At 45.0% G+C, this 57,671-nt stretch carries 45 protein-coding genes (1 of these 45 running past the window's edge); 14 read left to right on the top strand and 31 right to left on the bottom strand.

Annotated elements, in window-relative coordinates:
• Positions 1 to 1,397 carry the 5' portion of a transcription termination factor Rho gene (gene rho, locus BLV62_RS02255; protein ID WP_089758278.1) on the bottom strand. Its footprint begins 298 nt before the window's first position, so only the first 1,397 of its 1,695 coding nucleotides appear in the window; it begins with the start codon at positions 1,395 to 1,397; the stop codon falls past the left edge of the window.
• 151 nt (positions 1,398 to 1,548) lie between these two features.
• Between rho and BLV62_RS02250 the strand changes: the two genes are divergently transcribed.
• The 5 genes from BLV62_RS02250 (at position 1,549) to chrA (ending at position 6,801) form a co-directional block, all read left to right on the top strand.
• Entirely contained in the window at positions 1,549 to 1,836 is a 288-nt protein-coding gene (locus BLV62_RS02250) for a hypothetical protein (RefSeq protein ID WP_139169887.1), read from the top strand.
• A 12-nt stretch (positions 1,837 to 1,848) separates the two neighbouring features.
• Positions 1,849 to 3,288 (top strand): asparagine--tRNA ligase, encoded by a 1,440-nt coding sequence (gene asnS / locus BLV62_RS02245; RefSeq protein WP_089758274.1) that lies wholly within the window; start codon positions 1,849 to 1,851, stop codon positions 3,286 to 3,288.
• A 274-nt stretch (positions 3,289 to 3,562) separates the two neighbouring features.
• A complete protein-coding gene (locus BLV62_RS02240; protein ID WP_089758271.1) occupies positions 3,563 to 4,072 on the top strand; it encodes an ExbD/TolR family protein in 510 nt (169 codons plus the stop codon).
• A gap of 245 nt (positions 4,073 to 4,317) precedes the next feature.
• Positions 4,318 to 5,274, top strand: a complete 957-nt coding sequence (locus tag BLV62_RS02235; protein ID WP_089758269.1) for an isopenicillin N synthase family dioxygenase — start codon at positions 4,318 to 4,320, stop codon at positions 5,272 to 5,274.
• Positions 5,275 to 5,607: 333 nt separating this feature from the next.
• Positions 5,608 to 6,801 (top strand): chromate efflux transporter, encoded by a 1,194-nt coding sequence (chrA, locus tag BLV62_RS02230; protein ID WP_089758266.1) that lies wholly within the window; start codon positions 5,608 to 5,610, stop codon positions 6,799 to 6,801.
• On the opposite strand, the gene BLV62_RS02225 is transcribed toward chrA, so the two are convergent.
• The 4 genes from BLV62_RS02225 to ku are packed head-to-tail and all read right to left on the bottom strand — an operon-like array spanning position 6,796 to position 11,927.
• Complete coding sequence (locus tag BLV62_RS02225) at positions 6,796 to 8,139, bottom strand: sigma-54-dependent transcriptional regulator (protein WP_089758264.1); 1,344 nt, start codon at positions 8,137 to 8,139, stop codon at positions 6,796 to 6,798. The two genes, chrA and BLV62_RS02225, sit on opposite strands and share 6 nt — an antisense overlap.
• A gap of 22 nt (positions 8,140 to 8,161) precedes the next feature.
• On the bottom strand, positions 8,162 to 8,626 hold the full coding sequence (locus tag BLV62_RS02220; RefSeq protein WP_089758262.1) for a hypothetical protein: 465 nt from the start codon (positions 8,624 to 8,626) through the stop codon (positions 8,162 to 8,164).
• Between the two features lie 26 nt (positions 8,627 to 8,652).
• Entirely contained in the window at positions 8,653 to 11,148 is a 2,496-nt protein-coding gene (ligD, locus tag BLV62_RS02215) for a DNA ligase D (RefSeq protein WP_089758260.1), read from the bottom strand.
• Entirely contained in the window at positions 11,145 to 11,927 is a 783-nt protein-coding gene (gene ku / locus BLV62_RS02210; RefSeq protein WP_089758258.1) for a non-homologous end joining protein Ku, read from the bottom strand. The genes ligD and ku overlap by 4 nt, the downstream gene beginning before the upstream one ends.
• Before the next feature lie 109 nt (positions 11,928 to 12,036).
• On the opposite strand from ku, the gene BLV62_RS02205 reads away from it, so the two are divergent.
• Positions 12,037 to 12,390 carry a hypothetical protein gene (locus BLV62_RS02205; RefSeq protein WP_089758255.1) on the top strand — a complete coding sequence of 118 codons (354 nt, stop codon included), beginning with the start codon at positions 12,037 to 12,039 and terminating at the stop codon, positions 12,388 to 12,390.
• Here the strand turns inward: BLV62_RS02205 and BLV62_RS02200 are convergent.
• The 4 genes from BLV62_RS02200 to BLV62_RS02185 form a co-directional block, all read right to left on the bottom strand.
• Positions 12,387 to 13,451 (bottom strand): DNA topoisomerase IB, encoded by a 1,065-nt coding sequence (locus BLV62_RS02200; RefSeq protein WP_089758253.1) that lies wholly within the window; start codon positions 13,449 to 13,451, stop codon positions 12,387 to 12,389. The two genes, BLV62_RS02205 and BLV62_RS02200, sit on opposite strands and share 4 nt — an antisense overlap.
• The gene (locus tag BLV62_RS02195; RefSeq protein WP_089758251.1) at positions 13,444 to 14,313 is read right to left on the bottom strand and encodes an SDR family oxidoreductase; all 870 of its coding nucleotides are present in this window, start codon (positions 14,311 to 14,313) and stop codon (positions 13,444 to 13,446) included. The genes BLV62_RS02200 and BLV62_RS02195 overlap by 8 nt, the downstream gene beginning before the upstream one ends.
• 73 nt (positions 14,314 to 14,386) lie before the next feature.
• Positions 14,387 to 14,926: a YciE/YciF ferroxidase family protein gene (locus BLV62_RS02190; RefSeq protein ID WP_089758249.1), complete on the bottom strand. Its 540-nt coding sequence runs from the start codon at positions 14,924 to 14,926 to the stop codon at positions 14,387 to 14,389.
• Positions 14,927 to 14,961: 35 nt separating this feature from the next.
• Positions 14,962 to 15,180, bottom strand: a complete 219-nt coding sequence (locus BLV62_RS02185) for a hypothetical protein (RefSeq protein WP_139169885.1) — start codon at positions 15,178 to 15,180, stop codon at positions 14,962 to 14,964.
• Positions 15,181 to 15,528: 348 nt separating this feature from the next.
• On the opposite strand from BLV62_RS02185, the gene BLV62_RS02180 reads away from it, so the two are divergent.
• Complete coding sequence (locus BLV62_RS02180; RefSeq protein ID WP_168927779.1) at positions 15,529 to 16,905, top strand: sensor histidine kinase; 1,377 nt, start codon at positions 15,529 to 15,531, stop codon at positions 16,903 to 16,905.
• 70 nt (positions 16,906 to 16,975) lie between these two features.
• Positions 16,976 to 18,427: a hybrid sensor histidine kinase/response regulator gene (locus BLV62_RS02175; RefSeq protein WP_089758242.1), complete on the top strand. Its 1,452-nt coding sequence runs from the start codon at positions 16,976 to 16,978 to the stop codon at positions 18,425 to 18,427.
• A 33-nt stretch (positions 18,428 to 18,460) separates the two neighbouring features.
• Here BLV62_RS02175 and BLV62_RS02170 read toward each other — a convergent pair whose 3' ends face one another.
• The 14 genes from BLV62_RS02170 to BLV62_RS02100 form a co-directional block, all read right to left on the bottom strand.
• Positions 18,461 to 19,894, bottom strand: a complete 1,434-nt coding sequence (locus tag BLV62_RS02170; RefSeq protein WP_089758240.1) for a sigma-54-dependent transcriptional regulator — start codon at positions 19,892 to 19,894, stop codon at positions 18,461 to 18,463.
• A gap of 68 nt (positions 19,895 to 19,962) precedes the next feature.
• Complete coding sequence (locus BLV62_RS02165; protein WP_089758238.1) at positions 19,963 to 20,385, bottom strand: response regulator transcription factor; 423 nt, start codon at positions 20,383 to 20,385, stop codon at positions 19,963 to 19,965.
• Positions 20,333 to 22,609, bottom strand: a complete 2,277-nt coding sequence (locus tag BLV62_RS02160; protein ID WP_089758236.1) for a glycosyltransferase — start codon at positions 22,607 to 22,609, stop codon at positions 20,333 to 20,335. The genes BLV62_RS02165 and BLV62_RS02160 overlap by 53 nt, the downstream gene beginning before the upstream one ends.
• Before the next feature lie 781 nt (positions 22,610 to 23,390).
• Entirely contained in the window at positions 23,391 to 24,413 is a 1,023-nt protein-coding gene (locus BLV62_RS02150) for an NAD(P)H-dependent glycerol-3-phosphate dehydrogenase (RefSeq protein WP_089758232.1), read from the bottom strand.
• A gap of 267 nt (positions 24,414 to 24,680) precedes the next feature.
• Entirely contained in the window at positions 24,681 to 26,057 is a 1,377-nt protein-coding gene (locus BLV62_RS02145; protein WP_089758230.1) for an efflux RND transporter periplasmic adaptor subunit, read from the bottom strand.
• Between the two features lie 26 nt (positions 26,058 to 26,083).
• Positions 26,084 to 27,640, bottom strand: coding sequence for a TolC family protein (locus BLV62_RS02140; RefSeq protein WP_089758228.1), 1,557 nt, complete (start codon positions 27,638 to 27,640; stop codon positions 26,084 to 26,086).
• 41 nt (positions 27,641 to 27,681) lie between these two features.
• Positions 27,682 to 28,347, bottom strand: a complete 666-nt coding sequence (locus BLV62_RS02135) for an ABC transporter ATP-binding protein (RefSeq protein ID WP_089758226.1) — start codon at positions 28,345 to 28,347, stop codon at positions 27,682 to 27,684.
• Positions 28,348 to 28,415: 68 nt separating this feature from the next.
• Positions 28,416 to 30,791, bottom strand: coding sequence for an ABC transporter permease (locus tag BLV62_RS02130; RefSeq protein ID WP_089758224.1), 2,376 nt, complete (start codon positions 30,789 to 30,791; stop codon positions 28,416 to 28,418).
• 12 nt (positions 30,792 to 30,803) lie between these two features.
• Positions 30,804 to 33,191, bottom strand: coding sequence for an FtsX-like permease family protein (locus BLV62_RS02125; RefSeq protein WP_089758222.1), 2,388 nt, complete (start codon positions 33,189 to 33,191; stop codon positions 30,804 to 30,806).
• Between the two features lie 58 nt (positions 33,192 to 33,249).
• The gene (locus BLV62_RS02120) at positions 33,250 to 35,619 is read right to left on the bottom strand and encodes an ABC transporter permease (RefSeq protein ID WP_089758220.1); all 2,370 of its coding nucleotides are present in this window, start codon (positions 35,617 to 35,619) and stop codon (positions 33,250 to 33,252) included.
• A 2-nt stretch (positions 35,620 to 35,621) separates the two neighbouring features.
• A complete protein-coding gene (locus BLV62_RS02115; RefSeq protein WP_089758218.1) occupies positions 35,622 to 37,979 on the bottom strand; it encodes an ABC transporter permease in 2,358 nt (785 codons plus the stop codon).
• 55 nt (positions 37,980 to 38,034) lie between these two features.
• Positions 38,035 to 40,434, bottom strand: coding sequence for an ABC transporter permease (locus tag BLV62_RS02110; RefSeq protein ID WP_211118321.1), 2,400 nt, complete (start codon positions 40,432 to 40,434; stop codon positions 38,035 to 38,037).
• A gap of 30 nt (positions 40,435 to 40,464) precedes the next feature.
• Positions 40,465 to 41,154, bottom strand: coding sequence for an ABC transporter ATP-binding protein (locus BLV62_RS02105; RefSeq protein WP_089758213.1), 690 nt, complete (start codon positions 41,152 to 41,154; stop codon positions 40,465 to 40,467).
• 35 nt (positions 41,155 to 41,189) lie between these two features.
• Positions 41,190 to 42,437 (bottom strand): efflux RND transporter periplasmic adaptor subunit, encoded by a 1,248-nt coding sequence (locus BLV62_RS02100; protein WP_089758211.1) that lies wholly within the window; start codon positions 42,435 to 42,437, stop codon positions 41,190 to 41,192.
• Positions 42,438 to 42,662: 225 nt separating this feature from the next.
• Between BLV62_RS02100 and BLV62_RS02095 the strand changes: the two genes are divergently transcribed.
• From BLV62_RS02095 to BLV62_RS02075, 5 genes are read left to right on the top strand one after another with little or no spacing between them, the layout of a single operon-like run.
• Entirely contained in the window at positions 42,663 to 44,009 is a 1,347-nt protein-coding gene (locus BLV62_RS02095) for a sigma-54-dependent transcriptional regulator (protein WP_089758208.1), read from the top strand.
• Between the two features lie 5 nt (positions 44,010 to 44,014).
• Complete coding sequence (locus BLV62_RS02090) at positions 44,015 to 45,355, top strand: sensor histidine kinase (RefSeq protein WP_089758206.1); 1,341 nt, start codon at positions 44,015 to 44,017, stop codon at positions 45,353 to 45,355.
• Between the two features lie 39 nt (positions 45,356 to 45,394).
• Positions 45,395 to 46,069 carry a lysoplasmalogenase gene (locus tag BLV62_RS02085; protein WP_089758204.1) on the top strand — a complete coding sequence of 225 codons (675 nt, stop codon included), beginning with the start codon at positions 45,395 to 45,397 and terminating at the stop codon, positions 46,067 to 46,069.
• Between the two features lie 22 nt (positions 46,070 to 46,091).
• The gene (nadB, locus tag BLV62_RS02080) at positions 46,092 to 47,690 is read left to right on the top strand and encodes an L-aspartate oxidase (protein ID WP_089758202.1); all 1,599 of its coding nucleotides are present in this window, start codon (positions 46,092 to 46,094) and stop codon (positions 47,688 to 47,690) included.
• Between the two features lie 54 nt (positions 47,691 to 47,744).
• Entirely contained in the window at positions 47,745 to 48,641 is an 897-nt protein-coding gene (locus BLV62_RS02075; RefSeq protein ID WP_089758200.1) for a lysophospholipid acyltransferase family protein, read from the top strand.
• Here BLV62_RS02075 and BLV62_RS02070 read toward each other — a convergent pair.
• From BLV62_RS02070 to BLV62_RS02050, 5 genes are all read right to left on the bottom strand, one after another.
• Positions 48,622 to 49,122, bottom strand: a complete 501-nt coding sequence (locus tag BLV62_RS02070; RefSeq protein WP_089758198.1) for a BON domain-containing protein — start codon at positions 49,120 to 49,122, stop codon at positions 48,622 to 48,624. The genes BLV62_RS02075 and BLV62_RS02070 overlap by 20 nt on opposite strands.
• A gap of 246 nt (positions 49,123 to 49,368) precedes the next feature.
• Positions 49,369 to 50,772, bottom strand: a complete 1,404-nt coding sequence (locus BLV62_RS02065) for an MBL fold metallo-hydrolase (protein WP_089758195.1) — start codon at positions 50,770 to 50,772, stop codon at positions 49,369 to 49,371.
• Positions 50,773 to 50,906: 134 nt separating this feature from the next.
• Positions 50,907 to 51,266, bottom strand: a complete 360-nt coding sequence (locus BLV62_RS02060) for an ArsR/SmtB family transcription factor (RefSeq protein ID WP_012788619.1) — start codon at positions 51,264 to 51,266, stop codon at positions 50,907 to 50,909.
• 198 nt (positions 51,267 to 51,464) lie between these two features.
• Positions 51,465 to 52,151 carry a tRNA (adenosine(37)-N6)-threonylcarbamoyltransferase complex dimerization subunit type 1 TsaB gene (gene tsaB / locus BLV62_RS02055; protein WP_089758193.1) on the bottom strand — a complete coding sequence of 229 codons (687 nt, stop codon included), beginning with the start codon at positions 52,149 to 52,151 and terminating at the stop codon, positions 51,465 to 51,467.
• A 1-nt stretch (position 52,152) separates the two neighbouring features.
• Complete coding sequence (locus BLV62_RS02050) at positions 52,153 to 52,818, bottom strand: 3-hydroxyacyl-CoA dehydrogenase family protein (RefSeq protein ID WP_089758191.1); 666 nt, start codon at positions 52,816 to 52,818, stop codon at positions 52,153 to 52,155.
• A gap of 100 nt (positions 52,819 to 52,918) precedes the next feature.
• Here BLV62_RS02050 and BLV62_RS02045 point away from each other — a divergent pair, with 100 nt between their 5' ends.
• Complete coding sequence (locus BLV62_RS02045) at positions 52,919 to 53,299, top strand: RidA family protein (RefSeq protein WP_089758189.1); 381 nt, start codon at positions 52,919 to 52,921, stop codon at positions 53,297 to 53,299.
• A 233-nt stretch (positions 53,300 to 53,532) separates the two neighbouring features.
• Here BLV62_RS02045 and BLV62_RS02040 read toward each other — a convergent pair whose 3' ends face one another.
• From BLV62_RS02040 to BLV62_RS02025, 3 genes are all read right to left on the bottom strand, one after another.
• On the bottom strand, positions 53,533 to 53,901 hold the full coding sequence (locus BLV62_RS02040; RefSeq protein ID WP_089758187.1) for a hypothetical protein: 369 nt from the start codon (positions 53,899 to 53,901) through the stop codon (positions 53,533 to 53,535).
• Positions 53,902 to 55,306: 1,405 nt separating this feature from the next.
• Positions 55,307 to 55,684: a hypothetical protein gene (locus tag BLV62_RS02030; RefSeq protein WP_089758183.1), complete on the bottom strand. Its 378-nt coding sequence runs from the start codon at positions 55,682 to 55,684 to the stop codon at positions 55,307 to 55,309.
• Between the two features lie 12 nt (positions 55,685 to 55,696).
• Positions 55,697 to 57,547: a hypothetical protein gene (locus tag BLV62_RS02025; RefSeq protein ID WP_089758181.1), complete on the bottom strand. Its 1,851-nt coding sequence runs from the start codon at positions 57,545 to 57,547 to the stop codon at positions 55,697 to 55,699.
• Positions 57,548 to 57,671: the final 124 nt, after the last annotated feature.

The following is a 57,671-nucleotide window of genomic DNA, read 5'->3' as shown; positions in this document are numbered from 1 at the left end:
AATGCAGTTGCCAGGATGGTTAAGGAACCGCCGTGTTCTATTTTACGTGCAGCGCCAAAGAATTGTTTTGGTTTCTGCATGGCGTTAGCTTCCACACCACCGCTCAACACCTTGCCGGATGCAGGGGCAACGGTATTGTGAGCCCTTGCCAGACGGGTAATGGAGTCTAACAGGATCACCACATCGTGTCCGCATTCTACGAGACGTTTAGCTTTCTGTAAAGCGATAGCAGAAACTTTTACGTGTTTTTCGGCCGGTTCGTCGAAGGTCGAAGCGATCACCTCTGCTTTTACGCTGCGTTCCATATCGGTTACCTCTTCAGGACGTTCGTCGATCAGTACAACCATCAGGTAAATTTCAGGATGGTTGGTAGCGATCGCGTTGGCCACTTCTTTCAGCAACATGGTTTTACCTACTTTAGGTTGCGCCACGATCAGACCACGCTGCCCTTTACCGATAGGTGTGAACATATCCATAATACGGGTAGAGTAGTTGTTGGAAGTGGTTGTCAGACGCAGTTTCTCGAATGGGAACAACGGCGTCAGGTAATCGAATGGTACGCGGTCGCGTACTTCTTCGGGAGATTTATTATTGATGGTTTCTACTTTCAGCAAAGCAAAGTACTTTTCTCCTTCTTTCGGAGGGCGTACAGAGCCTTTCACTGTATCGCCGGTTTTCAGGCCAAATAATTTGATCTGGGAAGGAGATACATAGATATCGTCTGGAGAACTGAGGTAGTTATAGTCTGAGGAGCGTAAGAAACCATAGCCATCCGGCATCATTTCCAGTACGCCTTCGCTAACGATAACACCGTCGAACTCTATATTGAAAGATGGTTCTTTCTTGTTGTTCTGGAAGCGGTTCTTTTGTGCTGCAGGCACAACAGGAATATCATCAGGTACTACAAAATCGTCTTCAAATTCGTCTTCCACCGGAGGGATCACTACTACTTCCTCTTCTTCCGGCTCCTCAATATCTTCTGTGAAGGAAGGGAGAATGATATCATCATCATCATCGAAAGTGAGTGAAGGAATACTATCCAGGTCTATTTCAAAATCTTTAACCTTCGGCTTGGCAGTAGCTGCAGGAGCAGCTTCTTCCTGTTCTTTGGATTTGCCGCTTACTTTTTTAGCAGTTTTTTTAGCGGCAGGTTTTTCTTCAGCGTGCGCTTCTTCAGCATGATTTGCTTCGTCTTTCTTAACAGGTTTGCGTTTACGTGATTTTTTTTCGTCTCCGTTGGCTTGATTATCTTCTGAGGCTAATACAGCTTGTTTATCAAGGATTTTGTAGATAAGGTCCTGTTTGTTCAATTTTTTTGCGTTGGGAACGTCAAGTTTCTCTGCAATATCAAGCAGCTCAGGAACGAGCATGTCGTTCAATTGTAAGATGTCGTACATCATCTGTATTGTCAAATTTTAGAAGTGTTGTGAGGCGGGTACCACTGCATACCAACATACACCAATTACAAATAATTGTTTTGAGTCAATAAATTTAATTTGATTATTAAATTTGATAGGGAATGATTGAGTTTAGGAACTGCCGATGAAGATGGAAAATGAACTTAATCAGGCAGAATATACCGCAAGATTAAAACAACTTTTACTATTATCCAAAAAATTTTACTTATCATCCCCATTATCAAGCGGTTACCAAGTGCTCCGAATCTCCCTCAAATTGGCCTTGCAACTGGCTGCAGATATGCCCGATGCTATACATTACCAGAATCCTTGCCAAACTTTTTTAACATTTTGTTCGCAGCACCCCGGCCCGGGCGGAGAGGAAGTCGGCCAAAAAGCTATCTACTATCCAATTTTCCACTTATTTTTGCAATCCTAAAAATTATATAATATGAGCCAAAGAGTGAAAGTCAAGCAAATCCTGGCAGATGACAGGACGCAATACGAAGTAACGGTTAAAGGTTGGGTGCGGTCTTTCCGCAACAACCAGTTTATAGCGTTGAATGATGGCTCTACCAATAATAATCTTCAAATTGTAATTGATGCTGAAAATACTGATCAGGCGCTGGTAAAACGCATTACCACCGGCGCTGCCATCAGCGTAACCGGGGAGATCATTCCCTCCCTGGGAAAAGGACAACGTGTGGAATTAAAGGCCGCTTCCCTGGAAATCCTGGGCGACTGCGACCCTGAAAAGTACCCGTTGCAGCTGAAAAATAAGCCCAGCCTGGAATACCTGCGTGAAATCGCGCACCTGCGTTTCCGCACCAATACATTCGGGGCTATCTTCCGCCTGCGCCATGCACTGGCCTTTGCGGTACATAAATTCTTCAATGACCGCGGGTTCGTATACCTGCATACTCCTATCATCACAGCGTCTGACGCCGAAGGTGCAGGAGAAATGTTCCGTGTAACCACCCTGGATCTGAATAACCCGCCGCGTACCGAATCCGGCGATATAAACTTCAAGGAAGATTTCTTCGGAAGATCTACCAACCTCACGGTTTCCGGCCAGCTGGAAGGAGAACTGGGCGCTATGGCGTTCGGCGATATCTATACTTTCGGACCTACATTCAGGGCCGAAAACTCCAACACCGCCCGCCACCTCGCTGAATTCTGGATGATCGAACCTGAAATGGCGTTCTATGAACTGGAAGACAACATGGACCTGGCAGAAGCCTTTATCAAGTTCGTGATCGGCTACATACTGGAAAACAACCGGGAAGACCTGGATTTCCTCGCCGCCCGCCTGGTAGAAGAAGAAAAACAAAAACCACAGCAGGAACGCAGCGAAATGGGCCTGATAGAAAAACTGGAATTTGTACTGCACAACGAATTCGTTCGCATTACCTATACAGAAGCTATCGACATCCTGAAAAACAGCAAACCGAATAAAAACAAGAAATTCCAATACCTCATCGAAGGATGGGGCGCCGACCTCCAGAGCGAGCATGAACGCTACCTGGTAGAAAAACATTTCAAGAAACCAGTGATCCTGACAGATTATCCGAAAGAGATCAAATCGTTCTACATGAAGCTGAACGACGACGGCAAAACCGTTAGGGCTATGGACGTACTGTTCCCTGGTATCGGCGAAATGGTAGGCGGCTCCCAGAGAGAAGAAAACTACGATAAACTGGTAGAGAGAATGAAGGACATGCATGTTCCGGCAGATGAGCTGAGCTGGTACCTGGATACCCGCCGTTTCGGTACAGCGCCTCACTCAGGCTTCGGACTGGGCTTCGAGCGCCTGATGCTGTTCGTTACGGGTATGAGCAATATCCGCGACGTTATCCCATTCCCCCGTACTCCTAAGAGCGCTGAGTTTTAGGTCCACGCGAATGTTTCGCGCGGAGGTTTCACGCAAAGGAGCAAAGGAGCAAAGAAGCATAAGATTTTTTGACCAGAGCGAATATTAAGGAAGCAAAGAAGTAAGATTACAATGCAATCTTCTTCTTTGCTTCCTTTTTTTCCTTAAAAACATATCTTATGCTTCTTTGCTCCTTTGCTCCTTTGCGTGAAACATTCGCGTGAAGTTATATGGAATTTGCCCGGCACTGCGTCTAATTAGTACAACATCTTCGTATAACCCAAACTGTTATTTTATGGCTGAATTAAACACAGGTAACGAAAAAAGCCGGGGACGCAGAAGTACCAAGAAATCTACACGTGTAGATATGACACCAATGGTAGACCTGGGGTTCCTTTTGATCACTTTCTTTATGCTGGCCACCACCATGGCCAAACCAAGGTCTATGAGCCTTATAATGCCCCGGGAAGATGGACCGGATATGGCCTTGCCGGCAAAACAGGCCTTAACTGTAATACTGGGGCCCGACAACCGTATCGCCTGGTATGAAGGCATGGAAAACAGCCCTGAGGCCATTCACTACAGCAATTTCGCTAACCGTAAAGGGATCAGGGACATTATCCTGCAACAAAAGCAATCCGTATTGCAGGCCTACGGCAAAAACGACCTGATGGTACTCATCAAAGCCGACAAAAAGGCCAACTACAAGAACGTAGTGGACATCCTCGATGAAATGCTGATCAATAAAATCGACAGGTACGCCATCGTAGATCTGCCAAACGAAGAGGCCAGCTACTTCCGTTAATTTCACGCAAAGGGGCTAAGAAGAGCAAAGAAGCATAAGATTTTTTAACCAGAGCGAATATTAAGAAAGCAAAGAAGTAAGATTATAATGCAATCTTCTTCTTTGCTTTCTTATTTTCCTTAAAAATATATCTTATGTTTCTTTGCTCTTCTTAGCCCCTTTGCGTGAAACCTCTGCATGAAACGTTCGTTAGAAACCACTACCTTTAGTACTCTATTAGTATTCCAAAACAATTTTATCAAGATATGGCAACTACTCACTCCATTCCCTCTGTTGATCTCGCCGATTTTGTGTCGGGAGATCCGGCGCGTAAGGCCGCCTTCGTGCAGCAGCTCGGTAAAGCATATGAAGATGTTGGTTTTGTAGCAGTAAAGAACCACGGGATCCCGGACGAGCTCATTGCTGATCTATACAAAAATGTTCAGCAGTTCTTTCAACTACCATATGAAGTAAAACACAAATATGAAATCCCGGAACTGGCCGGCCAGCGGGGCTACACTTCCTTTGGTAAAGAACATGCAAAAGGATATGAGGCGCCTGACCTGAAAGAGTTTTTCCAGTTCGGGCAAACAGTGGAAGATAACGACCCTATCGGTAAAGAATACCCTGAAAACGTGGTAGTAGAAGAAGTGCCGGCCTTTACGCCTACTTTCGGCAAAGCCTACAGGAGCTTCGAGAAATCAGGGAAATATTTGTTGCAGGCTATCGCCATTTACCTGGGGTTAGATGAGCATTATTTTGATGATAAGATCCACAATGGCAACTCTATCCTGAGAGCTATCCATTATCCTCCTATTACTTCAGAACCTAAATCGTCTATCCGTGCAGAGCAGCACGAAGACATCAACCTGATAACCCTGCTGGTAGGCGCATCTGCAGATGGATTGCAGATATTGGACAAGCAAAACAACTGGGTGCCTGTAACTTCCCTGCCTGAACAGATCGTGGTAAACGTTGGAGATATGTTGCAGCGGTTAACCAACAACCGGCTGAAATCTACGACCCACAGAGTGGTGAACCCGCCACGCGAAATGTGGGGCAGTTCCCGCTACTCCATTCCTTTCTTCCTCCATCCAAAATCAGCAATGAAACTGGATGCGCTGGAAAGCTGCATAACAGCAGAAAATCCGCTGGCTTATGAACCGATAACAGCAGGAGAATACCTGGATGAACGTTTGCGGGAAATTGGCTTGAAGAAATAAACCATTGGTAGAAAGTCCCGGAACGGTATTACATTTCCGGGACTTATAAAAATATCCTGCATTTAAGGCAAGTCTAGCTTTAATGGTTTTTCAAATGAATGGTTACTTTTCTTAAAACAGGCACTTTCGCGCATGATTGGGAAATTAACCAACAGTAACTAAACTGATCACAACGGACAAAAGGCCACTTTTTCGTAATATGACTTCCATTATTACAAGTATTGTGCCCTTATTGTTTGCAATAATTAGCAATATTAGCAACCTGGTTGTATTTTGCCGGGAATTTAGATCACACTTGAGTTTTTGTCCATATTTATTTTTTCGTATTAAACAGTGCTCCTAAGACATATCCCATTTCTGAAAGCAGTGCTATTACATAGCATCACCGCATACGGCGGCCCCCAGGGCCACCTGGCGATGATGATGAAAACATTTGTTCAGGAACGGAAGGATGTCACAGAACAGGAACTGATGGAGTATAACGCTTTTTGTCAACTACTCCCTGGGGCATCATCTTCCCAAACCCTAACCCTCATCGGCTACAAAAGAGGCGGCGTTCTGCTGGCTATTATCACCTTACTGATATGGATCACCCCCGCCTGCCTGATAATGGGTTCGTTGAGCTTTTTACTGCAGTATTTCGACAAGAACACCCTGCATACGGATATTTTCAAGTATGTACAGCCTATGGCGGTAGGTTTCCTGGCCTACGGCAGTATAAAGGCTTTCAAGATCAGCGTCAACAACCTGGCTACCGCAGGGATCATGCTTGGGTCGCTGCTGGCAGCTTACTTCCTGAAATCGCCCTGGACGTTCCCCTGCCTTATAATCCTGGGGGGCATCGTTTCCAATTTCAGTAATAAAAGGATCCCTGATATTGCCGACAAACCCCGTAAGATCCAATGGGGAAATATCTGGCTGTTCGTGCTGATCTTTGTATTGGCCGGATTCATGTCTGAAATTGCCAGGACCCATGAATGGATCACCAGGCGTCCGTTTAACCTGTTCGAGAACTTCTACCGTTTCGGAAGCCTTGTTTTCGGAGGAGGAGATATCCTGATAGCGATGATGCTGGAACAATATGTAACCAGGTCTAAATCCCAGTTCATGACAGCAGAAGAGCTGCTGACAGGAGCCGGTATTATGCGGGCAATTCCCGGCCCTACATTTTCCATCTCCGCCTACGTTGGCGGTATGGTCATGCGGAACCTGGGCATGGGCTACCAGTTCCTGGGATGCATGCTCGCTCCCATTGCGATTTTTTTACCCAGTTTGCTGCTGGTGTTGTTTTTTTTCCCTATATGGAATAACCTGAAAAAATACGTGGTAATCTACCGGGCGCTGGAAGGAATTAACGCTGTAGTGGTAGGTATTATGTGGGCGGCTACGCTGATATTGCTGATCGCTATACCACTGACCCGGTACAACATACTTATCATGATCTCAACCCTGGGCTTACTGTGCTTAAGCAAGGTGCCTTCGCCGCTGATCGTATTAGCCTGCATCCTGCTGGGCTGGCTGCTATGACAGCTGAATATGATATTCTTTGATCTTGTTGTAAAGGGTAGTTAAACCGATTCCCATCACTTCTGCAGCCCTGGTTTTGTTTCCTTTTTCCAAAGCCAGCACTTTTATGATATGCTGTTTTTCAACATCGGCCAGGAGCAGCGAAGAAGTGGTTTGCTGGCCATCCTGCTTGAAGTCTAACGGCAAGGCATGTACATCCAGTACATCCGTGTCTGTTAGTATAGCAGCCCGTTCTATCACGTTCCGCAATTCCCTGATATTTCCTTTCCAGTTATGCTGTTGAAGGGCCTCGATAAAAGCCGGGGTCATGTTGCTACGGCGTTTATTGATCTTGGGTCCTATCTGCTTTAAAAACCAGGAGGCCAGTAAAGGGATATCTTTCCGTCTTTCGTTCAGTGAAGGGATATTGATCTGGAAGGCCGAAAGACGGTAGAACAGATCTGCCCTGAAGTGGCCGTTGGCGATTTCACTCTCCAGGTTCCTGTTGGTAGCGGCAATGATCCTCACATTGGTTTTTGTAGGCTTAGCCTCCCCCACCTTATAGAATTCCTGGGTTTCAAGTACCCTGAGCAGCTTGGCCTGAAGTTCCAGCGCCATCTCCCCTATTTCATCCAGGAAGATGGTACCATTCTTAGCTTCTTCAAAAAATCCTTTCTTCTCCTTAATAGCTCCTGTGAAGGCGCCAGGTACGTGGCCAAATAGTTCGCTTTCCAGGATTTCCCTGCCGAATGCGCTGCAGTTGACCGCTACAAAAGGATACTGCTTACGCTGGCTGCCCTGGTGAATAGCCTGGGCAAATACTTCTTTTCCTGCCCCCGTTTCTCCCAGTAACAACACGCTGAGATCAGAAGGCGCTACTTTCTCCGCCAGGGCAACAGCCGCTTTTATTTCCGGGCTTTCGCCCAATATAGAATCGAAGCTGTATTTGCCGCCTATCTGGCGCTCCAGGTCCCTGATCCGGAAACGCAGGCTGGCCTGCTCCATTGCCTTGCTCACAAGCGGCAGGATGCGGTTATTATCGTCTCCCTTGGTGATATAATCGAACGCCCCGCTTTTGATGGCCTGTACGCCATCCGCTATGTTCCCGTAGGCGGTTAACACAATGATCTCCGTAGCGGGGTATTTGGCGCGCAGTTGCTGTACCAGCTCCACTCCGTTGCCGTCAGGGAGTTTAACGTCAGAAAGGACTACATGTATTTCTTCCTTATCCAGGATCTTGTATGCCGATTTAATGTTCCCCGCCTCGTAGATGGTATAACCTTCCAGCGCCAGCAAACGCCCCAGCAGCTTCCTGAGCTGCTCTTCGTCGTCGATAATGAGTAAGTGACCTTTAGACATAACCCTGCAAATATACAGGGTCCTAGCTTTCTTTTACCTGGTCAGTTTTCTGGTTCCGTTTAAACACATAAGCACCCAGCATGGCTGCTACAAGTCCGACAAATACGTTCACAAATAAGGCATTACCAAAGAAAAAGCCCCAGAAGCCTTCATACTGGGCATTGTTATCCTGGAGGGCATTATCGTTATTCCGGCCTGCAACAAGGTAAAAGATCAAAAGGAAGGCCGCATAAATGGTGGTTGCCAGGATGGTTGTTCGTACTCCCATAGCGAAAGAAGCCTTCGCCGGTACCTGGTTATGATGAATATGGTTATAATGCAGGATAGCAAACAATACCCCTAAAAACATTACGCAATTACCCAGGTATCCGAACCATAGGTTGCCAATGGCCTTGGTTGCACCAAATATAATAGTTCCGGCAACACAAATAAGCCCTAAAATATAGCCGTAAATCCGCAATGACCTGGTAGCTGAAATCTTTTCCATAACATTTCAATTTTAAGTTAGAATTGTTACGTTACCGCCTGCTTTTCGATACTCCGAATAGCGTTACGCAAATCATTTTTATGGCTTTTAATATCGTGCCATAAATCGCCCTTTTCGTTTATGCGTTCCAGTGAATTAAATATATTAAAATCACTCATTTTCAGGCGCTCATTCACTTCACCCCATAACAGCGGCATCGAAACAGTAGCGCCTGGCTTAGGCCGCACTGAATAAGGGGCGGCGACCGTTTGGCCCCGGCTGTTCTGTAAAAAATCTATGTATACTTTTTTCTGACGGGAAGCTTTGGCTCTTATAACACTGGTTGTTTTTGGTAAAGCCTCATTCACCTGTTTTGCTACAAACTCTGCAAACAGCCGGGTAGTTTCGTACTCGAATTTCCCGTTTGTGGGAATATAAATATGCAATCCCCTGGAGCCTGATGTTTTGCAAAAAGAATCTATCTTATAACCATCCAGTATCTCCTTCACTTTTTGGGCTGTTTCCACTACATATTTGAAATCTATCTTCTCCGGGTCCAGGTCCAGCACTATGAAGTCGGGGTTATCCAGTTTCGAAAGCCTGCTAAGCCAGGGGTTCACTTCAATGCAGCCAAGGTTGATCATATAAGCCAGGCTTGCTTCATTGTTACAGACCATGTAATCCACTTCCTTGCCTGTGGATTCGGCTACCATAGTGTAGCTCTTTATCCAGTCGGGCGCCTGCTCGAGATCCAGGTCTTTCTGATAGAAGGATGGACCATTGATGCCATTAGGGAAACGATGCAGGGACAGAGGCCTGTCTTTCAGATGAGGCAGTATGAACCGGGCCACCGACATATAATAATCCACCAATTGGCCTTTGGTGATCTGCTCGTCCGGCCAATACAATTTGGTTTGGTTTGTCAGCGCCACTTTCTTCCCGTTCAGGGTTAGCGTACGCTCTTTTTCTATGGTAGCCATATCTAACGCTTTAGGTTTTTCAGGATGTACATCTTTTGCCGGCTTGTCTTCTCTCAGTCCCAGGAACACAGGCTGGCGAAGATGCCCGTCGCTTGTCCATTCCTGGAATTTTACCTCGCACACCAATTGCGGTTTTACCCAGGTTACCGGCGTATTGGTGGCGATCTTTTCAGCAAACGGGGCGTTGTTGGTAACCAGGGGCTGGAGTTTGTCGTAAAGAGTACCGAGACTGTCTGTATTTAATCCCCCGCCGCAATGCCCTATATACCTGAGCTTTTTACCTTCATACATGCCCAGTATCAGGGCGCCTATTTTCTTCCTGCTTCCCCTGGGCGCTGTGTAACCACAGATCAACGCTTCCTGTTCGTTCACGATCTTAACCTTCAGCCACGATTTCACCCTTTTCCCCTCTTCGTATACGCTATCTGTTTTCTTGGCCATAATACCTTCCCATTGCTTTTCCCTGGCCTTATCGTAAAACCTGATACCGTTTTCCAGTACATGGTCGGAGTATTTCAGGCGTTTGTCCCGGATGTTGGATAACAGGTCTTTCAACAGCGATTTGCGCTCGAGCAGGGTCAAATGCTGCAATTCATTTCCGTCCAGGTGCAGCAGGTCGAAGATCATATATACCAGCTGGCCTTTGCCCGATGTCCTGTACTGCTGCAATTGCTGGAAATCTGATCTTTTATCTTTCCCCAGTACAATAATTTCTCCGTCCAGCACAACGTCATGATCCAGTTGTTCCAGGGCGGCTACAATATCAGGGTAATCATCGTTGAACGATTTCTGGTTCCGGGAGTAGAGTTCTACCTTTTGTTTCTTTACTGCGGCTATCGCCCTGTAACCATCCCATTTGGTTTCGAAGAGCCAGTCTTCGCCATCAAAAGGCTGGTTGACCAAGGTTGCCAGCATAGGTTGGTAGAGCTTTTTCATAGCCCGTTTGGAGGAGTTTTCCGGGGGCAGGTTAACTACTTTTTTTTTTGCCGCCTTCGAGGCAGCTTTGTTTTTCAGACCTTGTGCTTTTACCCTTTCGGGGGTGTAATCTTCACTATCGTATTCGTCTACCGCGTATTTATCCTTATGCTTGATCAGCAGCCAGGCGTTTGCTTCCCTTCCTCCTTTCATCTTTACCAATGCAAATTCACCTTTCAGTTTTTTTCCTTTCATTACGATCTTCAGGTCTCCATCCTTGATCTCCTTCAGCGCTTCTTTATCGAAATCGCCATCGCCCCTCAGCAGTTCGAATGTGCCTTTGTCCCATATATACACGGTTCCTGCCCCGTAGTTGCCTGCGGGGATGGTACCTTCAAAGTCTTTATAATCGTACGGGTGATCCTCGACTTCCATTGCCAGGCGTTTATCCGCCGGGTTCATGGAAGGGCCTTTCGGAACAGCCCAGCTTTTCAGGACGCCGTCTACTTCGAGCCTGAAATCGTAGTGCAACCGGGAGGCATGATGGCGTTGAACAACGAAGATATGCTTCCCTTTTTCCGGTTTACCTGCCTGCGGTTCTGTTGTTTCCTTGAAATCCCTTTTCTGCCTGTATTTTGCTAAACTCATGAAGCGCGTTTTTTAGAAGCTGGTTTATTTAAACTGGCCTTCAGCTGATCAAAGAGGTTGTCGCTCTTGGTATGTACCACTTCCAGTTTTTTCACAGTAGGTTTCTTACCGCTGGCCTTCGCTTTAATGATCTTCATCAATTCAGCTTTATAATCATCTTTATAAGCGCTTATATCGAACTCTGTAGTGTATTGTTTCACCAATTCGATGGCCATATCCAGCTCTTTTTTCTGCAACCTGATATTTTTCGGCAGGTTCAGATCTTCCGCGGAGCGGACTTCTTCTTCAAACCTCAATTGCTGCAGCAGCAGGTAATTTTCCCGCGGCCTTACTACTGCCAGGTGTTCCTGGGATCGCAGTACGAAGCGGCTCAATCCTGCTTTGCCGGTCTTTTTAAGGGTCTGAAAAAGCAGCTCATATGCTTTTTCGCCTCCTTTCGCCGGTTCAATGAAATAAGGTGTTTCGAAGTAGATATCGTCGATTTCCACTTCCTCCACAAACGATTCAATTTCAATGATTTTGCTACGCTTTGGGCTGGCAGCTTCGAAATCGCTGTCATCCAGCATCACATATTCGTCGTTGTATAAATAACCTTTCTTGATCTGTTCCCAGGGCACTTCCTTTCCTGTGTTTTCGTTTACGCGGAGGAATTTAATATGTGCCCCGTTCTTGCTGTCCAACATATCAAGATCCAACCTGCTGTCTTGCGTTGCACTGTATAATTTTACAGGTATGTTTACCAGGCCAAAGCCGATAGATCCAGACCATATTGCTCTCATAGTTCAAGTGGTTTGGTGTGAAATAAAAGTTAACAGAAATAGTACCATTTGATAAAACATCGCGGCATAACTTTTGGTTTTTCAGCTCGTGTAACCAAAAACCTTTTTTATGGAAAAGCCAGGAGAAATGACAACACTAACTAGAGTACTGGAAAGACTGCATGAAAGAGGGTTCGACCACGAGCTGAAGATGAGTGATCATGGCAGATTACAGAATTCTGATTCACAAAAGATCTATGATCCTGAAGACCTGACTATCATTAAAGTTTACAGGTTTGAAGGGGAGTCAGATCCAGGCGATTCTTCCGTACTGTATTTAATGGAAGACAAAGACGGTGAAAAAAGCTATGTAATGGACGTCTACGGTACTTATGCAACCGAATCGCATGAAGGTACCTCATTCGACGACTTTCTGAAAAAAATAAAAGTAGAAGACCGGGAAGAGCAATTGATTTACGGTTAAATTTTCTCCATCTCTTTCAGGAATGCTAACAAAATTTTTTCATCCTCATGCAGCCCGCCATTTCCATTGGCGGGTTTTTTACTTTTTGCCCGTAATTTCTTTAACCAGGGTTCCAGTTGCCCGTTTTCGTATACTTCAAATATTTTGGGGTGTATGTAGTATTTTTTGCAAACGGCGCGGGTATTCCCCAGTTTGTTTGCCACAGTGTCTATAATTCCTACAATATTTCTACGGCATTCTGTTATGGAACCATATGGCAGTATTTCGGCCAGCAGGTTAAGTGCATGAACGGTCCCGGCCCATGTCCTGAAGTCCTTACAGGTGAAGTCTTCATCCCCGCAGCAGGCCCTGATGTATTCATTTACCTCGCCTGAATCGAGCCTGGTGTGCTGGCCTTCTTCGTCATAATACTGGAACAATACCTGCCCGGGTATTTCCCTGACTTTCTTTAATAAACGGATTAAAGCCGGGTCTTTCAGGGTAATATGATGCTTTACCCCTTTCTTTCCTTTAAAGTTGAAAAATGCCTGGTTTCCCTGTATTTTAACATGGTTATTTTTCAGGGTTGTAAGCCCGAACGAGCCATATAGCCGTTCGTACGATACATTACCTACCCTGATAAGCGTTTCTTCCATTACGCAAAGGGCGATAGCTATTACTTTGTCTTTGCTTAACGTGGGCAGATGCAGGTCTTCATTTATCCGCTTCCGTATCATGGGTAATCTTTCGCCGAACATCGCCAGCCTGTGATATTTGGTCTGGCTCCTTTCCTTTATCCATTGGGGATGGTAACGGTATTGTTTACGGCCTTTTGTATCGATGCCGGTAGCCTGCAGGTGCCCGTTATCCCAGGGGCAGATCCATACGTCCTGCCAGGCAGGAGGCAAGACCAGGGAGCGGATACGCGACAGGGTTTCTTCGTCTTTGATTTCCTTGCCATCCAGGTCGAAATACTTGAAACCGTTAGCATCCGCTACCCTGGTAAAACCGGGTTGCGATGCTTTTACATACTTCAGCTTTGCCGCCCGGGCTGTCGATTTCGGATCAATATTGTTACCCATTGACGATTTCCCCTCCATTTGGATGCAATATCTGACCGGTAATATAAGAAGCGTCGTCGCTTGCCAGGAACACGTAAGACGGGGCTACTTCCACAGGCTGGCCGGCCCGTTTCAGGGGTACGTCTGTTCCGAACTTCGATACTTCCTCCTTGGTAAAAGTAGCAGGGATCAGCGGTGTCCAGATCGGCCCGGGAGCGACGCCATTGACACGGATGCCTTTATCGGCCAGGGCGGCGGATAGGGATCTCACGAACGAAACGATGGCCCCTTTCGTGGCGCTGTAGTCGATAAGGTGACTGCTGCCCCTGTATGCGGTTACGGAGGTAGTACAGATAATAGATCCGCCTTTGGGTAGATGGGGCAAAGCGGCCCTTGATATGTAAAAATGCGGGTAAATGTTTGTTTCGAAAGTTTTTTGCAGCTGCCGGGCATCGATATCTTCCAGGCCTTTTTGCGGGTATTGAACAGCTGCGTTGTTCACCACGATATCCAGCTTGCCGAATTTTTTGATCGTTTTGGCAACGATCCTGTTGCAATGCCTTTCTTTGCTGATATCTCCGGCGATCAGCAGGCATTCGGCGCCGGCAGACTGCACCTGTTCGGCAGTGAGTTTAGCATCAGTATGTTCGTTGAGATAAGCAACAACCACGTTAGCGCCTTCATTGGCGAAAGCTACAGCCACCGCCCGGCCTATCCCGCTATCTCCGCCGGTGATCACCGCTACCTTGCCGCTTAAACGGCCTTTATTTTCCGGGTTTTTCTTTTCAAAAACGGGTTGCGGGTGCATCCGGGTTTCCAGGCCCGGCTGAACTGCCTGTTTCTTTGCTGGTCGTACCACTTTCTTTGGATTGGATTTTTGCATAGTATGAGATTAAAAAAAGGCCCCTGCAGATACAGGAACCTTTTGCAGTTTTTCACAATATTCACCAGAATAATTATTCTGCAGACGCTTCTTCATTAACTGTAGATTCAGCTACTTCGGTGAGCGTAGCATCTGCATTTTTTTCTTCTTCTAAAGTACTTTCCAGGATGTCAGCGATTTCTTTGTGTCCCATTACTTTAGCTAAGGTCCTCAGGCTTCCGTAAGCTGAAATTTCGTAGTGTTCCACTTTCTGAGCAGAGATGATAATACCGGCATCTCTAACGGCGCTATCGGCTTCCGTATCTGCTATTACTTCCTGTCCTTCATTTAACAAACCTTCCATTGCCTCACATTTTTTTGCCTGCGGCCTTTTGCCTAACAGTTCAAAAATCTTTTCCAGACGGGCAACGTGTTCTTTTGTTTCTTCCAGGTGAGTAGTGATGCACTCCTTCAATTCTTCAGAAGTTGCAGCTTTAGCCATTTTAGGCAATGCTTTCACCAGGTTCTTCTCCGCCCAATAGATGTCTTTAATTTCGTCTACAAAGAGTTCATGGAATTTGGATTCACTCATGTTTTTTTTAGCAGTACTGCTGGTTGTTTTGGAAGTAGGCATTGTTGAAAGTTTTAAAAATGATGAAATGGTTAACGTTATTGTTGTTCGGGCGATTTGCGTTCGAAAGCCTGTTCACCGGATTTGGGATCTGCGGGCTTTCTTGGCGTTTCAATATCCGGAACCTCTTCTGGTATATCCGGAACTTCCGGTTTATCAGGAGGTGGCTGCACCGGGTTCGGATTCTCCCGGCCTGGCTGTTGCTTGTCAGGAGAGGTAGGATCCGGAATGGTTTGAGCTATTTTTGGGTTATTCATATCTCTGGGTTTAACGGTTAAAACTTCTGACTGATTTTTAAACCCAAAGTTCATTCCATGCCTAGGAGAAGCATACATCAAACGAAATTTTCTCTCCTCCTAAACAAGCCATGGGCAAGCATTACAAATTGCTTACGCTTCAGCTTAAGTAGTATAGGCTTACTAAAGCAGTTGTGTATTTATTGCTTGTAGAATTAAAAGGCACTCTGTGGAATATGTTGCTCACGCTGAATTTAATTCATCAATATGCACATAAAATAGTACCTTCAAACACTACTTATCCTAGCTATTCAAATGCATTTTTCAATACAGAAAAAAATTCAAGTCGGTTTCTTTATCGCCTTTACAGTGATTGTAACCGCATCTGTTTTTTCTTACCTGGTTGCTAAAAATTTACTGGATAATGCCGGCCGTTTAAACCACGCCATCGAAGTATCTAAACGCCTGGAAGTAATAACCAGGCAGCTGAAAGAGGCAGAGTCCGCTATCCGGGGGTTTAATCTCACAAAAGACAGCGCTTTTTTAAACCCCAGTGTACAGGAACGTATCAGCAGGATCAATAAAGAATACCAGTTATTGAGAAAAATCACGATAGACAATCCCGTACAGCAAAGGCACCTGGATACCCTGCAACAGCTGCTTAAAATCAAATACGCGCAGTTCGAATCCGGCGGCCAGGCCCAGTCCCAGCAGAAAAAAGAGTCGTCAGTGAAAGAAGGAGAAAAATTTATGGACCGGATAGACAACAAGGTAAGGGATATGATCAGGATAGAAGAAACACTGGTAGCAGAGAAATCGGAACTTTTCCATTTCTATGCTGTCCTGTGGGTGCCGGTTATCTTCATCTCTTCACTCGTAGCTATCCTCATTGGGATTTACTCTTACATTACCCTTACCCGGGAATTCAAACTACAGTTGCATATCGAAAGCCGGATGAAATCCTATCAGCGGGAATTGCAACAGAATATCAGCCTGCTGAACAAAACAAACCAGGAACTGGAACAATTCGCCTATGTAGCCTCCCATGACCTGCAGGAGCCATTACGAAAGATCTCGACCTTCAGCGACCGGCTGCAGATGAAGTATAAAGCCGATCTGCCGGAAGACGCCAATCAGCTGATCGAAAGAATGGTATCGGCAGTGGCCAGGATGCGGGTACTGATCAACGACCTGCTGGTATTTTCCAGGGCGGGGCGCATTACTCCCGAAAGTATTAAACCGGTAGACCTGACAACGGTATTGGAGGAAATACTGGCAGACCTGGAACTTCCGCTGGAAGAAAAAAATGCCCTTGTAACCTTCGATAATTTACCTATCGTAGAAGGCAGCGAAACTTCCTTTCATCAGTTATTTCAAAACCTGCTGGCCAACTCCATTAAATTCGCCAGCCCCGACAGGCGCCTGGAGATCAATATCCATTACCGGATCATGACAGGCAGGGAACTGGAAATAGAAAAGGAAAGCAGGTGGGATGAGCGTTTTTGCCGTATAAGTATTGATGATAACGGTATTGGGTTTGACCAGGCTTATGCTGAACGCATTTTCCTCATTTTTCAACGGCTTCATGGCATCAGCGAATATACAGGCACAGGAATTGGGCTGGCCATCTGCAAAAAAATTGTTGATAGTCACAAAGGCTTTATCCATGCCTATGGGTCGCCCGACCGGGGGGCAACATTTGTAATTATTTTGCCATTAAAGCAACTGCCTGTTGAAACAACCTGATGAACAATAAATATTAGCACCTTTATTGCGGTGAATTATCCCATTGCCAATAAATTAAGAACTCCTACTCATGAGCGACCGTCCGATACACATCCTGATGATTGATGATGACGAAGATGATTTTTTCCTGGTAACAGCATTACTGCAAGATATATCTCCCGGACAATACAAGCTGGAATGGGCATCAAACTACCAGAAAGGCATACAGGCTCTTGAAGAAAAAGATCACGATATCCTGTTGGTTGATTATCGTCTTGGCCCCCATACCGGGATCGACATTCTGCGTTATATACAGGAAAGATCCAAACAATTGCCTGTAATTATGCTTACAGGAAAAGGCGATTATAAGATCGATAAAGAGGCTATGATGGCAGGCGCATACGATTACCTGGTAAAAGGAGAGATCTCTTCTACCCTGCTGGAAAGATCTATCCGTTATGCGCTGGATGAATACAGCCATCGGCGTTCTATAGAGGAAAGTGAAAAACGATATTACGGGATCTTTGAAAAAGCGCACGACCTCATCATACTGGCAGATTGCGACCGGAACATCGTGGATGCCAACCCAACTGCCCTGAGGATACTGGGCTATTCGCGAGATGAAATACTGAAGTTGCACCTGAGGGATCTATTTGCTGATGTTGCAGAAAGCGAACAATTTCTTGATAATATTTGCGGCAATGAAAGTGTCAATTCAAAAGAATACCAGTTCAAAACCGCCGACAATAAAAAGCTCATCGTATTAATCAATGCGGTAACCTTAGACGAAGCTGCGCAGATATTCCTTTGTGTGATACAGGATATTACTGATAAGAAAAGGGAGGAGCAGGAGAAGCAACACCAGGAGAAATTTGTTATTACAGGCCGGATCGCCCGGGTCATTGCACATGAGGTAAGGAACCCGCTAACAAATATTCTTTTGGCAGTAAGCCAGTTTAAAGATGAAGATGCAGTAAAAGCCAATGAAGAATCTGTCATCTATACAGATATTATTGAGAGGAACTGTACAAGGATCAACCAACTGATCACTGAATTGCTGCACAGCACCCGGATGATCGAGTTGCATACAATGCAGCATGGCCTCAATGAACTGATTGAAAAAACCTTGTTGCTGGCCATTGACAGGATCCAGCTTAATGAAATAAAACTCATAAAAGAGCTGGTTATTCCTGACATTATTATCAATGCAGATGAGGAAAAGATGATCATTGCCTTCCTGAACATCATAATCAACGCAGTGGAAGCGATGAAACCAGGTGAAGGAGTCCTTACTATTACTACACTTAAGAATAACGATAAAGCTTTACTAAAGATCAGCGATAATGGGATTGGAATTCCTGAGGATAAACTGGCCCGGCTGTTCGATCCTTTTTATACCAGCAAATCGAAGGGTACCGGTTTGGGGCTGACGAGCACTCAAAACATCCTGTTAAACCATAAAGGCTCTATTCATGTGGATAGCAAACCTGGCAGCGGTACAACATTTACCATAGCTTTACCGGCTGTGGAAAAAGAAGAATGACGGACTGCAACAAGTACAATCCGTCATTCTTAATCAGTAATTAATATTTAGCAAACGAAGTTTATTATAAAGAGTTTTCCTGTCGATATTTAATACCTGCGCAGCTTTCGTCTTATTGTACTTCACTTCTTTCAGTACGTTGATGATCTTGTTATATTCTGCCTGCAGGGCCACTGTTTTCAGGTCATTGTCGTTCGACAGGATTGCCAGTTCTCCGCTGATCGGTATTTCGTCTGGCGTCTGGGAGAACGACTCCTTCATTTCCAGCGGGAGGGCCGACATGGTAATGTCTTCCATTTCCGGCGTCAGCAGGCATGCCCTTCTGATAACGTTTTTCAGTTCACGAATATTACCTGGCCAGTTATATTGCCTGAAACATTCCCAAACCTCCGGAGATATTTTACCGCAGGATTTGTCCAGTTCTTTCTCCACCTGGTTTACAAAGGCTGTTGTGAACAGCGGGAGGTCTTCTCTTCTCTCTCTCAGCGGCGGAATATAGATGGTAAATTCATTGAACCTGTGGAAGAGGTCTTCCCTAAATTTGCCCCGTTGTACGGATTCTGAAAGCTTTTCGTTGGAGGCTACAATAATACGTACATCTACAGGGATTTCCTTCAGGCTGCCCACCCGGCGTATTACTTTTTCCTGCAATACACGGAGCAGCGCTACCTGTATATCGTACGAAAGGTTGGATATCTCATCCAGGAAGAGGGTACCGCCCTGCGCCTGTTCAAAAGCGCCAATCTTGGTGTTGATGGCGCCTGTGAAGGCTCCTTTTTCGTGACCAAATAACTCACTGGCCGCCAGTTCTTTAGACAAACTGCCGCAGTCGAGCGCCACAAAAGGCTGCGAATTGCGTTTGCTATGATGGTGTATCAGGTGAGCAACGGATTCTTTACCTGTACCGGTTTCGCCAAAAATGATCACGCTGTAATCGGTTGGCGCAACCAATCTTATTTGTCTGAACAATTCCTTCGCGCCTTCGCTTTCGCCGTATACGTATTTGTCGTTCTTATCGTTCTGGTTGCGTGATAACAATGTTTCCCTTACTTCGGGTTCGGATCCTGATTCAACTGGCCTTACAGCCTGTCTTTCCTGTTCCGACTCTTTATGTGCAAAAGCCTTATGAACGAGGTTCAGGATCTCATCCGGGTACAACGGCTTGGACAAGTAGTCGTATGCCCCGTTTTTAACCATTTCTACGGCCACCCTTACATCAGTATAACCAGTAATGATAATAACAATCGTAGACGGGTTGATCTGGCGGATATCCTGCAGCAGCTGGGCGCCGTCGGTATCTTTCAGCCTATAATCACATAATACGAGATCATAGTTTTTCTCTTTCATCATTTTCAGCGCAGCGTTACCTGTCATGGTTGTGTCGACGTCGAAACCATGTTTACCCAAGAACTTGCTCAGGAGGGTACAGATATTTATTTCATCGTCTATTATTAAAATATTTTTCATACTTCTTTAATATGTGGTATTGGCAACAGAGTGGTTAAAATTAATAAATAAAAAAAACGGGATCGACATCAAATTCTGATATGATCTATTAATTCATCAACATGTTTTACGCTAAAAGGTTTAGCGAGAAAAAAGGCGGCACCTGCTTTAAGCGCTGTCTGCTTTTCCATTGCGTTGTCGTATGCGCTGATAGTGATCACCGGCAGGGTAGGACATTTCTCCTTGATAATAGGCAACGCCTCCAAACCTGAACCATCAGGCAAATGAATGTCAAGAAAAAGCAGGTCAGGCTGATGTTTCAGGATATCCTGCATGCCAAGTTTCAGTTCGTGAACATATCTTACAGTGAAGCCATGTCGTACCAACGTTAACTGCAACAATCTGCAAATGTCAGGTTCATCGTCGATAATCAGTATGCTCGGCCCCGTCGTGCTGCGCTCAGTTGGAGCCGACTCTGACGGGCTCCATGCTGTTTTGTTTCGTTGTAACATACTTGTGTTTGTTCCATTGTTCCATCAAAAGTCTGGCAATCAGATAACACACGGTTGATTCAGCTCCTTGGTTTTGATTAACGTTATTTTTTTCCAAACCGTCGTAACACCCATAAGTTAAAGGATTGTATACGAGTTGTTTAAGATGATTATTTCCAAGGTACCAGCTAAAGGCCAATCTCATTTTGTCCAGATATGAATGGTTTTTTGTGATATTATAGAAGGTGTTTAATGCCAGCATAGTATAAGCTACTTCAATTGATTGCTCTCCTCCGTCTTCCTGTGGCGTTTCCGCGTTGCGGTGATACCAGGTCTTGTTGCTGATCAATTTCATGTAGCTCTCAGTAAACGTTTTACTGCAGAGGAACTGCAGGCTGTCTTCAGCTATCTGTTTATATTCTTTTTTTCCAGTAACCTTATAGGCCATCATCATAGCTTCCGGTAGCACTGCGTTGCCATAAGTAAGGTAAGGTTCGAACCAGTGCCAGTTTTCGTCAGCTTCCTGCAGGTAACTGTTATGCAATTTTTCTGCCAACAATGTCAGCAATTCCGAGGCTTTTTCACCTACCCGATAGTCCTGGGCATAATAGAGCCCTTTAATAGCAAAGGCCATTGCGCGTGGCGATTGCAGTTCAGGGATCCAGGTAAACGCCTTGCGCAAGCCGGTCAGTGCAACCTGAACAACGTCGAAAGGCAGGCGTTCATGCGAGTGCAACACGTATCCCAAAGCCCAAACCGCACGCCCATTGGCATCTTCGAGGTTTACCTCGTTGTTCATGGCATCGAACTCCCCGTGCTTGTCCACATAGTTAAGGAACTTGCCGGAAGGGCGCTGGCATTTATTAATGAACTGCGCATATTTGCGCATCAGTGTATCAACAAATGTATTGGATTTTATTTCGCTGCTATACATACACATGGCTATCAAAGCCCTGGCATTGTCATCCAGCGTATAACCAAAAGTTGGATCAGGTACATCGTGAACAGCAAATTGTAACATTCCCAGTTCATCTGTCAGCCTGTCTACATGGTCTAAATATGGAGGCGGCAGGTTAGGCATCAGTTTATCTTCTGCGAGGGCTTCACTGATCACGCTCATGTGAGCAATGGCAACGTTTTCCCAGATAGAACTGCGTGTTTTCTCCTTCGCGGCATTGCTCATATTCTTACGCAGCTGCGGATCTCTCAGCAATTGTAATGCAGCTTGCGACATCTGCTCCGGGTTATTGAAATCTACCAGGCAACCGGCTCCATCTTCCAGCATTTCTTTTGCCTGGACGAATGATGTGGAAATTACTGCACAGCCTGCACTCATGGCGTATACGAAAGTGCCGCTCACCGCCTGGTGCGGATCTTTTGACGTAAACAGGTAAATATCGGTCAGTGCGAGATAATCTAACAGCGTTTTCAGGGAAAGATAGGAGTTTACAAATCTTACATTATTCTCCAATCCCAGTTCCTTTACCAATGCTTCAAGCGAATTCCTGTATTTTTCACCTTCCCGGGCATGTACAACAGGGTGCGTCTTGCCGAGGATAAGATATAAAGCATTAGGAAATTCCCTGGCCACTTCTTTCATTGCCCGGATTCCGACTTCGATACCTTTATTTTCGCTGAGTAAACCAAATGTGGAAAGAACGAGACGTCCTTCCACACCATACTGTCTTTTCAATGCAGGTATATCATCTACAATGTGGGCATGCGTACCGTGCGGAATGTGAACAATCTTACCCGCCGGCACCTGGTATACTTCACGCAGCAGGTCGGCTGACGAGCGGGTCATGACGATCACTTTCGATGCCAGCGCACTGATCAGGCTGACAACTTTCTGGCATTTAATATCCGGGTAAGGCAATACGGTATGAAACCTTACCACGAAAGGTTTGTCGAGTAGCGATATCATTGCCAGCATGTTATGTCCATATTCGCCGCCATACAGGCCAAACTCATGTTCAAAACACACAAGGTCAATCTTATCGTTTTCATTTATTTGTTGGGCAAACTCAATACAACTGTCGATATCAAACGGGTTTACCCGGTAGTTTACAGGCGGGTTTAACAATGTAGTGTTGGGTTTCCCTGATTCTTCCAAAGCGGCTACTTCAATATTCAGATTTCCATCAAAATTCTTATTCATGGCATTGATGAGATCTTGAGCAAAAGTTGCGATGCCGCATTCACGAGGTGGGTAAGAAGTAACAAAAAGCAAAGTTCTAATCTTCATAATGTAAATTTTTGCAACTGAACTAACCTGGTCCTAAGCTTCGGATCGGGATAAGGGATATTTCAAATATCAATCCAACGCCCCCGTTCAGGAATTGATGAGAAAGCAGGTTTTGGAGTTGTGGAAAAAAATACACAGTTTTTGGATAATTGATTCATTCACAGGTCAACAATATTATTATTTATCATCATTTGTGTTGGGTTAACATTTGATATAAGTAGAAATGTTTACACTTGCAGTACAAAATTCTATATTAAGCAAGATATTATAATCATTATCCAAAATTCTATTTATAAAAACTATACAAAAATGAAAACTTTTCCATTTCAGCTTATTTTCGTGAATGCACTAGTTACACATTTACCAGCATCTTTTTGAAATCCATTTTTAATTAAACCCAGTTACTGAAATTATGCGAAACATTGCATGTACATTCAATGTCGATGGTGTGCCTACCAGGCTAAATCTCAGGAAACTACCCCGACAGAGGCGATTTCAAGCGATTATAGACAGAAACGTTACTGAATACGTTATCTCAGACGAAACGAACAATCTTGAATACTACGAAGGGCCGGTACTTCCGCCATACCTTTTCGAAAAGATATCGGCCCTGGTACAACAATATTTTCCCAATGTAAAAGCGATCGTCAAGATTGGGGAGGACAATTACGAAGACTACGATGACTATTAAACTTCCCGACTTCTCATTGCGACTACTTCTCTTTTCCACAACAAAGGCTGGTCTGAATTGACCAGCCTTTATCCTATCAGGCGATTGATATTAAACGAATCCTTTTTCCAGGCCTTCAAATGCATCGGCAGGATGTACCTGCTCCCAAAGGATAGAAAACACGGCCTGGGCAACCGGCATATAAGCCCCGATTGATTTATTCATCTGGAATACAGACTTACTTGCATAATACCCTTCAGCGATCATATTCAGTTCCAGCTGGGCCGCCTTTACGCTGTATCCTTTCCCGATCATGTTCCCGAACGTCCTGTTCCGGCTATGCAGCGAATAACAGGTAACCAGCAGATCGCCCAGGTAGGCGCTGGCGCTGTAATTATGGGATACCGGCGTAGTGCCGGCGGAAATAGCCGCCAGTTCCTCGTATTTCTCCAGGAAATGCTGCATTTCCTTAAAACAGTTGGTAATGTATACGCTCAGGAAGTTGTCGCCATACTCCTGCCCATGCGCTATGCCTGCACCCAATGCATAAATGTTCTTCAGCACAGCCGCCAGCTGCACGCCAATAATATCAGCATTTACGATGGTTTGCAGGTAAGGAGTGGTGAACAGGTTGGCAATTTCCTGCGCATCGTCGATCGCTGTTCCGGAAAATGTCAGGTAAGAGAGTTTTTCATTGGCCACTTCCTCGGCATGACAAGGGCCAGTGATGGTGAAGTATTGTTTTGGAGATATCTTAAACTGTTTCTCCAGGTAATCGTTGATCAGGGTGTTGGTGCTGGGTACCAGTCCTTTAATGGCTGAAACTATCTGTTTTTGCTGCAAGGTTGCCGGAGGCAGGTACTCAAGCACTGTTTCAAGAAAGGCAGAAGGAACGGCCAGAATAATTATATCGCTGGATTCCACTACGCTCCGCAGGTCGCTGCTTAATGCCAGGAGGCTGGTGTCAAAGTATACTGAGGTAAGATAATGCTTATTATGGTGCCTCGATTGCATATGGCGAATAGTTTCTTCATTCCTGATCCACCAATTGATATGATGCCCGTTATCTGTCAGGATTTTCGCCAGGGCGGTAGCCCAACTGCCACTACCGATAAGTCCGATACGCTTACTCACTATGCTTTTTTTACGCAATATAAGGAGGTTTTTTCACGCTAAGGCGCCGAGGGAGCTAAGAGCGCAAAGGATTTTGTTAAGGAAATAAGGATACAAAGCGGTTTTTAAGGGAATAAACGGTTGTTATAAATAAAAAAGCAAAGGATTGAAGTTATATAAAACGTTCTATCCTTTGCTTGCTTATTATTTCCAGAAAAAATCTCTGCTTCCTATTTCCCTTAACAAAATCCTTTGCGCTCTTAGCTCCCGCCGCACCTTTGCGTGAGCCTATTTCTTCTGGCCTTCGAAGAGTTGCTCTTTGGGAACGACTTTCACTTTCTTGCCGTTTTCCAGGCCTTTGGAAACAGCGGAATATGGTGCGCTTATTACTTCATCGCCTTCATTGAGGCCGGAAAGTATCTGGATATTTGAGTCGTCCTGGATCCCGGTTTTAACAGTTACCATTTTAACTGTATTATCTTTCTGCAACACGAAAACTACTTCATTAATATTGGCCTTAGTTGGCGTAATAGCCTGTTCTTCGCTTTCTCCTTCTTTCTTTTCTTTATTTCTTGCTGCATTGGCTGCAGAATCCCTGGTTGTCACCGCGTTAATAGGAATAGCCAGTGCGTTTTTAACTGTGCGGGTCTGGATATTCACGCTGGCGCTCATTCCCGGGCGGAAAGGGAACGTTCTGTTTGCTTTGTCTACCAGGTCGGCATAGCTTTCAGGTAAGATACGGATATGAACGATGTAGCTGGTAACCTGTTCTGCTGATGATGCGGTAGCGGTAGTAGCAGTTGCAGCGCCTTTGCTGGAGCTTGCGATCTGGGTCACTATGCCCTTGAATTCCCTGGCGTTATAGGCGTCCACTTCAATAATGGCGGTATCCCCCAGTTTCACCCTCGGAACATCGTTTTCCCCCACATCTACCTGTACTTCCATGGTGTTCATATCGGCGATCCTGAGCATTTCGGTACCGGTCATCTGGGCGGTACCTACCACCCTTTCCCCTTTTTTAACGGAGAGTAAAGATATAATGCCGCCCATGGGGGCTGAGATGGTAGTACGACCGAGGTTTTTATTGGCCTCATTCAGGTTTGCCTGGGCGCTTTGAACAGCAAATTTGTTACTGTTGATCTGCTGAACAGCGGCGTTATAATCGGCCTGGGCAGCCAGGTAAGCCGCTTCGGCAGTTTCAAATTCAGACCGTGAAATCACTTTTTCGGTCAACAACTGTTTATTCCTGAGGTAGGCTGCTTTATTCTGGTCGAGGCGCGCTTTATACGAATTCAAAGCAGCAGCGGTATTGGCTAACTGGGCCTGGCTCTGGCTAACAGAAGCTGCGGCTTTATCTACCATTGAACCGTAAATATCTGCGTATATGCGAGCCAGTACCTGGCCTCTTTTTACAGAGTCGCCTTCCTTTACCAGGAGGTCGGTAATTTCACCGGATACGTCGGAACTTACTTTCACTTCAATTTCGGGGTAGATCTTTCCGCTGGCGGTAACCACTTCTATGATGTTGTGTCGGGCAGCCCTGTCGGTAGCTACTTTAAGGCCTTCATCTTTGCCGATAACTCCGGCGGCCTTCAGAATAACAAGTAAAACAATGATTGATACCAGTACAATTAATACCCAATACCATTTCTTCTTTCTCTTCATAAAGCAGTTTAATTTCTGAAGGAAAGCTACAGCGAAATTTTCTGATCTCTATAGAATTCCAGCAGTTTCATTTTAAATATATAGTCATACTGCGCCGAGACCTTTTCGATCTGCGCACGATACAATTTACCCTGCGTTGTGATATAATCAATCGTATTCATCAGGCCCAGGTTAAATCTTTTTGTTGCAAAATCATAGGCTTTCTGCGCGGCAACCACCCCTGTTGTTGATGAATTATATTTCTGTAAAGCAGCAACAGCGTTTGCATGTGCTGTATAAATATCCTGTTTCAATTTCTGGTTATCGATATCCCGGGTCAACTCCAATGTCTCAACATTCAATTTTGCTTTCGCTATGTTGGTCCGTGCCTGCCAGCCATTAAATATAGGAATGCTTAAAGAAAGCCTGGCCATCTGCTGGAAGTTCAGATCCAACTGTTCATGGAACGGCATTTTCAGGATCTGCTGGTTGGGGAAAATTACTTTTTCTGTTGTTACCGGCACGCCGCTGTTACTTACAACTCCGATCGTATCTGTATAGATAAATGGCGCTCCCCTGTCGCCATTTTTCGTGATCCCGTTGGAATAGTTGCTGCCAATTGAACCAGCAATGCTTAGTTTTGGATACAGCGTTGATTTGTTTGCTTTGTAAATATAGTAGGCAGACTGAATTTTGGCCAGGTCTGCTTTAACCAGCGGATAGGTTGTCAGCGCCTGGCTGTAAACCATTTCCGGGGCCATCTCGCTCAGTGGCGCAATTGGCAGACTGGAAATATTTGCAGGGATTTCAGGTTCAAATGGAATATCAAATCCAAGGTTCAGGTATGCCTTCATCTGGAGGATAGATAACGTTACCTGGTTCTGAGCGGAAACGAGATTAGTACTGTCGAGCGCCAATTGCGCTTCCAGGTCGGCCTGGTTGCTCTCAGGAACTGATCCTGCAATTACCAGCTTCTTTGTATTCTCCAGGTTTTGCTTGGTCACTTCCACATTCACCTCGTTTACTTTCACTTGTTCAACGTTCAGCAAGATCTGTAAAAATGCTGTCGCAACATTGAATGCAAGATCATTCCTTGCTTTTTGCAGCAGGAAACTGTTAGACTCCAGGTCGTACTTGTTTGCAGTGATGGTGCGTTGCCTGTTAAACCAGTTAAAGATATCGGCGCTTACAGACAGGCTTCCGTCTACCCCCGTTAATGATTGGGTAACATAAGTATTGGTGAGGGGACTGGGATTACGACCCTGGCTGTAGGAACCATTAAGTCCTGCGTTCACGCTTGGGATCATACCAAGTTTGCTTTGCCTGAGGGTGAGTTCAGACAAACGTCTTTGGATTTCCTGTTGTTTAACTTGTAAATTATTCTGCAAGGCATAATCCACGCAACGCTGTAAACTCCACTTATCCTGGGCTAATGCGGATGTTATGTCGGCAAACAATAAAACCAGGATCACTCCTGCTATTCGGGATATTCTCATAACCTTCCAAAAATATAATAATTGTGACGATACTTTTTCATTCTTCTTGATAGAAGGCCAAAATTTTTTAGGTATGGCAATACCGTTCACCATTTCAGTGTACAACATAATCTTTTTTTTACAGATTTCTTTAAATGCGGGCTATTTTATCATGACCTTATATGCCCGTCGCGAAGTTGGATGATGCGATTGCCATAAGTCGCATTTACATCCGAGTGGGTCACCTGTACAATGGTTATTTTATCCTTTTCATTCAGTTCTTTGAACAACTCCATGATCGACTTAGCCTGGTCTGAATGCAGGTTACCGGTAGGCTCGTCGGCCAGTATCACTCTGGGCTCGGCAACGATAGCCCTGGCAATACCTACCAGCTGTTGCTGGCCTCCAGAAAGCTGGTTAGGGAACAGGTCTTTTTTGGCAACAATGTTAAACCTGTCCAGCACATCTGCGACCCTGCTTTTACGCTCGGAAGCCGATACATTTTTATAGAGCAATGGCGTTTCAATATTTTCATAAACAGTTAACTCGTCGATCAGGTGATATGCCTGGAATACAAAACCAATAGATCCCCGGTGCAATTGTGTACGTTTTTTTTCATTCATCTTATCTACCCTCTCCCCTTCAAATAAATACTGCCCTTCCGACGGCTCTTCCAGCAACCCCATAATATGGAGTAACGTGGATTTACCTGATCCCGAAGGCCCCATTATCGACACAAATTCTCCTTCATTGATCGTCAGATCAATGTCTTTCAGGATAAAGTTCCTTCCAAGTCCAACCGGGTAGTATTTAGTGATATTCTGCAATTGTATCATGACTGATTTGTTTATTTTTTTAGCTTTTACAAGATAAATTTTCTTTTACAGACCTGCTAACTAAGGTATTATTCGGACTTCAAACTTTTAACAGGATTCATCAGCGCTGCTTTGACAGACTGTAAACTCACTGTCAGCAAGGCTATTGCCATGGCTAACAGGCCCGCCACAACGAAAACGCCGGCGCCCAGGTTTATATGATAGGCAAAACCTGATAACCATTTGATCATTACATAAGCTCCCAGCGGAGCAGCAACTATCAACGAAATTGTTACCAGTTTGATATAATCTTTGGATAACAGGGCAACAAGATTCGATGACGAAGCACCTAATACTTTACGGATTCCCAATTCCCTGGTCCTTTGTTCTGCCGTGAAAGCGGCTAATCCAACCAACCCGAGGCAGGAAACCAGGATCACCAAACCGCTGAAAACCTTCAGCAGCCTGCCGGCCCGGAATTCCGATTCATACATGGCATTAAAATCATCGTCCAGGAAATGAGCGTCGAATGGTCTGCCAGGTTGGTAAGATTTCCAGGCATCTTCAATCCTGGCCAATGCACGCTGCGGATCACGTCCATTCACTTTCACCAGTATTTCCCCGAACCATTCGTATTCCGGGAATACAATTAAAGGTTGAATTTTCTGTTTCATGCTGGCAAAATGAAAGTCTTTCATCACGCCTTTCACACTTCCGATACGCCCGTTCATAGTCATTGTCCGGCCAACAGCCTCTGTAGGCGTCCATCCCAGTTGCTTTACAGCTGTTTCATTTAAATAGAAGTGATAACGTCTATCTTCCTGCTTCTCCCTGGTCACATCCTGGATGTCGGCATCGGTCAACTTTCCGCCCGCCAGGATATCGATCCCCATGGTCTGTAAATAATCTTTTTCCACCGGGATGGCAGTAACATCCATGGAATAGTCAGCCGGTTTACCCTGGATCTGGCCAATGCCATAGCCGCCCCCGATATTAACAGGCGAATCGTAAGATGCGCTTACCTGGCTGATTTCCGACTGCTGCAGCAGCCTGGCTTTAAAGGCAGCCAGCGAGTTGTTGTCAAAACGGCTGCCGTTGAGCACCACAACCTGCGACCTGTCCTGCCCCAGCTTTTTATGTTGTATATAATAAAGTTGCTGCCCTACCACCAGGGTACAGATAATAAAAAATACCGCTGCTGCAAACTGGAATACCACCAGTGTTTTACGTAAAGCAGCGCCTTTACCCACAGGAGTTTTGCCTTTCAATACCTGCACTGGTTTGAAATTGGCCAGGAAGAATGCCGGGTAGGCTCCAGCCAGGAAAGTGGTTACCACGAAAACAGCGATCAAGGCAACAATCAACGGCCATTCCAGGTGCATCCGGATGGTAGATTGGGTGAGATTATTAAACCATGGCAGCAAGACCAGGGATAACACTGTGCCAATCACCAGGGCTAAGAAGGTGATAATAGCCGATTCAGTGATGAACTGTGTAAACAATTCTCTTTTCACCGCTCCCATTACTTTACGTACGCCGATTTCCCTTGCCCGGTCGGCAGACCTGGCAGTGGCCAGGTTCATAAAATTGATGCAGGCAACAGCCAGCAATAACACTGCTATGATAGCCAGCATGTAATCGTATTGCAGGTTGCCGCCTCTTTCGGTCGAGTTCTCAGACTGTGAGTAAAGATGAATATCGGCAATAGGCTCCGGTATAAGATCAAACCTGTACTTGGTATTAGACCCCATCATCCCTTTTATCATCGAAGTGAGGCGATCGTGCAACGCATTGCTGGTAGCTTTATCGGCAAGCTGGATGTAAGTGTAGTAATTTGCAGATCCCCACCTGTCGGTAATATTCATTGAACTGTAACTGCCAACAAAATCGAACTTTAAATGAGTATTGGAAGGGGGATTTTTGGCCACTCCGGTTACCATGAAATCCTTTCCGTCGATCTTCAGCATTTTGCCGGTAGGACTGCTTTTCCCAAAGTATTTTTCCGCCATCGAAGCTGACAGCACTACCATGTTCGGACCGCTCAAAGCGGTAGCCGGATCGCCTTCCAGTAAAGGAAAAGAGAACATAGTAAAGAAAGGCGCTTCTGCATATATAAATCTGCTCTCGTTTATCGCTTTCTCTCCGTTCGCAACAAGGCTGGCTTTCGGATAGATCCTGGTAATTGTCTGTACTTCCGGCACAGTCTTTAAAGCCGGGGCCAGGGCGCTGGGCGTCAGCGCGGTATGCGTTAAAGGCTGATCAATTTCGCCATAGGCAGAACTGATGCGAAATAACTGTTTGCCATTTGTGTGGAACCGATCATAAGTCCATTCATTCTGCAGGAACAGGAACAATAATATAAAACAAGCGATCCCGATAGCCAGCCCTCCTATGTTGATGAAGGTATACAGCTTTCTTTTGAACAAGCTACGCACAGAAGTTTTAAAGAAGTTTTGCCACATCATTGGTAATTAGTTTTATTCTCTGTTCAGACTTTTAACAGGGTTAGACAATGCTGCCTTTATAGATTGCAGGGAGATAGTTACCACGGCTATTAGAATAGCGATAGCCCCTACCACGATAAATATCCACCAGGGAACAGATACATGAAATTCAAAATGCTGCAGCCATTTCTGCATGAAATACCAGCTTAAAGGGGCTGCTATCACGATAGCGATCAGCACCAGTACCAGGAAATCGCGTGTCAGCAACGTTACTATGCTGCTTACAGAAGCACCCAATACTTTGCGTATGCTTATCTCTTTTTTACGCTGGGCGGTTGCCAGCACGGTAACGGCAAACAAGCCCATACAGGTTATTATAATTGCCAGTCCTGCACCACTGAGAAGCATATTTGAAAAACGATGTTCATCTTCATACATCCTTCTCATATTATCATTCAGGTAGGTAGGAGAGTTTTCCGCCAGGGGATTCACTTCTTTCCATAACCTTGCTATTTTATCCAACGTAGCGGTGGGGTTTGATGTTCTTACATTTACGAACAAGTAACCCAGGTCATTGGGTTTTGCCAGGCCTATGATCAACGGATCAATTTTGCGACGCAACGATTCAAAATGATAATCCCTTATAACTCCCACTACTTTCAGGTTGCCCTGCGGCCCCAGATCTATCATCGTTCCCAACGGTTCTTTCACTCTTAACTGCTTCGCCATTGTTTCGTTGATCAGGATAGCGCTGCTATCCGTACCGAATTCTTTTGAAAAATCGCGGCCTTCCACCATTTGCATGCCCATAGTGCCGGCATAATTATAATCTACCCGTTGGAACTTAGTAGTAAGCATCTGTCCATGGAACGAGAATCCTATGATCCAGTTGCCGGAGTTGCCATCAGAGCCAATACCGAAATTGTTCATCCCCGCGCTTACGCTCTTTACATCGGGGAACTGTGATAACCGCTGCTTCATATTGTCGAGTACCGCCGGGGTAGCATTATCCAGCGGGATACTGGCTATGGTATTCACTTCATAACCCAGTGGCTTGTTCCTGATATAATTAAGCTGCTGCCAGATAATAGCTGTACAACTGAACAGGATCACTGCTACTACAAACTGTACTACGATAAGGGAGTTCCTTACATAATTGCCTTTGTTGATGTTCATCTTTCCTTTCAGCATTGTGAGGATATGCTGGCGCGATATCTTCCAGGCGGGGAACCCTCCGGCCAGCAGGGTGATTAAAAAGAAGATGATAATGATACCCGCAATCACCTTCACATCCTGGAGCATCTCCCATTGGATATGCTGGCTGAACTGGCGGTTATAAAATGGCAGGATAAATACCGCCAGGATAGACCCGAGTACAAGCGCCAATACACATAACAGGAAAGACTCCATCCAAAACTGCAGGAACACCTGGCCATTAAATGCGCCCAGGGATTTACGCAACCCGATTTCTGCACTCCGGCCAAGAGAACGGGCAACGGAAAGATTGATAAAGTTTATACAGGCTATACTGATGATCAGCGCAGATAAAATAACCATCAACCAGGGATAGTATTTATTTACCCCGCCAAAGAAATAACTATGTTCATCCAGCCTGAAATCGTTCAGGGATATAGTTTTGAAGGTAAAATCCGTCATCCCTTCCTGGATCGCTTTCGCGTAATACCTGGGTTTTAAAGCATTTAACTGCTTTTCAAAAGAAGCCTGGCTGACGCCGGGTTCAAGTTCTACCAACAGGGGATTAGTAGAAACATCCCATTTCCCTTTAACCTCGTTGTAATACGGGTCGCTTTCTACGCGTGCCACCAGGTCGAACCGGATACTTGAATTCTGTGGGATGTTTTCGGCAATCCCGCCAACAATGTAGGGCTGCCATTGTCCCCGTACGTTGATCTCAATACTCTTGCCCACGGCATCGGTAGCCTTGCTGAAAAGTTTCGCAGCGGTAGCTTCCGTGATCACCACCTGGTTTAGCTCCCGCAGCGCCTCGTCGCCGATCCCTTTTACCAACGGGAAGGAAAACATGTTAAAGAAATCGCGGTTGGCAAACTGGGTATGTAAATAATATACGTTGGCCCCAACCCGTACTGGCAGGTTAAAACCGGTTATATAGGAAGTATGTTTTACCCCTGGTATTTCTGCCTTAACAGCGGCCGCCAGCGGCTCGGCAACGCTGTTAGTGACCATCGTAGAAGTATTCCCATTCTGGACCTTCTCATTTACAATCTGGTATATATGATTTCTTTTCTCATGAAATCGATCAAAAGACCATTCTTTGTAAGCGGTTAACGAAAGCAGCAGTACAGCGCACAGAGCAGCCCCCATACCAACCAGATTTACCAAAGCAAAGACCTTTTGCTTCAATAAATTTCTCCATGCAATTTTTAAATAACTTATCAACATACTATGAAATATTTATCATGACAAAAAAGCGGGGCGTGTAGAAACACACTCCGATTCTCTAATCACTTGTTATTTTTAATGATTTTACTGGGTTACGTAAAGCAGATTTCAGCACCTGACCACCTACTGCAATAATCGCTATAGTCAATACCAGGGCGGCCGACACAGCGAACATCCACCACTTCATTTCAGTGCGATAAGCAAATTGTTGAAGCCATTGTTTCATCAGGTACCAGGCTATGGGAGTAGCGATCACCAATGAAACGAACACCAGTTTAATAAATTCTTTTGATAATAGTAACACCAGCTGGGAAACATTTGCTCCCAGAACCTTCCGGATACCCACTTCCCTGGTCCTTAATTCTGCCGAAAAAGTGGCCAGGCCCAGCAATCCCGAAGCGGCAATAATGATGGTTAAGAGGGTAAAAATGTCGAACAGCCTTCTTAACTGGTCTTCTGCCCGGTACATCTTATTGAAAGTTTCGTCCAGGAACTTATATTCAAACGCCGACCGCGGGTCGAACCGCTCGAAGATCTTTTTAACATCCGCCAGCAGCCGGGGAATTGACTGGTTAGGCCCCAGTTTAATAAACAAACAACCAGGATTACTAACACCCCAGGCCGTGGAATTTTCTTTTTCCACGAACAAGGCCAGGGGAGTGATCTCAGATCTCAGCGAACGGAAATTGAAGTCCTTTACCACTCCTATAACCTGCCGGTTATCGGGCCCGAAAGGGACAAACTTTCCTACCGGCGCATCCCCTAGTTTCAGGTATTTAACCGCCGTTTCATTTAACACAACCGCCTTGGGCTGATCGGATATAAAATTGCTGACCGGCCTGTCCTTCCACTTCATATCTGTCATAGCCATCAAAGCCTGGTCAACCTGGATCACCGATACCAGGGTTTGCGACTTATCCTTTTCCTGGTTTATGAACCACATATCCTCGCCCTCGTACAGGGGATACCTTGCAGTACCCGTTGCCGTTACCCCGTTCAGCGCGGCCACCTGCTGCCTGAAGGCGGGATAATGAGCGCCCATCGACTCCTGGAAGGGAACCATCACTACCCGGTCCTTCTCTATCCCCGTATTGGCATTCCTGAAATAATCCAGTTGCTCCCGGATAACGACGCAGCAAACGATCAGTACACCGGCTACCAGGAATTGCGCTATTGTCATCACTTTCCTGGTGTTCTTGTCTTTTTCCGATGGCTTTACAACAGCAGCCTGGTATCTCGACAAGATAAAAGCAGGATAACTTCCTGCCAGCAAAACTGTTATGGCAAGCAATCCCAGGTAGATAATAAAGGCTAATGGTTGAAAAAGGAAACCGGTATCTATATCTACTTCCAGGTATCTTATTAACGGCCGGTTGAACCACAAAACCATTACTAACGCAACTCCAAATGCGATGAAGGCATACAGGCCGGATTCGATATAGAACTGCCAGGCAATGTGTTTGTAATTTGCTCCCAGCGTTTTTCTTACGGCAATTTCCTTCGCCCTGCCAATAGCGCGGGCGGTGGAAAGGCTCATATAGTTGATCAGCGCCATCAGCAAAACCAGGCCCGCTACCAGCGGGAAAAGGCTTAGATACCTGAAATTGGGAGATATTTCTTTCTGCAGGCTGGTCAGCGGGCGAAGCAAGACCTTGCCGGGAAGGCCCGAAGCGTCGGCCAGGCGGGAGATATTTGCTGCAACCTGCGCCTGCTGGCTTTTGTCGGTCAGTTTAAGGTATAGGTTGAACGGCCCTCCGAAATTCCCGGATGTGTTCAGCAATGTACCGATCTTTTCTATGCCGCTGATACTGTTTGCCGACATCAGGTAGTCGGCCTTCAGATTGGCATTGGATGGCGCATCTTCCATTACGCCTGTTACCAGGAAAGTATTTTCCCCGTTATAGAGCAACGACTGCCCCACTGCCGAAGCGCCCTTAAAAAACTTCCTGGCAATGCGTTCGCTGACCACAATGCTAAAGGGGTGCTTCAGCACTTCTTCCTTATTGCCTTCCAGCAGGCGGAAAGAAAAGAAAGTAAAAAAGTTAGGGTCGGTAAAATAAATATTGCCGGCATTCTCTCTCAGGGCCGGATCAGTAACCGACTGGATGCTTGCGCCCTGGGATAATGATCCTGTAATGCGAAGGAACGACTCTACCTGCTTGTTCTGGTCGCGGATCATAGTGGCTGCCTCATAGCTATACCCGTTGGTTTGGATCGTATCCTTATCCAGCTTTATCCTGGTTGCCAGGCAAAAGATCCTGTCGCTGTCTTTTTGCCACCTGTCGTAACTCAGCTCATGGGCCATATACAGCAGGATCAGTATAGCAACACTGAGACCGGTAGCCAGGCTTCCGATCTTTATACTGCTATAAAGCGTTTTGCTCCTTAGATTCCTCCATGCGATCCTTATGTAGTTTGCAAGCAGCATAGTTAGTCGTTTCTTAGGTTTTTAGCAGGGTTTACCTGAACGGTAGCCCAGGTCTGTGACAGGATGGTAATAAGCGCCAAAACAAAAAGCCCAAGAAACCCAAGCGCCATTGGAAGTATTCCCAGGGAAACCCGGTAGGCGAATATCCGCAGGAAGAAAGAACTTCCCAGTATTCCTATTGGCATGGCGATCAACGCAGCAATAAAGATGAGTTTCAGATAGTTTTGGGACAGCAGTACCAGCAGGGAGATGACATCGGCTCCCAATACTTTCCTAACACTTATTTCCTTTCTCCTGATAAATGAAGTGTATGAAACAATGCCTAACAGGCCTAATGCCGCGATCAATGTGCAGATAAACACCAGGAAACTCAACATGGAAACCACCTCTCTCCCATTCCTGGCGGCCAGGGATTCATCCATCCATTCAGCCTTCCATTCCTTGCCGGGGTTGAAGCTTTGCCATATATCCTGTACGGCAGCCACTTGCGCCGGTTTATCCCCCTTTGCCATCTTTAACTGCAACTTTGTAAACTCCTGGGGCAGAAATCTTAAAGCCATCGGGCGGATGTCGACTTCAATAGGTTGGTAATTGAAATTCTTTAAAACGCCTACGATGCTAACCTGGGTGGAATCATTCAGCCATACGTTTTGTCCTATCGCTTCTCCCGGAGTTTTATTCCCCAGCGCACCTGCAGCCCGTTCATTGATTACGATATAGCGCTCCTGGTCTGTGTTTGCAGCAGGGAAGTTAGTTCCTGCCACCAAGGTCAGGTGCATGGTTTTAATAAAGTCGTTGTCTGTGGCATAGTATCCAAATTCAATCCCCTCCTTGTTCTCGCGGGTCCTGATGCGGCAAAAACGCGTTTCCCTTGGCATTCCCAATACTCCGGAAGTAGCTGTACAGGCTTCTACATCCTTTAACCCCAGCATCCGTTGTTTGATCAGCTCATAATTTGTTTTCTCCAATGGCACATCCAGTATATCTTTCCTGGCAAAGCCCATATCCACAACTGCTTTATAGGAGAATTGCCTTGCAACTGTGATAAGGAAAAATATGGAGGCAATGGACAGTGTAAACTGGATGACGATCAATGTTTTCCGCAATCCAATACCACCGAACAGTTTAATGTCTACCATGTTCTTCAGTACTTTCACCGGCTGGAAAGACGACAGGCTCCAGGCAGGAATAATTCCCGCTACCACCCCGGTCACAAAACTGAACACCAGGAAAAGAAGCAGTATTTCAGCGTTCCAGATCCGGAGATCAGGGCGTGCTATGGAGAGCATTGTTATAGCCAGGATGAACGATAAAAAGCAAAGAATAACAGATTCAATGATGAACTGCAGGAAGATCTGCCAGCGTTGCGCACCATTCACCTTCTGGATGCCTACTTCCTTTGCCCGTTGCAATGACCTTACAATGGTCAGGTTAATGTAGTTGAAGCACGCGCAGATAAGCAATCCCAGGGCTACCAGCGCTTCTGTCAGCACTTTTCCCCATGGCGGGCTGCTTGTAATATCATCGTATAATTCCTGTGAAGGGGTTATCTTATTCAGAGGTTGTGAGGCAAACGAAAGGCTGCCTCTTTTTTCCTTTTTCATTATATCGTACCTGTGCGATTCTACTGCCAACAGGTCGTTTATCGCTTTGCTACCTTTTCCCTCTTTCATCAGGACATAGGTATACGCACCCTGTACCTGGTCCCAACTTTGCAACATCTGGGGCAAGGCTTTCGATTGTTCCAGTACCGGCACCGCGGCTAATGAAGCATAAGCATCGAAATCGAGATGGGAATGGGATGGAGGCGTTTCCAATACCCCGCTGATCGTATAGTTGCCATATTTACTGAACCTTATCACCTTGCCTACAGGATTGCCTGCGCCGAAATAGCGTTGGGCGAGGTTATCGGATACCACAATTGAGTTAGGATCAGCAAATATGGTATTAGCGTTTCCCCATTTCAGTTTAAACCCGAAAATCCTGAAAAAAGCCTCGTTGGTAAATGCAGCTCTTACGGGTATTTCTTTGCCATTGGCGGCAGCATCGTCTATCAGTGCCGAATAAACAGAGGTTACTTGCTCTACGTCTTTATACCCCGCATTTATTGCCTCTCCCAGCGGCAATGGCGTACTGGCCATATGGTATTTCCGTCCGTCTGTTGTTTCCACCTTTGTGGTGACCCTGAATATCCTGCCGGCATGCGGATGAAAATTATCATAAGAGAAAGTTTCATGCAAAGAGACCAGTACCATCAGGCACACAGCCATACTGATAGCCAGACCCGCGATATTGATAAAGGTGAATAACCTTTGCCGGCGCAGGTTTCGGAAAGCAAGTACTATGTATCTCTTTAGCATCGTATTCAGATTTAAGGTAAAAACCCGTAATATTCAATAGTCAAAAATTCTATCCCTATTCTGTTTTAAGAGAAACAACGGGATTGACAAGCGCAGCTTTGACAGCCTGCAGGCTGATAGTTACAATAGCGATGATCACTACCATAAGGATCGCTAAAACCATTATCCACCATTCTACCGATACCCTGAAAACAAAACGCTGAAGCCAGCTATTCATTCCAAAGTAGGCCACCGGCAGGGCGAATACGCTGCCGATCAGTACCAGTTTAAGGAAATCCTTTGTCAGCAGCACGCTTAGATGAGCGGCAGATGCACCCAGCACCTTGCGGATTCCGATCTCCTTGGTTCTTTGTTGGGCGATCAGGATAGAAAGTCCCAAAAGGCCAATGCACGCGATCAGGATGGTTAGTCCTGAAAATATGCCGAATAGTCTTCCAAGGGTACTTTCTCCTTTATACAGGTTTTGCAGGTCCTGGTCGACGAACGAATATTGGAAAAGAAGGTCCGGAGACAGGCTGTTCCAGAGCTCTTCCAGCTCGGCTAACTGGGCGGTATGGTTACCCGGTGCAAGGCGCAGGGTAAGATTAGATGCGTACTCCGGTTTTATCATATATAACACCGGGGTAACCGCTTTTTTCAGATCCTGGTAATTAAAATCCGCAACCACGCCTATGATAGTTCCATGAACCCCTTTACTCCCGGGCCTCCATTCGATACGCTGACCAATAGGATCTTTAAACCCGAAACTTCTTACCGCCGCTTCGTTAACAATAAACGCGTTGTTGCTGTCGGTTCTCATTGCCGGGTCGAAATTCCGGCCTGCGATTATTTTAAGTTTCAGTGTTTTCACAAGGTCGAAGTCCCCATGTATGATCCCTGCCACAAATCCTTCCTTATCATCTTTGCCTTCTTCCACGATCGGGTTGTTACTATCAATGCTGTTGCCCAGCAACATGCTGTTGAGGGAAGCGCTTTTTACATCAGCGCGTTCCAGCAACTTTGCTTTATAGTGATCAGCAACCGCAGGGCTGACGCCATCCATCCTGATATTTACCAGGTGCTCTTTATCAAAGCCCAGGTTTTTATTTGACCAGTATTTTAATTGAGAATAAACTACAAAGGAAGAAATGATCATAGCTACAGCAACCGCAAACTGGAAAACAACCAGGGCTTTCCTTACGAAGATCCCTGAATGGGAAGTGGCGAATTTCCCTTTCAACACTTTTATGGGCAGCAGGGAAGACAAATAAAAAGCGGGGTAGCTGCCTGCCAGCAGTCCTACTACCGCCGCTAACAATACCAGGCCAGTCAACAGTACGCTGTCTATACTTAAACCTAGCTTTATATTTTTTGCTGCAATGGTATTAAATGCCGGCAATAGTGCTATTACCAGCAACAATGAGATGATTAAAGAAATAATACTTATCAGGGAAGATTCTGTGAGGAATTGCAGTACCAGGCTTTTTTTCTCGGCGCCCAATACCTTTCTTAACCCCACTTCCCTGGCCCTTTCATGCGCCCTGGCTGTGGTCAGGTTAATGAAGTTGAAACAGGCGATCAATATGATGAAAGCACCAATTGCGAGGTAGATCCAGAGCATTGGCATATTATCTTTGCCGAAATCGCCCTGCGGCCGTTGGTGAATATGACTGAGCGGCTGCAGGTTGAGTCCGAATTTTACTCCCAGCCGCCTGGAAATGCCGGCGGTATAGTGTTCGGCCATGGCGGTTAAATCCCGCTGTACATTCGCCAGATCGGCATTTTCATCTACCTGGATAAATGTTTGATTATCCAGGAAATTGAACCATTGCTGTTCATAATCGATCCCTGCTTTCAGTGATTCTGAAAGAAAAGTGGAAAATGATATCGCCACATCTGTTCCTATATCTGTATTCTGCGGCATGTCCTGCATGACGCCGGTCACCAGGCAGTTATAGCTGTTGCTTACCAGCATGCTTTTACCGATGGGCGATTCATTGCCGAAATACTTGCGGGCGGCCGATTGGGTCAGCACGGCGGTGTATGGCGCTTTGAGCAGGTCGGCGCTCTTTCCTGAAAGCACCCCGAAGCTGAAAGTTTTAAGATAGCCGGGATCTACAAATTTTACCTTGGTTTCTTTGATCTTTTTGTCATTTACCTGGATCTGGAGTACCCCGGGGATGAATACGCGGGTAACTTCTTTCAAACCTTTTACCTCGTTCCTGATCGCAGGCGCAAGGGCAATCTGTGTAGGCGCATCGTACTCTGTTACGCCATTGCGGGATATAAACCGGGTAACCCTGTAAATATTGCCGGTGTTGTGATGAAATTTATCAAAGCTCAGTTCATCTCTGACATAAAGTACTATAAAAATGCAACAGGCCATTCCTACGGCCAACCCGGTTACGTTAATCGCTGTAATGAATTTGTTCCTTTGCAGATGGCGTATTGCGATCTTTAAATAGTTCCTGAACATCATGTTTGATTTTAGAATGGCGGAAGGAAATCACACGTGAAACTGTTCTTTGATATTTTCTGTCACAACCCGGCCGTCGAACAGGTTAATGATCCTGTGGGCAAACCCGGCGTCATAAGGAGAGTGCGTTACCATTATCAGGGTGGTACCTGCATTATTCAATTCCTGCAATAACTTCATTACTTCTTCACCGTTGGTTGAATCCAGGTTTCCTGTGGGCTCATCGGCCAGGATGAGGTTGGGTTTTGCAACAACGGCCCTGGCAATTGCCACCCTTTGCTGCTGACCACCGGAAAGCTGCTGGGGGAAGTGGTTGCGGCGGTGCATGATGTTCATTCTTTCCAGCACTTCTTCTACCCTTACTTTACGTTCGGCAGCCGGCACCTTCAGGTATAACAGGGGCAGCTCCACGTTTTCGAAAACCGTTAACTCGTCTATCAGGTTAAAGCTCTGGAACACAAAGCCAATAGAGCCTTTACGCAACTGGGCCCTTTGTCTTTCGCTCATCCTGGCAACTTCTTTACCCCAGAAATGATACTCACCGTCTGAAGGGTTATCCAATAAGCCAAGTATATTTAACAATGTAGACTTTCCGCAACCAGATGGACCCATGATCGCTACAAACTCTCCATCATTCACCTCCATGTTGATTCCATTAAGGGCCGTAGTTTCTACTTCTTCAGTGGTAAACAGCTTTTGCAAGTTGACTGTGCGAATCATAAGTGATCTTTATTTTTGTGATTAGTGGATGATAGTTAAAAAGATAAAACGTCTTTATTTCCGAAGTTCTCATAAGAAGAAACAATAACCTGGTCGCCGGGTTGCAAACCGTCCAATACTTCAAAATACAAAGGATTTTTTCTACCCAGCGAAATATTGCGTTTAACGGCTTTGTTGCCGCTTTTATCGAGTACATAAACCCAGTTGCCTCCTGTATCGCTGAAAAATCCTCCCAACGGCAGCAGGATAGCTTCTGCCGATTTGCCCAGTACCAGGCGGATAGGCGAAGACTGTCCGCGGCGTATTCCCTGGGGTGTTTCTTTTTCGAAATTCATATCTGCCTGGAAACGACCGCTTTTAACCTCTGGATATACTTTGGTAACCACCATGTCGTAAGTTTTGCCGTCGAATTCGAAAGTGGCTTTCAAACCAGGGAAAACCTGTGAAACATAGTGCTCATCTATATCCGCCCTCAGTTTGAAACCATTCAGATCGTCGATCTGCCCGATGTTCTGGCCGGCGGTAATGCTGGACCCAACTTCTACATCGATGCTGGACAGCTGACCGGAAACAGGGGCCCTTACTATCAGGCTGTTCAGGTTCTGGCGCATGAGTTCCAGGTTCTGCTGGGTGCGGGCCAGGGTACCTTCCAGCTGCGATATCTGTGTCCGGGCGTTTTCAAGCTGGTACTTCTGCGATTCCTGCTGTATCTCTTTCTGACGCAGCAGTCCTTCCAGCTCATATTTGTTCTTATTGAACTCCTGGCGGGCGATGATCTTTTCTTCAACAAGCTGCTTGTTCCTGTCGTACAGGTCCTTGGCTGTATTGATCTTCATATCCAGCTCCGAGATAGCCTGCTGCATGGTAAACTCCTGTTGCCGGATCTGCAGCCTGGTGTTCTGCAATTCGTTACGCAGGCGGTAGATCTCTGTTTCGTGGTTAACGAAATCCATCATCATATGCTGGTTATCCAGTTTCAGGATCGAATCGCCGGCTTTTACCATGCTTCCGCCTTCCAGGTATTTGCGGCTCACATATCCTCCTTCAATGGCATCCAGGCGGATAGTTTTAAGGGGCATTACTACAGCAGTAACAGCTATATAAACATCGAAAGTTCCTTTCTTTACCGTCGCAATGGTTATTTTATCTTTTTCTACGTTCAGGGTAGCCCGATGGTCGGCAAAGATCAGCGTATACAAAAGCAACAAGGCGATTGCTGCACCACCTCCTATCATCATGATGCGCTTTTTACTCCAGAACTTCTTTTCTAATTTTCTATCCATGTGTTTAAGCGAAAAATTGCTGCCCGTGGAAATCCAATCCACATGCCAAAGCACAAAATACGCTACTACAGCCGATTTCAAAGGATTTAAGGCTTTTTAAAACGTCCTATGGCGGACAAGGAACGTTCATAATCGGACACTTTTAAAAGTTCCTGAAATTAGCTGTGGCATTGAAAAAATCTTTGTTTAATATTGTCACCTATTCACCCTTCGAAACTAAAAGTTATGCAACCCGGAAAAATCTTAATTGTTGATGATGATGTTGATGTGTTGAGAGCAGCGAGATTATTGCTTAAAAGGCATTTTGAACAGGTAGATTTTGAGAAGAATCCCCAAAAGATTCCTTACCTGGTAACGAATTTCGACTATGATGTCATCCTACTGGATATGAATTTCACCAGGGACCTCAGTAGCGGGAAAGAAGGCTTTGAATGGCTGGATCGCATACTGGACATAAAACCGGATACGGCGGTCGTCTTGTTCACAGCGTACGGAGATGTAGAAATGGCTGTAAGAGCTATCAAAGCAGGGGCTACTGACTTCGTGTTAAAACCCTGGGAAAACGAGAAACTGCTGGCAACCATCCAAACTGCTTACGATAAGAGGAACGCGAAACAGAATAAACCGATAGCCGTTCCTACCCCGGGCAGCACCAACATGAACATTATCGGCAAAAGCCCTGCGATGCTGGCGATATTTGATACTATTTCCCGCGTTGCCGCTACCGATGCCAATATACTGATACTGGGAGAAAACGGAACAGGTAAAGACCTGCTGGCGCGGCAGATACATGCACAATCGCACCGCAGCAATAAGCCCTTCGTGAGCGTAGACCTGGGAGCCATCAGCGAAAACCTTTTTGAAAGCGAGTTGTTTGGCCATGTGAAAGGAGCGTTTACAGATGCAAGGGAAGACAGGACAGGACGTTTCGAAGAAGCTAACGGAGGTACCATTTTCCTGGATGAAATAGGAAATATCTCTATTCCCTTACAGGCCAAACTGCTGACAGTACTGCAGAACAGGTATGTTACAAAGGTAGGTTCCAACAAACCCATTCCCATTGACGTGAGGCTGATCTGCGCTACCAACCGCAACATCCAGCACCTGGCCACGCAACAACTGTTCAGGCAGGATCTTCTTTACAGGATCAACACCATCGAGATCCAGCTGCCGGCGCTGAGAGAACGGAAAGAAGACATCGTTCTACTGGCAGAACACTTTTTACAGGTATACAGGGATAAATACAAACGCCCTGTGAACAGCCTGCAGGACTCATTGATCAACCAACTGGAAAAGTACGACTGGCCGGGTAATATCAGGGAATTGCAACATGCGATTGAAAGAGCGGTTATCCTTGCTCAAGGCAAATCATTGCAACCTAAAGATGTGTTCATCAAGAATAACCAGAACAATGATCAGCCATCCGATACCGGTTATAATCTGGAAGAAATGGAGCGCAATATCATTACACAAGCAATGAAAAAGTGTAATGGCAATATCACAGAAGCGGCAAAGGAGCTGGGACTCAGCAGGGCTGCACTTTACAGGCGCCTGGAAAAATATAACATCTGAATTGAATGAACAGGTTCAGCATAAATATCTCCCTGCGGGTATTGCTGTTAACAGCAACAATAGCTGCTGCTGCATGGTTCTGGTTTGCAGGCATGAAGCCCCTTACATTGTTGTTAACGCCGTTCATCCTGGTACAGATGTACGCCATGTACTACTACCTTAACCGCATTAACAGGAAGCTTACACTGTTCCTGGAATCTATCCGGTATGAAGATTTCTCTATCCGCTTCAGCGCCGATAACAAGCTGGGAAAAAGTTTCACCATGCTGAATCAACAATTCAATGAAGTACTGGAAGCCTTCAGGCAAACCCGTGCTGAAAAGGAAGCCAACCTTAAATACATCGATACCATTGTACAGCATATCAGTATCGGGGTGCTGTCGTTTGACCAGGATGGGAAGATAGAACTCATTAACCCTGCGGCTTTCAGGCTGCTGGGGATATACAGGCTGCGATACATACAGGAGTTGAAAACGGTGCATCCGGGCCTGGCCGAATTGCTTTCAGAACTCCCGTCGGGCAACAAAACCCTCTATGCCACCAGGCAGGAACAACAGCTTTCTATCAACGCCGCTACGGTGCGGTTGCAGGGAAGGTTGATCAAACTTATTTCTATCCAGAACATCCATTCAGAACTTCAGAAAAAAGAACTGGAAGCCTGGCAAAACCTTACCAAGATCCTGCGTCATGAGATCATGAACTCTATTACGCCTATCGTGTCGCTGATCAGCACCATGCAGGAAATAGTAGACCTGGATATTGCGCCTACAGCGCAGAACAACGAAGGTATTGCAGATCTGCGGGAAGCCCTGCAAACGGTAGAAAGCCGCAGCAAAGGGATCATGAACTTTGTTAACGCTTACCGCGATTATACAACCTTGCCGCAGCCGCAGTTCACCATTGTAAATGTAAAAACATTGCTTACTTCCATCGGCAGCCTTCTGCAGGCCGAGATGAAGCAGGCCGGCATACAGCTGAACATTGACGTGGAAGTGGATACCATAGAAACCCATGCGGATATATCGCAGTTGCAGATGGTGCTCATCAACCTGGTTAAAAACGCCATGGACGCCCTGGAGCATACAAGCAATCCGCAGATCGACATCCGTTTATATCTCAATAATGCGCAGCAGATGGCGATTGAGATCACGGATAACGGGCCGGGCATCGATGCTGATGCGATGAACAAAATCTTTATTCCTTTCTTCACTACTAAAAAGAAAGGTTCGGGTATCGGGCTAAGTCTTTCCCAACAGATCATCCAGCTTCACGGCGGACAACTGAAGGTGAGCAGCCCGGGAGTTAACGGCAACGGTACTACGTTTTATATTCTTCTCCCTACTTAACAGGAAATTTTATTTAAATTTAAGCATAATCTTTTCTCTATGCTTCGTTCTTCCAGCCTGTTACTATACTTCCTATTACTGTTGGCAGACATCTTACTTATCGCTTTCCACGCAGAAGCATACCGGGTTGCTACGAAGCCGTTATTAATGCTGTTGTTGGTGATTTATGCATTGTATTCCAATGTGGCTATCCCGGGCGCTTACAGGAACTTCCTGCTGGCAGCTTTATTGTTTTCGTCGCTGGGCGACGACTTGCTGCTGTATGATGGCGACCGGTTATTCCTGCCGGGATTGGGAAGCTTCTTCCTGGCCCACATTGCCTACATTGTTTTCTTCCTGAAAATCAGGTATAGCAACCCTCCCGTTCCTTTATGCAAATACCCATACATTTTTCTGAATGCCGCAGCGGCCATTGCTTTTATACTGTTCCTGGCGCCTTACACCGGCTCATTCACCTGGCCGGTGATCCTTTATGCGTTAGCGATCAGCATTAATGTGCAAAGCACGATACACGCTTTCCATTTCAAGCGGCAACCCATGGCGATATATTGCGTTATAGGGGCAGTATTATTCATGATATCGGACAGCCTGATCGCATTCCAGAAATTTTACCAGCCCATACCCGGCGGGGATATGCTGGTTATGCTAACCTATGGCCTCGCACAATCGGGGCTTGTTTACGGAAGCGTAAAGTATTTCGAAAGCAAAGGGTAAATCTTCTTATTTTTACACCACTATGCAGAAAACAGACTTTCTTGTCATCGGTTCAGGGATTGCCGGACTTACTTACGCACTTAAGGTATCACAACAGTGTCCTGATAAGAAAATTACGATCATTACCAAAAGCCGGGAAGACGAAACCAATACTAAATATGCCCAGGGCGGAGTAGCGGTAGTGAACGACCTGGAGAACGATAGCTTTGAAAAGCATATAGAAGATACGCTTATAGCCGGCGACGGGCTTTGTAACGAACAGGTAGTTAAAATTGTGGTTACAGAAGGGCCAGACCGGGTAAATGAGATCATCGAATGGGGAGCGAACTTCGATAAAAACCCCGACGGCGATTTTTCGGTTGGCCGGGAAGGCGGTCATTCCGTTTTCAGGGTAATTCATCACAAGGATGTTACGGGTAAAGAGATTGAAAGGGCATTGTTAGCGGCTATTCATAAAAGGCCCAACATTGAACTGATCAGCCATTGCTTCGTGGTAGACCTGATCACCCAGCATCACCTGGGTTACCTGGTAACCAAATCGACCCCCGATATTGAATGCTATGGGGTTTATGTGCTAAACCTTTCTACCAATAAAATCGAAAAGATACTGGCGAAAGTTACCCTGCTGGCAACCGGGGGTAACGGGCAGGCCTATAGGAGCACTACCAATCCAAGTATCGCAACAGGCGATGGCGTAGCCATGGTATACCGTGCAAAAGGGCGGATAGAGAATATGGAATTCATCCAGTTCCACCCTACCGCACTTTATGAGCCGGGAGTGAACAATTCTTTCCTTATTACAGAAGCAGTACGTGGCGATGGCGGTATTTTAAGGAATGTGCATGGAGAAGATTTTATGCATAAATACGATTCCCGCTTATCCCTTGCTCCCCGCGACATTGTGGCCAGGGCTATAGACAGCGAGATGAAGATCACCGGAACAGAGTATGTATACCTGGATTGCCGGCATATGGATATTGAAAAGTTCATTCATCATTTCCCGAACATCTACGAAAAATGTTTGTCACTAGGTATAGATGTCACTAAACAGATGATCCCGGTAGCTCCTGCAGCGCATTATAGTTGCGGAGGCATCAAGACCAATGAACGGGGACAAACCTCTATCCGAAATTTATACGCCTGCGGAGAATGCGCCAGCACCGGCCTGCATGGAGCTAACCGCCTGGCATCCAATTCCCTGCTTGAAGCGATGGTGTTTGCGCATCGTTGTTTTGTGGATGCAACCAGCCAGATAGAAAAGCTTGAATACAAAGAGAATGTTCCGGACTGGGATGCCACAGGCACTACAGCGCCTAAGGAAATGATCCTTATCACTCAAAGCCTGAAAGAGCTGAAACAGATCATGAGCGACTATGTAGGTATTGTAAGAACGAATGTACGTCTTGAACGTGCGCTGCGCCGGCTGGATATGTTGCATGAAGAAACAGAAGCCCTCTATGAAGAGACGATGGTATCGCCTCAGCTCTGCGAACTGCGCAACCTTATTACCGTAGGGTACCTGATCGTTAAAGGGGCCGCCTTCAGGAAAGAAAGCAGGGGCTTACATTACAATACCGACTATCCGTATAAGAGCGAATTGGTTCAGAATATTGTATTATAAGGCTTAACCAGCTCATTTCATTACCTTTACGGTTGGTTTATAACAACAGGAAACATGTACTATCTGCTGTTGGCGTTTTGCTATAGTCTTTCTATTCTGCCTTTCCCGGTTCTTTACTTCATCAGCGACCTGCTGTATGTACTGGTGTATCATGTTATCGGGTACAGGAAGAAAGTTGTTATGGCCAATCTTCGCCAGGCTTTCCCGGAAAAAACAGATAAGGAATTAACCGTACTGGCCAGGAAATACTACCGGAACCTGACAGATATGATGGTGGAAACCATCAAGCTGCTCACTATGAGTAAACGCTCCCTGAAGAAACGTTTTCAGTGCGATCTGACAGTCCTCCATCAACTGTATGCAGAAGGAAAGAGCTGCCAGTTACACCTGGGACATAACTTCAACTGGGAGTGGGCAAACCTTTTCTGTATGCAGGGCGTTGCATTCCCCTTCCTGGTAGTGTATATGCCATTGACCAGCAAGCCGGCCGACAGGCTTTTCAGGCATTTCAGGGAAAAGTTCGGTTCTATACTGATCCCGGCCAATGATATGGGCAACAGCATGAGGGCCTGGGCCAATAAACAGTACCTGATAGCGCTGGTGGCAGATCAGAACCCGGGCAATCCCCGCTCCTGCTTCTGGTATCCTTTCCTCAATAAAATGACCCCGTTCTACAAGGGCCCTGAAATGGGCGCTAAAAGAAGCAACATCCCTGTTGTATTTGTCGATATCCGGAAAACAAAACGAGGATACTATCATGCCTCCCTGCAACTCGCATTCGAAAACCCCCGACAGGAGCCAGACGGCAAGATCACAGAGGCTTTTGTACGTTTCCTTGAAAAGAATATCCACGAGCAGCCTGAAGTCTGGGTATGGAGTCACCGCCGGTGGAAGCACCAGTATAAAGGCGCCGCCGCCCCTGTTCCAAAGTCTAACGATTTACCCGCTTAATATTATTTTCGATCTTCCCGGTTGAGTACTGGCGGGTGATACGAAGCACCTTGCTGATGTCTTTGCTTTTAGCCACGCCCTCTAAAGTGATGGTACCATCTTTTATGAAAGCGTCTACGGTGGTGATGCCGCCTGCGCGATATACAGAATCTAATGTTTTCTGCAGCTGCTGATCTGCATTGAGCGCTACAGGCACTGGTTCCGCAGCCACAGGCGGTTTAAAGATCACTGCACTGTCTTCGATGGAGCGAATGCCTTTAATTTCTTTCAGTGCATCTTCTACAGCCGATTTGGCCACTTCGTCCTTTACTGTACCATGCAAGGTAACTTTACCGTCTTTCACCGTAGCTGAAATGCCGGGTATCATGCTTAAACGTTCGTTGATCTCAGCCTTCAACTTTTCGTCGGAAGGCCGGCAGGAGATCAGGGACAAGGCCAATGCAAGCTGTATAAATACCGTTGATCCGTAACTGGAACTCATAACAAACAATTTAGCATCCAGAAGATACGAAGTTTCACGCAGAGGTTTCACGCAGAGGCGCTAAGAAGGCCAAGAAACATAAGAGTTTTTTAAGGAGCGAAGAAGCAAAAGAATATTAATTGCAGTGAATTTTAAGAAAACAAAGAGCCGAAGACTATGTATACAACATAATCTTCGGCTCTTTGCTTCCTTATTTTCTTAAAAAAATCTTACGCCTCTTGGCCCCCTTAGCGCCTTTGCGTGAAACTAGTTGAGGACTGTTTTTTCCTGCACTACTTCGAGGCCTTTTTCGTCTTTCATTTTAGCGAAGCCGCCTTCTACGTTGCGGAGGTTATGTATTCCTTCTCTCTTCAGCAGGGAGCAGGCGATGATGCTGCGGTAACCGCCCTGGCAATGAACGTAGAGGTTATGATGTTCTTCCAGGTCGCTCATTTTGCCCGGATCTGTCATTTCGTTCAATGGCAGGTTGATAGCTGCTTTAATGTGGCCGTCAGCGAATTCTATTGGCTTGCGGACATCCAGGATCACCAGGTTTGGATCGTGAGGAAGGTCCATCGCCAGTTCGTCCGGTTCTACGGTGATGATCATATCTATGCCTTCACCTGCAGCCACCCAGGCTTCATAGCTGCCTTCGAGGTAGCCGACAACATTGTCGAAGCCTACGCGAGCCAGGCGAACAACTGTTTCTTCTTCTTTACCCAAAGGAGTAACGAGGATGATCTCCTGGTCGAATGGCAGGAGGCTTCCCGCCCATTCTGCAAAGCGTCCTTCCAGCCCGATGCTGATAGATCCGGGAACAAACCCTTCCCCGAATACCACTGCGTTACGGGTATCTACGATCACTGCGCCGGCTTTTGCCTTTGCTTTGAACTCGGCAGGCGACAATGGTTTCATTGCCTTTTCGAGGATTGCCGATAAAGCGTCGTAGCCTTCCTGGTTGATCTTTGCGTTGATAGGGAAGTAAGAAGGAGGTGTAGATAACCCTGAAGTCACTTCCTGGATAAAAGCTTCTTTATCTGTAGCGAGTAAAGCATAGTTGGTTGCTTTTTGTTCGCCGATGGTGCTGAAAGTATTAGGACCAAGGTTTTTGCCGCATGCAGATCCGGGGCCGTGTGCAGGGTATACAATTACCTGGTCTGGCAGGGTTTTGATCTTGTTGTTCAGGGAATCGAACAGGTGAGCGGCCAGTTCTTCTTTGGTCAGGTTGCCGCTGAAAAGATCCGGGCGTCCAACATCGCCAACAAACAGGGTATCGCCTGTAAACAGGGCGTAAGGCTGTTGTTGTTCGTCTTTCAGCAGGTAGCATGACGATTCGAGGGTGTGGCCGGGCGTGTGCAGAACCTGCAGTGTCAGGGCGCCGATGGCAAAGGTTTCGTTGTCTTTAGCTTTATAGCTTTCGAAGCTGGTTACGGCATTGGGACCATAGATGATCTTTGCGCCGGTAGCTGCTGCCAGTTCCAGGTGTCCTGAAACGAAATCGGCATGGAAGTGCGTTTCAAAAATGTATTGAATGGTTGCGTTCCTTTCCTTGGCCAACTCAAGATATACGTCTATATCTCTTAATGGGTCTATCACCGCTGCAACTCCATCAGATTCAATGAAATATGCAGCTTCTGACAAACAGTTGGTGTACAATTGTTTTACGAACATGGTTTTTGATTTTTACAAATTTACAACTTCTGCAATGGTCTCCTCATGGATAAAATCTATATAAAAATAAAAAAGTAGCCGGTTCGGCTACTTTTTTATATCGTTTTCGTACCCAAGTACGGCGATTAATGTTATTAACCAACAAGTTCTTCCACGAACTTCGCCACTTCAGCAATACGTTGCTTGTTAATGGTGTAGTGAATGAACTTACCATCTCTTTCTGTAATTACAATGCCAGCCCGCCTTAAAATAGCGAGATGTTGCGATGCTACCGATTGTTCCAGACGCAATTTGACGTAAATTTCAGTTACGGTCATTTTTTTGTGGTCTTCCAGCAATTTTATCATTTGCTGGCGCAGCTTATGGTTGATAGCTCGCAGAACCATAGCAGCTTTCTTCACGGCAATGTAATCCAATTTGATCTGGTCTTTTTCATTGGTACCTCTAGAAATAATAAGAGTATTAGAAGAGGTAGTTAATAATGTTTTTTCCATCGCATAATAGTTTAAAAAATGATGAAATGAAAGGGATCAACGGACAGTACTCGCAAACAGTTAGAGAACAATTGCGGTTATCGATTTATACAAAAATATAATATCTATCACAATAAAAAAAATTTCCATACCTTATTTTATCATATATATCCCCCAGATACTTGCAAAATAGATGTAATTTGACAATCCTGTGACAAATCAAACGTTCGTGTTAGGGCTTTTCGGGGTATAGAATTGCTTCAGGTAAAAAGGACTAAAGTATGCGAGATCAACGAATTGTTTTTCAGTGTAAAACTTCGCTGAAAGCGCCGACATGTGTGCAGCACTTATCACATATTTAGCAAAAATAGCATTTTTATGTGAAGATAACATCAGTTCCCACTTCGGACTGCCATCTCCAAAAAAGAAAATCTTCTTCTGATCCAGCTGCGAAATGAAACTTTCCGGGGTTAAGATCATAGCCTGGGGAGGCAACACTTCTTTTAAACTATTATCATATATGGCGGTAAAAACTTCTTGTCTTCGTGCATCTATCATGGGGCAATACCAGGCTTCATTGTCCTGCACCCCGGCGTATAAACCTGCTGCCATCAACTGCAGTGTGGATACAGCAATTAAAGGTTTATTCCATGCATAACATAAACCTTTTGCGGTGGCAACGCCTACACGTAATCCTGTATATGAGCCCGGGCCGGCGCTTACTGCAATAGCGTCGATCTGCGAAGGCGTTATATTGTTTTCCTTCATCAACGCCTGAACAAATCCAACAATGGAAGCAGCATGATCCTGTTGTTTGTTGTTGGTTAACGTTTGCACAGCCTTGCCATCGATCGCAAGACTCACAGATCCTATTGTTGTTGCAGTATCTATATTCAGTATTACCATGTTAAATTGCTTCGTATGCTGTTTGTAATGATGCAGCCACTGTATAGCGGCTGTCGCCCGTTGCTTCCTGGATTGCTTTCAACACTTCATAAACATGTCGTACGCCCATCCTTTCACTCCATTCGAACGGCCCGTAAGGATAATTAGTTCCAAGCCTCATGGAGGTATCAATATCCTCCTGCGATGCAGTACCTTCTTCTGCTGCCAGGTAAGCTTCATTGATGATCATGCAAACGACCCTCGGGGTAACCAATCCCACGCTATCCGCTACCAGCAGGTATTCCCAACCCAGGTCGTACATGATGTTGGATAACGTCAACTGCTGCGCTTCTTCCAGAACCGAAACCTCCATCACCGGCATGTTGATCATCCCCGGCAGAAAGTTGCAACCCATAATATTAAAACCCTGCTCAAAAGCGTATTGGCTCATCAGTTCAGCCAAAGAAGTTTTTACTATCCCCGCCAATACAGGAATAGAAGGATTCTTTGCATACACCAGCGCATGCTCTGTACGGTCGTCGAACAACATATCAATAACCAGGTCAAAAACATTCAGCATCTTCACTTCTTCCAGGCTTGTTTTCCACTGGATCTGATGATGTTTGGCTATTCCTTTCTCCATTAACTCATCATACCGCTGAGCATCTGCTATCACCAGGATGTTCATAGCATAAAATTTTGGCAAACCTAATAAAGAATCATTAATTATTGCGCAATCAACAACCGTATCTTTGTGGCGATCAATTTAAAACAAGACTTCGTTTTATATGGAAAAGAAAATCATTAACACAACCAATGCCCCCGCTCCTATCGGACCTTACAACCAATCTGTCCTGGCAGGCAATACACTTTATGTATCCGGCCAGATCCCTATCGACCCTGCCACCGGCAACCTCGTAGAAACGGGTATCGAAGCGGCTACTCACCAGGTAATGAAAAACCTGCAGGCAATCCTTGAAGCAGCCGGCATGGGCTTCGGTGACGTAGTTAAAACCACTATCTTCCTGACAGACATGAAAACCTTTCCACAGGTAAATGAAGTATACGGCACCTATTTCACAAGCGACTTCCCTGCCCGCGAAACCGTACAGGTAGCGGCACTGCCTAAAGGAGTGAACGTGGAAATCTCCGTAATCGCGGTGAAATAGTTTCACGCAAAGAGGCAAAGGGGCAAAGAGGCGTAAGGAATTTTTTTAAGGGAAATAAGAAAGCAAAGGGAGAAGAGACTATTTTAAGAAGCAAAGGAGCGAAAGGGAGTGTAAAATAAACGGGATTAATATACCAGTTTTTTCGTGCTAATTTATTTAGTTTTATTGTTGGGTATTGGCAACAAAAAAACGGGAAGGATTAACCTTCCCGTTTTCTCATAATCGCCCATTTGTTAGTTCCGTTTATACGTAATAGTAAACCCTGTTCCACTGGTAAGTTTATTGTCTATGGCATTGCCTAAAATAGTTCCAGATGCAACCTTTGGCTTGCCTGTTGCCGCATCATAAAGATTAGGATTGGTATTATCAACACAGACTACGCAAGGAATATCTGTTCCTGTCGGACAAGAAGGCGCTGAAGTAAATGTCGCGTATTGACTTGGGTCATGTACGTTACTTGCACTACCATTAAATTGAAAACAAATATCCGCGAAAGGTTTACTTCCTTTAAGCGCGGGTTGTTCGGCTTTAGCGAAAGCAAACAATGTTCCAACGATAGCAACAATTGCCGTAGCAATTAGGATAGATTTAATCATTTTCATAACTGAAAGGTTTTTAAAATAATGATTAATACTCCCTACTTTTTTATACGGGTTTTCGGGTTCTTCCCGTTTTTTTGCGCAAAAAGAGATTGGGGATTTGTTTAGAGAAGGCGAAGGACGCAAGCAGAGTGTATATACACAAACACGCAAGGGAGGTGTTTGTGTACTCGCGTAGCTTTAACGGACTTTGCCTTTCTACCGACTATATTCCTTCGCCGTTGTTGTGTGTTCCTGCCTTCACTTATAAACAAAACAACGCGGAACACCAACAACAGAAACAGTCTTGCTTATATTTTGAGAAAATATAAAATCGTATGAAGGCATAGTCTCCATTTAGATAAGCACGAACTACAAGTATCAGAAATGATCTCAATTGTTCATAATAGGGAGAAACAAAGTAGTTAAAGAAACGAAAGTCGGCAGTTCAAGCGAAAGGGAAATGTCCTTTGATCGGAGTTAACTAAAGCAGCTACTAATTATTGTTACCTTATCTTATTTGAATTTTTAAACCCATAGAAATTAGAAGCTATATTCTAATTAAGGAAAATATTATCGAAAATTCGGTTAAAAATCTACGTTATTTTTGTTGTTGCCTGAAAGTTTCAGTATACTGTAAAAAACGCTCCTAGTGCAGTTATACCGCACGATTTCTTTTCCAGTTGTGCCACTATCTTCTTATTCATTGCTATTGGGGTTTCAATTAATTTCATGATTAAAGTAGTCTGCTTCTCATCGGTAGTAGTAACAGTACCATGAATAGCAAAAGGTGAATTATTGCCACTATCAATAAAACTACCGGCAGGCATAGCAAGAAGACTTAATGGGTCAATATGGTAAAACTCCGCTACTTTCTGGATTATATCTATAGTAACCTGGTCGTAGCGGTCGCTACGACCAGGAAAGTAATATATTGGGACACATCAAACATGGGTAATAACGAATTGATTTCCAATGATAAACTTAAGAATTTGGCCTAAAAGCTGCTGACATTTCAGCCCATCTGGAATTTTTTCCGTCGATTTTATCATTTTTTGGACGCTTTTAGAAAAACTAATGTCAATATTAATCGTGTTAATACTGTTTCAAAATTAGTGAAGTGACATTTTTTTGTTATCCATCAGTCTGAAAATTTTTCCAATCAATAACTGATAACAGAAGAGGTTTTCATATTCTCGATGGTGCTTTTATCTTATTCGCAGTGAACTCTATGAACAGAAATAAGGTTGTAATAGATTGCCGGTGAAAACACTCGGCAACGGATGGCAATCGAGAATTCTATTTGATAGAATCTCAAGAGAAGACTGGCGTCGGCTAAGTCGTATTATTATTCGGAGGACTGGCGGTGGCTAAGAATTATTTAAAATGGCAGTTGTGCAACATTGACCAATGTTAGCTGTGGTTTTTGTCATGGTAAGTACTCTATATCAACTCCTCTGTCGTGCATATGCAAAATGCAGTTTTCCAATTCTCCATTTTTGAGTTTAATTGTCAGCCCATAGTCTGCAAATGACCCGCCCATGGCATCGTGTCCATAGCCACGTAAAACCATTTTTTCGTTTGTCTGCTGGATGATTTTCATTTGTTTGGGTGCCATCTGAATGTTGTTTTGCCATAATGGGTGATTACCGTCAAGATTGTAAAGTGTAACAGTATAACCTTCACCTCCATTGATATTTGGCTCAACTTTCACTGCTCGTCTTGCGCCTCCATGAGGCCCAGATATGTGTCTGCCATTTTCGTAGCGAATATGGTCAGAAGATTTAAATACAAAGTCCAGTTTCATAATCAAATTATTTTAGGTTAATCTATACTCATGAGAATTTACTTTATTGAGCCAAAATTTTGCAACTTCCGCTTTGACATCTTCAACATTTGAGGAGTTGGGAAAATAATCATTTGCCACTTCTTCAATACTGTCTGCATTAAGCAGATAAAAGTCTGAATTCTTGAAATCCTCCCAGTCTTCATCTGAAGAAAGTGCCTTCGCAAAATAATTCGAGCACTCATCGCCATATTTTTCCTTAATAAGATTGCAAAATTCATTTGAAAGAATGGGTTGAACAATGCAATACTCACCCAATCCTACGTCTTCATATGCCTTACGTATAATCTCGTTTTTTATTCTGCTGTAAACAAACATTTCAGAGTACCCGTCATTAAGTTCCTCGTTCTCAGAAAAACAATCATATACTTTTAGTAAAAAGTATCTTGAAAAATCTGAGTTTTTTACGGTTAATGAATTTTTATCAAACTTTTTTATTGGTCGGCCAAGCTGGTCGCTGTCAAACATAATGATGTCAAACAGCTCAAAGGTTTTCGGGTCACAATATTTTTGTTCGAGATAAGATATTTCCTTTTCGTTTAAATGAGGAAATTTATAACCGATGTTTAATAAGTTCTGTGCTAACTCCTTGCAGGATTCCGGCAACATAAAAAGATAAAAGCCTTTATCGGATAAAAATTCCTGTAATTCTTCCCCTCGATGTAGTCTGCCATAGTAATAACACATCTCAGGAAAGTTGCTCTCGTTTGTTGCAGCAGAGCCTTTGATAAAATGATACTTTACAATAGTGAGCAGTGATTTTATATCTCTATTTTCAGAGCATTTTCTTCTTAAACGAAACCGCTCTTCAACACTCATTTTAGCTAACTGTTCTTCGTCAATCTTTATTTTATTGAAGACTTTTTGTTTAATCCAACTATGTGCCAAAGCCTTTTGCGTTTTTTTAAAAATAGCACTATAGTCGTTCCGTAATTCCATAACTCTATTCTGATATTTTTTCCCAAACAATTCGTGAAATTTCTCTTGAATATGAGCACTATTTGCTAAATCATCTATAGTTAAGTCATCATCGTAAGTAAAGTCTTTAAGAACTTCTTCAGAAAAGTAATCCACGAAAGAGTTAAAGGGCTCTTTTCCTTGTGTTTGCTTCTTGTATTCGTTGAGAAAATCAATTAGTTTGAGTCGGTCTATTAAAATATATCTTTCTTCATCCACAAAGTCAGTCGGTTCTCCGTTTGTTATTCTATTAGCAAGTCTTCTGTTTGCAATACTTTGGTCGCCAATGTGTGATGAAAAATACCCCTGGACATAACTTAAAACATCTCCTTTTAGTTTGTCGAAATAAACAAGTTCATCGTTTGTCCTGCTAAGTCCAAAAAATGTTGCCATTAAGACATCTTCATCTAAATCGTCAATAGAAAATTGCGGTTCAATTTCTTCTTTATCTGCTGTTTGATAAAGTTGGTTAAGGTGTGAAAAATCAAGCTCGTTTTCATCAAAATCTTCATCCTCTGTATCAATATGAAAGACAACCTGTGGGAATTTTTCGTCTATATGCCTTATTAAGGCATCAATATCTGCTTCTCCAAGCATTTGACGCATATTGTTCATTGAGAACATACTATTCTCAATTGCTATGTCAATACTCCTTTTGGCTTTATGTGCAATTTTATATGATTGCTCAATCTGTCCAATAACATAGTTGCCAAGAGCTAAATGATAAAGAATTTTTGGCTTTCCTATATCTTCTTCCTCTGTCATTTCATTGGCTTTCTTAAAATGTTCAAGAGCTTTTTTGATTGATGCCGCATCCTGTTTCTCTAACAGTTGCTGTCCTTGTTGTATGTGAAAAGAGAAGTCCATAAGCGTCTATTTTAAAAAGTTATCCTACTATTTCAGCCGCTCACCAAAAATAATTGATAATTGTGACACAGTCAAGCTCCAGTTGGGGAGCGGCTGTGTCCACTTTTTTTGGATATTTTGTGCA

Origin of the sequence: Chitinophaga terrae (ex Kim and Jung 2007) (assembly GCF_900107795.1) — a bacterium.
GTDB lineage: Bacteria > Bacteroidota > Bacteroidia > Chitinophagales > Chitinophagaceae > Chitinophaga > Chitinophaga terrae.
This window is presented reverse-complemented; position numbering and strand designations above follow the sequence as displayed.

Bases quoted from the DNA above. Each gene is read 5' to 3' on its own strand.
- BLV62_RS02185 (WP_139169885.1), bottom strand. From the start codon at position 15,180: ATGAATAACCCAAAAATAGCTCAAACCATTCCGGATCCTACCTCTCCT.
- nadB (WP_089758202.1), top strand. From the start codon at position 46,092: ATGCAGAAAACAGACTTTCTTGTCATCGGTTCAGGGATTGCCGGACTT.
- BLV62_RS02070 (WP_089758198.1), bottom strand. From the start codon at position 49,122: ATGAGTTCCAGTTACGGATCAACGGTATTTATACAGCTTGCATTGGCC.
- BLV62_RS02220 (WP_089758262.1), bottom strand. From the start codon at position 8,626: ATGGAAAAGATTTCAGCTACCAGGTCATTGCGGATTTACGGCTATATT.
- BLV62_RS02085 (WP_089758204.1), top strand. From the start codon at position 45,395: ATGCTTCGTTCTTCCAGCCTGTTACTATACTTCCTATTACTGTTGGCA.
- tsaB (WP_089758193.1), bottom strand. From the start codon at position 52,151: ATGGTAATACTGAATATAGATACTGCAACAACAATAGGATCTGTGAGT.
- BLV62_RS02165 (WP_089758238.1), bottom strand. From the start codon at position 20,385: ATGTTACAACGAAACAAAACAGCATGGAGCCCGTCAGAGTCGGCTCCA.
- BLV62_RS02250 (WP_139169887.1), top strand. From the start codon at position 1,549: ATGGAAAATGAACTTAATCAGGCAGAATATACCGCAAGATTAAAACAA.
- BLV62_RS02205 (WP_089758255.1), top strand. From the start codon at position 12,037: ATGGAAAAGCCAGGAGAAATGACAACACTAACTAGAGTACTGGAAAGA.
- ligD (WP_089758260.1), bottom strand. From the start codon at position 11,148: ATGAGTTTAGCAAAATACAGGCAGAAAAGGGATTTCAAGGAAACAACA.
- BLV62_RS02100 (WP_089758211.1), bottom strand. From the start codon at position 42,437: ATGGATAGAAAATTAGAAAAGAAGTTCTGGAGTAAAAAGCGCATCATG.
- BLV62_RS02095 (WP_089758208.1), top strand. From the start codon at position 42,663: ATGCAACCCGGAAAAATCTTAATTGTTGATGATGATGTTGATGTGTTG.
- BLV62_RS02075 (WP_089758200.1), top strand. From the start codon at position 47,745: ATGTACTATCTGCTGTTGGCGTTTTGCTATAGTCTTTCTATTCTGCCT.
- BLV62_RS02225 (WP_089758264.1), bottom strand. From the start codon at position 8,139: ATGTCTAAAGGTCACTTACTCATTATCGACGACGAAGAGCAGCTCAGG.
- BLV62_RS02050 (WP_089758191.1), bottom strand. From the start codon at position 52,818: ATGAACATCCTGGTGATAGCAGATGCTCAGCGGTATGATGAGTTAATG.
- BLV62_RS02105 (WP_089758213.1), bottom strand. From the start codon at position 41,154: ATGATTCGCACAGTCAACTTGCAAAAGCTGTTTACCACTGAAGAAGTA.
- BLV62_RS02175 (WP_089758242.1), top strand. From the start codon at position 16,976: ATGAGCGACCGTCCGATACACATCCTGATGATTGATGATGACGAAGAT.
- BLV62_RS02135 (WP_089758226.1), bottom strand. From the start codon at position 28,347: ATGATACAATTGCAGAATATCACTAAATACTACCCGGTTGGACTTGGA.
- BLV62_RS02030 (WP_089758183.1), bottom strand. From the start codon at position 55,684: ATGAAACTGGACTTTGTATTTAAATCTTCTGACCATATTCGCTACGAA.
- BLV62_RS02235 (WP_089758269.1), top strand. From the start codon at position 4,318: ATGGCAACTACTCACTCCATTCCCTCTGTTGATCTCGCCGATTTTGTG.
- BLV62_RS02090 (WP_089758206.1), top strand. From the start codon at position 44,015: ATGAACAGGTTCAGCATAAATATCTCCCTGCGGGTATTGCTGTTAACA.
- BLV62_RS02140 (WP_089758228.1), bottom strand. From the start codon at position 27,640: ATGTTGTACACTGAAATGGTGAACGGTATTGCCATACCTAAAAAATTT.
- BLV62_RS02045 (WP_089758189.1), top strand. From the start codon at position 52,919: ATGGAAAAGAAAATCATTAACACAACCAATGCCCCCGCTCCTATCGGA.
- BLV62_RS02145 (WP_089758230.1), bottom strand. From the start codon at position 26,057: ATGAAGAGAAAGAAGAAATGGTATTGGGTATTAATTGTACTGGTATCA.
- BLV62_RS02160 (WP_089758236.1), bottom strand. From the start codon at position 22,609: ATGAAGATTAGAACTTTGCTTTTTGTTACTTCTTACCCACCTCGTGAA.
- BLV62_RS02060 (WP_012788619.1), bottom strand. From the start codon at position 51,266: ATGGAAAAAACATTATTAACTACCTCTTCTAATACTCTTATTATTTCT.
- BLV62_RS02190 (WP_089758249.1), bottom strand. From the start codon at position 14,926: ATGCCTACTTCCAAAACAACCAGCAGTACTGCTAAAAAAAACATGAGT.
- BLV62_RS02130 (WP_089758224.1), bottom strand. From the start codon at position 30,791: ATGATGTGGCAAAACTTCTTTAAAACTTCTGTGCGTAGCTTGTTCAAA.
- BLV62_RS02200 (WP_089758253.1), bottom strand. From the start codon at position 13,451: ATGGGTAACAATATTGATCCGAAATCGACAGCCCGGGCGGCAAAGCTG.
- BLV62_RS02170 (WP_089758240.1), bottom strand. From the start codon at position 19,894: ATGAAAAATATTTTAATAATAGACGATGAAATAAATATCTGTACCCTC.
- BLV62_RS02065 (WP_089758195.1), bottom strand. From the start codon at position 50,772: ATGTTCGTAAAACAATTGTACACCAACTGTTTGTCAGAAGCTGCATAT.
- BLV62_RS02120 (WP_089758220.1), bottom strand. From the start codon at position 35,619: ATGCTGCTTGCAAACTACATAAGGATCGCATGGAGGAATCTAAGGAGC.
- BLV62_RS02110 (WP_211118321.1), bottom strand. From the start codon at position 40,434: ATGTTCAGGAACTATTTAAAGATCGCAATACGCCATCTGCAAAGGAAC.
- ku (WP_089758258.1), bottom strand. From the start codon at position 11,927: ATGAGAGCAATATGGTCTGGATCTATCGGCTTTGGCCTGGTAAACATA.
- BLV62_RS02240 (WP_089758271.1), top strand. From the start codon at position 3,563: ATGGCTGAATTAAACACAGGTAACGAAAAAAGCCGGGGACGCAGAAGT.
- BLV62_RS02040 (WP_089758187.1), bottom strand. From the start codon at position 53,901: ATGAAAATGATTAAATCTATCCTAATTGCTACGGCAATTGTTGCTATC.
- BLV62_RS02125 (WP_089758222.1), bottom strand. From the start codon at position 33,191: ATGTTGATAAGTTATTTAAAAATTGCATGGAGAAATTTATTGAAGCAA.
- asnS (WP_089758274.1), top strand. From the start codon at position 1,849: ATGAGCCAAAGAGTGAAAGTCAAGCAAATCCTGGCAGATGACAGGACG.
- BLV62_RS02115 (WP_089758218.1), bottom strand. From the start codon at position 37,979: ATGCTAAAGAGATACATAGTACTTGCTTTCCGAAACCTGCGCCGGCAA.
- BLV62_RS02195 (WP_089758251.1), bottom strand. From the start codon at position 14,313: ATGCAAAAATCCAATCCAAAGAAAGTGGTACGACCAGCAAAGAAACAG.
- BLV62_RS02025 (WP_089758181.1), bottom strand. From the start codon at position 57,547: ATGGACTTCTCTTTTCACATACAACAAGGACAGCAACTGTTAGAGAAA.